This is a genomic window from Sphingobium sp. WR1, assembly GCF_059693745.1.
Map to the genome: position 1 here is coordinate 172,671 of NZ_JCATID010000007.1, position 47,198 is coordinate 219,868.

Genomic DNA, 47,198 nt, shown 5'->3' on the forward strand with positions numbered 1-47,198 from the left:
TGGCGCCGCAACGGCCGATGTCGCCGCGATCGAGACGATCCACGGGGATTTTCGCGATCTCGACGGTTTGAAGGCACGGGCGGAAAAGGTGCGCCGTGACGGTTATCGCGGGATGCTGGCGATCCATCCGGCGCAGGTGGATGTCATCAACGCAGCCTTCTCACCCCAGGAGGAGGATATCGCCGAAGCCCGCGCGATCGTGGATCTGTTTGCGGCCAATCCGGGGATCGGCACAATCGGTTACAAGGGGCGGATGCTCGACCGGCCGCACCTTAGCCGCGCGCAGCAATTGTTGCGGCAGGTCGATCGGTAAGGTCAGCCCAGTTCCTCGGGCCAATAGAGGCGCATCGGATTGGCGATCAGCAGCTTGTGCTGCAATGCTTCGGTCGGTGCGATGCGCGGGATCATGTCGACCAGATGGCCGTCGTCCGGGATATTGTCCTGCATATTGGGGTGCGGCCAGTCGGTGCCCCAGAGGACGCGATCCTGATAATCCGCCACCAGCGGCGCGACCGCATCGGCGAAGGCGTTCCAGGGATCGCCGCCTATCCCGTTTTTTGGCGGATCGAGCCGGTCGGGGCAGGTCGCCTTGAACCAGATGTCGGTGCGGCTGTCCAGAAAGGCGCGAAACGCCTTCATGTCAGCGCCCGCCGGCCCCTGCGTAACGTCGGGGCGGCCCATATGGTCGATGACCAGCGGGACCGGGATGGCGTCCATGAAGGGGCGCAATTCTTCGAGGATGTCCGCTTCGAAATAGATCACCACATGCCAGCCGGTGGGCAGGCGTCTGGCGACTTCGAGGAATTTGTCCTTGGGTGCATCATCGACCAGGCGTTTCAGGAAATTGAAGCGGATGCCCCGGATGCCGCCATCATGCAGGGCGGCAAGGTCGGCTTCGGAAATCGCCGGGTCGACCACCGCGACGCCGCGCGCCTTTCCGTTCGATTTCGCGACGGCGTCCAGCGTGGCGGCATTGTCCGTGCCGTGGCAGCTTGCCTGAACGATGACGTTGCGGTCGAAGCCCAGATGGTCGCGCAGCGCGAACAGCATGTCCGGGCCGGCATCCTGGGGCAGATATTTGGCCTTGGCGGAAAAGGGGAAGTTCGCCATCGGGCCGAAGACGTGGCAATGCGCGTCGATCGCGCCCGCCGGCGGGGTGTAGCATGGCTTGGACGGGTTGCCGTGCCAGCTGACGATGCGATCAGTCATGCGAAAATCTCTCCGTCCATCAATTTGCGCGCGGTGCGCAGCATGGCGGCGCTGGTGACAGCGCCTTTATCGTCCAGTTCCATGACGCAGGTTGTTTCCCCGGTGGGATGCTCGACCGACAGCTTTTGGCGACGGCCTTCGGGGATCGATGCGACCTCCGCGGCGGGCGATCCCTCGATCAGGCAGGCGGTGGCGACGCTCACCGCGCCCAGCACGCCGATCGAGGCATGGGCGCGATGCGGAATGAAGCTGCGCACCGTGACCGCGCCGCCATTGCGGGGCGGGGCGACCAGCATCATCTTGGGCACCGACTTGTCCCTGACGTCGCCGAGATTCATCCGTTCGCCGACGGCGAGGCGGATTGCCTCGATCCGGGTCTTCAGCGCCAGGTCATTGTCCAGCGTATCGCGGTCCTCATAGCCGGTGATGCCGACATCCTGCGCCTTCATGACGACACAAGGCATACCATTGTCGATCAGCGTGACACGCACGCCTTCGACCTCATCGACCGCATTGCCGGTCGGAAGCAGCGCGCCGCAGGAGGAGCCGGCGGTGTCGCGAAATTCCAGCGGGATCGGCGCGGCGCTGCCGGGAACGCCGTCAATCTTCGCCGCGCCGTCATAGCGGACCTTGCCGCCGGGCGTTTCCACCGTGGCGATGGCGATCTGGCCGGTATTTTCCATGAAGATGGCGACGCGAGTTTCGCTGTCCTGCGCGCGCACCAGTCCCCGCTCGATGGCGAAGGGACCGATGCCGGCCAGGATATTGCCGCAATTCTGCGCATCGCTGACTACGCCCACATCGACGAAGACCTGGAGGAAGAGATAGTCGACGTCGACGCCCTCCCGCTCCGATTTCCTCACCACCGCGACCTTGCTGGTCAGCGGGTCGGCGCCGCCCATGCCGTCGATCTGGCGCGGGTCGGGCGAGCCCATGACGCGCAGCAAGAAGGCGTCGCGGGCGGCGGCGTCGGTGGGCAGGTCTTCGGCCAGGAAATAGCCGCCCTTGGACGTGCCGCCACGCATCCACATGACGCGGGCGCTGGTCTGAAGTTCAGACATATTTCAGGCCCATTTCCTCAAGGCGCGGGCGCATATTGTAGATGTCGAGGCCGAGTTCACCGGCCGCGAGGCGGACGCGCTTGGCTTCCTCCGCGGCTTCGCGGGCCTGCGCTTTTTCGAGGACGGCGGCGGCGTCGGCGCGCGGAACGATGCACACGCCGTCATCGTCGGCGATCACCACGTCGCCGGGATTGACCAGCGCATTGGCGCAGATGACGGGTATGTTGACCGATCCGATCGTGTTTTTGACCGTGCCCTGGGCATGAACCGCCTTCGACCAGACGGGGAAGTTCATCTGGGTGAGGTCACGCACGTCGCGCACGCCCGCGTCGATGATAAGGCCACGGCAGCCGCGCGCCTGGGCCGATGTGGCCAGCAGATCGCCGAAATAGCCGTCGGTGCAGGGGCTGGTGGGGGCAAGGAGGAGGACGTCGCCTTCCTTCAACTGTTCGATCGCGACATGCACCATCCAGTTGTCGCCGGGCGCGGCGGAAATGGTGACGGCGCTGCCGGCGATGCGGGCGCCCGGATAGATGGGGCGCATATAGGACGCGAGCAGGCCGGTGCGGCCCTGCGCTTCATGGACGGTGGCGACGCCGCATCTGGCAAGGCCATCGACGACGGAGAGGTCCGCCCTTTCGATATTCTGGACGACGACACCGGACATGGAACTGCTCCTTCTCCCAAGATGGACAGCGACATGGACAGCTTCGCGGCGATGCTCAAATCCGAACTGGCGCAAAGCCATTAAATTTTGATAATCATCTGTCATGCAACCCGACCAGTTCAATATCCGTCACCTTGCCGCCATGGCGGCCGTCGTCGATCATGGCAGCGTCAGCCTGGCGGCCCGCGCGGTCAATCTGACCCAGCCCGCAGTGACGCAGGGCATCGCCAAGCTGGAGGCGCAGCTGGGCCTGCAACTGTTCGAGCGGCAGCCGGGTGGCATGGCGATGCTGGAGGCCGCGCGGCGGCTGAAACCCCGGATTGACGTGGCGTTGCGCCTGATCGGCAGCAACCGGGTCACGGCGGCGCAGGTGCGGGCGTTCGTCGCGCTGGCGCGGGCGGGCAGCTATGCCGGGGCGGCGGCGGCCACGGGGGTCGCCGAGCCGTCCCTGCATCGCGCGGTCGGCGACCTGGGGCTGGCGGTGGGCAGCCGGCTGGTCGATCGGCGCGGGCGGGGGGTGACGCTGACCAAGGCCGGTCTGGCGCTGGCCCGGCGATTGCGCCTGGCGCTGGCGGAGTTGCGGCAGGGGTTGGAGGATCTGGCGGAGCTGAAGGGCGAGGAGGGCGGCCGGATATTGGTGGGCGCCATGCCGCTGTCGCGGGCGCGCCTGCTGCCCGACGCCATCGTCCGCTTTCGGACGGATTTCCCGCATGTCGACATCAGCGTCCATGAAGGCTCCCATGCCGAACTGGTCGGGCCGCTGCGCGATGGCGAGATCGACATGATGATCGGGGCGCTGCGCGATCCGGCGCTGGCGCTTGACCTGAGCCAGCGCGCCCTGTTCGAGGATCGGCCGACCATATTGGCGCGGCGCGGTCATCCGCTGGAGGGCGGCTGGGATGCCGATGCGCTGCGCCGTTTCCCCTGGATATTGCCGCCCGAAGGGACGCCGCTCCGGCAATTATGGCGGGCGATGTTCGCGGAACTGGGCGGCGATCTGCCCGCCGTGCCGATCGAATGCGGGTCGGTGATGACGATCCGGCAATTGCTGGTCGGGGGCGATTATCTGACCCTGCTGTCCTGCGACCAGTTGGCGCTGGAACTGGAGGTGGGGTTGCTGGCGGATATCGGTCCGGCGCCGGGCGCGATCAGCCGGACCATCGGCCTCACGACCCGCGCCGACTGGCGACCGACCCGGCTCCAGCAGCAGTTCATGATGGCCGTGGAAATCTCCGTCGAAGAGATGACTTCGTAAATTCTTATGGAGCCATGGCGGATTCGATTGGTCGCATCCGGCGCGATGCGGCATCCCTTGGCGCCATGGAGCAGGAAGTTGGTCTGATCGGGTTCGGCGAAGCGGGGTCCACTTTTGCCCGTGCGGGGGACTGGGCCGCGGCCGCCCATGTGTTCGACATCAAGACGGATGATGCGGCGGCGCGCGACGCGATGCTGGCGGCCTATGCCGATGCGGGTGTCCTGCCGGCGCGCTGTCTGGCGGATGCGCTGGACGGTGTGCCGCTGATCCTGTCGCTGGTGACGGCGGACCAGGCGCTGGCCGTGGCGGAAGCGGCGGCGGCGCTGATTGCGCCGGGCGCGCTCTATTGCGATCTCAACAGCGTCGCGCCGCAGACCAAGCAGGCGGCGGCGCGGGCGATCGAGGCGGCGGGCGGCGATTATGTCGACGTCGCGGTGATGGCGCCGGTCGATCCGGCGCGCCTCGCCGCGCCATTGCTGCTGAGCGGCGCGCGCGCCGGTGAGACGGAAGGGCGGCTGCGGACGCTGGGTTTCACCAAGACCCGCGTCGTCGGCGCCGACGTCGGACGGGCCTCATCGATCAAGATGATCCGGTCGGTCATGGTCAAGGGGATCGAGGCGCTGACCGCCGAGTGCGTGCTGGCGGCGGACGCGGCGGACGTGCTGGACGAGGTGCTGGCATCGCTAGACGCGAGCGATAAGACCCGGCCCTGGGAGGCGCGGGCGGACTATAATCTCGACCGGATGCTGGTGCATGGGCTCCGCCGCGCCGCCGAGATGGAGGAAGTGGTCAAGACGCTGGATGGCCTGGGCACCGGCGCGGCGATGACGCGCGGCACGGTGGAACGGCAGCGGGCGATCGGCGCGCTGGGCGTGAAGGCGCCGCCCGAAGGGCTGGGCGCGAAGATCGGGCGGATTGAAACAGGCGTGCCGGAATCTGCTGAGGTCGAATTGGAAATATAGCCGTCATTCCCGCGAAGGCGGGAATCCATCTCCTGCCCAAGCGGCAGCCGGAACGTTGGGAGATGGATCCCCGCCTTCGCGGGGATGACGAACATGAATTGGAGTAGCGAGCGGATGAGCCTGATTATCGATTGCCACGGTCACTATACCGTCCTGCCCAAGGGGCATGACGCCTGGCGCGAGGCGCAGAAGGCGGCGTTCAAGGCCGGCACGCCCTGCCCGCCCTATCCCGAGATCAGCGACGCCGAAATCCGCGAAACGATCGAGGCGAACCAGCTTCGTCTGATCAAGGAGCGCGGTGCGGACCTCACCATCTTCTCGCCGCGCGCTTCGGCGATGGCGCCGCATGTCGGCGACGAGGCGGTGGCGAAGGAATGGGCGATCCGCTGCAACGACCTGATCGCGCGCGTCGTCGGCCTGTTCCCCGAAACTTTCGTCGGTGTGTGCATGTTGCCCCAGTCGCCCAAGGCCGACATGCGCAATTCGATCGCGGAGCTGGAGCGGTGCGTCACCGAACTGGGCTTCATCGGCTGCAACCTCAATCCCGATCCGGGCGGTGGCCATTTCACCCATCCGCCGCTGACCGATCGCTACTGGTATCCCTTCTACGAGAAGATGGTCGAGCTGGACGTGCCGGCGATGATCCATGTGTCGGGGAGCTGCAATCCGGCGATGCACGCGACCGGCGGCTATTATATCGCCGCCGACACCATCGCCTTCATGCAGTTGCTGGAAGGCGATCTGTTCAGGGATTTCCCGGCGCTGCGCTTCATCATCCCGCATGGCGGCGGCGCGGTGCCCTATCATTGGGGGCGCTATCGCGGTCTGGCCGACATGCTCAAGAAGCCCGACCTGTCGACGCATCTGATGAACAACATCTTCTTCGACACCTGCGTCTATCACCAGCCTGGTATCGACCTGCTGGCCGACGTGATCGAAAACAAGAATATATTGTTCGGGTCGGAAATGGTCGGCGCGGTGCGCGGCATCGACCCGACCACCGGTTTCTATTTCGACGACACCAAACGTTATGTCGATGCGCTGGAGATCAGCGACGAGGAACGCGCCGCGATCTTCGCGGGCAATGCCCGCCGCGTCTTCCCGCGCCTAGACGTCAAGCTGAAGGAGAGGGGGCTATGATGACCGAAGACCCCAAAGATCAGGATATTCACGAATATCTGGCCGAAATGGAGGATATCCCTGGTACCCGCGTCTTCACCGCCGCGCGGGCGCGTCAGGGCTATCATATCAACCAGTTCGCGATGAGCCTGATGAAGGCGGAAAATCGCGAGCGGTTCAAGGCGGACGAGCGCGCCTATATGGACGAATGGCCGCTGACCGAGGAGCAGAAGCAGGCGCTGCTGGCGCGCGACTATAATCGCTGCCTCGACCTGGGCGGGAATGTCTATTTCCTGTCCAAGCTGTTTTCGACCGACGGGATTCCCTTTGCCGAGGCGGTCAGCACCATGACCGACATGCAATTTCCTGAATATCGGGAAATGATGATGAAGGGCGGCCGTTCGCCCGAAGGCGTGCGGTCGATCAAGGCCAATGAAGCCGCGGCCGCCGCGAAGAAAGAGGATCGCTGAGATGGCGCGTATTACCGCTGGCGTGGCGTCGAGCCATGTGCCGCTGCTGGGCGTGGCGTCCGACTTCGGCAAGGACCGCGACGACTATTTCGGCCCGATCTTCGCCGGTTACGACTGGACCCGCGCCTGGGAGAAGGCCGAGAAGCCAGATGTCGTCATACTGGTCTATAATGACCATGCCTCCGCCTTCGACATGAAGATCATCCCGACCTTCGCGATCGGCTGCGGCGAGCGCTACAAGTCGGCCGACGAGGGCTGGGGCCCGCGCGCGGTGCCGGATGTGGAGGGGCATCCCGACCTTGCCTGGCACATGGCGCAGAGCCTGATCCTGGACGAGTTCGACATGACCATCATCAACGAGATGGACGTCGACCATGGCCTGACGGTGCCGCTCAGCATGATGTTCGGCAAGCCTGACGCCTGGCCATGCAAGGTCGTGCCGCTGGCGGTCAATGTCGTCACCTATCCGCCGCCGTCGGGCAATCGCTGCTGGGCGCTGGGCGAGGCGATCCGCAAGGCGGTCGAGAGCTTCCCCGAAGACCTCAATGTGCAGGTGTGGGGCACCGGCGGCATGAGCCACCAGTTGCAGGGGCCGCGCGCGGGCCTGATCAACAAGGAATGGGACAATATGTTCCTGGACGGGCTGATCGGCGAGAGCGACCATCTGCGCCGCATCCCGCACATCGAATATCTGCGCGAGACGGGCAGCGAGGGCATCGAGATGGTGATGTGGCTGATCATGCGCGGGGCGCTGGGCAGGAAGACCCGCGCGTTGCACCGCCATTATCATGTGCCCTGTTCCAACACCGCGATCGGCCATCTGGTGCTGCGCCCCGACAATGGCGAGGGGCTGGACATGACCGGCAGCGGCGTGACCGTGATCGCGGCGGAATAAACAGACTTAAGCCCCTCCCTTTCTAAAATACGGAGTTTCCCATGCGTATTGCCCTGGCCGGTGCCGGCGCCTTTGGCGAAAAGCATCTCGACGGTCTCAAAAATATCGACGGCGTGACCGTCACCTCGATCATCGGTCGCGAGCTGGACGCGACCAGACAAGTCGCGGAAAAATATGGCATCGGCCATGTAACGACCGACCTGAACGAAACACTGGCGCGCGACGATGTCGACGCGGTGATCCTGTGCACGCCCACCCAGATGCACGCGGCGCAGGCGATCGCCTGCATGGATGCGGGCAAGCATGTCGAGGTGGAGATTCCGCTGGCGGACAGTTGGGCGGATGCGCAGGCGGTGCTGGCCAAGCAGAAGGAAACCGGCCTTACCTGCATGGTCGGCCACACGCGCCGCTTCAATCCGTCGCATCAATATGTCCACAACCGCATCGAGGCGGGCGAATTCAACGTCCAGCAGATGGACGTGCAGACCTATTTCTTCCGCCGCAGGAATATCAATGCGAAGGGCGAGCCGCGGTCCTGGACCGACCATCTGCTCTGGCACCATGCCGCGCACACGGTCGACCAGTTCGCCTATCAGGCCGGCAGGATCGTGTCGGCGCACGCCATGCAGGGGCCGATCCATCCTGACCTGGGTATCGCCATGGACATGTCGATCCAGTTGAAGAGCGAGACGGGCGCGATCTGCACCCTGTCCTTGAGCTTCAACAATGACGGGCCGCTCGGCACCTTCTTCCGCTATATCGGTGACAGCGCCACCTATATCGCGCGCTACGACGATCTGTTCACGGGCAAGGAAGAACCGATCGACGTCAGCCAGGTGGCGGTGTCGATGAACGGCATCGAATTGCAGGACCGCGAGTTCATCAGCGCGATCCGCGAAGGCCGCGATCCCAATTCGAGCGTCGCCAAGGTGTTCGACTGCTATCGCGTGCTGGGCGAGCTGGAAACGCAGCTGGCCTGAGCCTTCGGCCGCCCTTTCCGAATCGCCGGGTGTTCCGCCAGGAGGGGAATATTTCAAACCCCCTCCGGGGTCGCAGGAAAGGGCGTGGCGGGATGACCGTCACGCCCTTTTTGGCCCGTCACGAAGGAAGGTAGACGCCGTGTCGGGCGTGCCGCTTGGCAATGCGCCAAAGCGCAGCTATGCACCCGATGGTCGATGGGATATCCCATCGGCTGTTGATCGCGCCGGTGCCCCGCAAGGGGCTTCAATGGGAATGCGGTGAGAGGGTTTGACCTTCAATTCCGCGGCTGTCCCTGCAACTGTAAGCGGCGAGCGCGATGCACGTGCCCTTTTTGTCGGGGCGGCCACTGGACCGGAAGGTCTGGGAAGGCGTGCATCAAGCCTTGACCCGCGAGCCAGGAGACCTGCCGGCGTCTGGTCGCTCTTGCCTTGGTCCAGGGGATGGTCACGGCACGGTAGTTTTCCGTCTGAGCGACGAAATCGTGCGGCTGGGGCTGCACGGTGCGGGATGCCGGGCGCGGTCGCGCCCGCCCGTCGTCGCGCGCCGGCTGGCGTCCGTGAAGGGCGTCGGCAAGCCCCTGCCCGTCGTCGTTCGGCGCGGGAGAGAATATCATGTCTGATCTGGCCAAGCTGCCGGTCACTATCGTCACCGGCTTTCTGGGTGCGGGCAAGACCACGCTCATCAGCCATCTGATCCGCAGCGCGGGCGGGCGGCGGCTGGCCGTCGTCGTCAACGAATTCGGCACGCTGGGGGTCGATGGCGACATCCTCAAAAGCTGCGCCATCCCCGATTGCCCGGCGGAAAATATCGTCGAGCTGGCCAATGGCTGCATCTGTTGCACCGTGGCCGACGACTTCATTCCCACGGTGGAGGCGCTGCTGGCGCTGGAGCCGCGGCCCGACCATATATTGATCGAGACATCGGGGCTGGCATTGCCCAAGCCGTTGCTGAAGGCGTTCGACTGGCCGGCGATCCGGTCGCGCATCACCGTCGACGGCGTGATCGCGCTCGCCGATGCGGAGGCGGTGGCGGACGGCCGTTTCGCGCCCGATCTGGAGGCGCTGGATGCGCAGCGCCGCGCCGATCCCGGCATCGATCATGAAACACCCCTGTCCGAAGTGTTCGAGGATCAGCTGGCGTGCGCCGACATGGTGCTGCTGACCAAGGCGGATCTGGCCGGGCCGGAAGGCGTGGCCGCCGCGCGCGCCGTGATCGCGGCGGAAACGCCCCGGCCGCTGCCGGTGGTCGAGCTGGTCGACGGGGTGATCGACCCGCGCGTCGTGCTGGGCGTGGGCGCGGCGGCGGAGGATGATCTGGCCGCGCGTCCCTCGCACCATGATGGCGAAGAGGATCATGAGCATGAGGATTTCGACAGCATCGTCGTCACGCTGGGCGCCATTGCCGATCCGGCCGATCTGGCCGCCCGCATCGAGCGGCTGGCGCGCGAGCAGCAGATATTGCGGGTGAAGGGCTATGCCGCCGTCGCGGGCAAGCCGATGCGGCTGCTGGTGCAGGCGGTGGGCGCGCGCGTGCGGCACCAATATGACCGGCCCTGGCGGCCGGGCGAGGCGCGGGCGACGCAACTGGTCGTGATCGCGGAGCATGATCGTATCGACGCCGACGCGATCCGGGCGGTCCTTCAGGGCTGATCCGCCGCCATGCATGTCATCTTCCGCGAAACCCATGGGATCGAGGAAGCGGCTGTCCCGCAGGATCTGGGGCAGGCGCCCGCCGATCTTGTGCTGCTGTCCTTTTCGGACAGCGACCTTGGGGCGTTCGCGGAGGGATGGCGGCGGGACCGGGACGGTTTGCCGACGTTGCGGCTCGCCAATCTGGCGGCGCTGGCGCACCCGCTGTCGGTCGATACCTATATCGATCGGACGCTGTCGGGTGCCAAGGCGATCCTGATCCGGCTGATCGGTGGGGCGTCCTATTGGAGCTACGGCCTGCAACAGGTTGAGGCGCTGGCGCGGACGCGGGGTATCGCGCTGGCGGTGCTGCCGGGGGACGGGCGGCCCGACGCGCGGCTGGATGCGGCGTCGACCGTGCCGGTCGCGACGCTGCGGGCGCTGGCGCGACTTTGCGACGAGGGCGGCGCGGCCGCTTCGCGGGCGGCGCTCGGCCTGCTGGCACGGGAAGCGGGCCTGGTCGACGGACCTGTAACCGCTGCGCCTCCATTGCCCATGGTCGGCGCGTGGGACGGAGAGGTGGTGTGCCCGGCCGCCTTTGCGCTGACGGCAATACGGCCCCGCATCCTGCTCATCTTCTACCGTTCCTATCTGACATCCGCCGACATGCAGCCGTTCGCGGTCTTGCGCGACGCTTTCGCCGCGCGCGGCTTCGATGTGATCGGTTTGTTCGCGCCGTCACTCAAGCCGCATGACATACGCGGCTGGGTTGCGCGCTGGGTGAAGATGCTTGGCCCTGCCGCGATCGTCAACGCCACCGCCTTTTCCGCGCGGAGCGAGGATGGAACGACGCCGCTCGACGGGGCAGGCATGCCGGTGTTCCAACTGGCGCTGGCGACCTCCGGGCGGCAGGGCTGGCAGGAATCGGCGCGCGGCCTGTCACCGGCGGATTTGGCGATGCATGTGGTGCTGCCCGAAGTCGACGGGCGGCTGTTTGCCGGCGTGGTGAGTTTCAAGGAAGCACAGGTTCGCGATACCGCGCTGGAGTTTGCGCGGGGGGCGCACCGGGCCGATCCGGCGCGAGTCGCGGCCATCGTGGCGCGCATAATCGGCTGGGTGCGGCTGGCGGCGACGCCCGCTGATAAGCGGCGGCTGGCGATGATCCTGTCCACCTATCCGGGCAAGACGCACCAGATGGCCCATGCCGTAGGGCTGGATGCGATCGCATCGGCCGAGGCAGTTTTGAGCGACCTTGCCGAGGCTGGCTATGCCATTGATGCGGCGGGCGATCTGGTGGGCGCGCTTCAGGTCGAGCGGCTGTCTTGGCCGCTGGCCGACTATCGCCGGGCGCTGGCGGACTTGCCGGCATCGCTGCGCGACGATCTTCGCGCGGCGTGGGGCGAACCGGAGGAGGATGCGGCCGTGCAGGACGGCGCCTTCGCCTTCGCCTTCGCCGCCGTCCGGCGCGGCGGCGCGTTGGTGGCGCTGCAACCCGAACGGGGGATGCGCATCGACCGGGTCGACAGCTATCATGACCTGACCCATTGCCCGCGCCACGCCTATGTCGCTTTCTACCTCTGGCTGCGGACGCAGGGCGTCGACGCGCTGGTGCATATGGGCGCGCATGGCACGCTGGAATGGCTGCCGGGCAAGGCCGTCGCCCTGTCTGACGCCTGCTGGCCCGAGGCGCTGATCGGGCCGACGCCGGTCGTCTATCCCTTCATCGTCAACGATCCGGGCGAGGCGGCGCAGGCCAAACGCCGGATCGGCGCGGTGACGATCGGCCATGCGCCGCCGCCGCTCGCGCCGTCGCGTGAAGGCGCGGGGCTGGGACGGATCGAGGTGCTGCTCGATGAATTTTCCAATGCCGATGGCCTGGACCCGGCGCGGCGGCTGCGGTTGCAGGCGGATATTCGCGACGAGGCGCGGGCGCTGGGGCTGGAGGCGGACCTTGGTATCGATGCCGCCATGTCTCCCGCTGAGGCGATCGGCCGGGTCGACCGTTTCGTGTGCGACGTCAAGGAAAGCCAATATGGCGACGGCCTCCATGTCTTCGGCCGGGGCGAGCATGGCGCGGCCGAGCGCGTGGGCCTGCTGGCCGCGCTGGGCGGCCGTCGGGTCGCGCCCGGTCCTTCGGGGTCGCCGCATCGGGGCCGGCTCGATGTGCTGCCGACGGGTCGCAACCTGTTCATGGTTGATCCCCGCGCCGTCCCGTCGCGCGCCGCCCATGCCCAGGGCGTGCGGCTGGCGGAGGAACTGATCCGCCGCCATTTGCAGGACCAGGGCGATTATCCCAGGAGGCTGGTGGTCGACCTGTGGGGATCGGCGACGATGCGCACGGCCGGCGAGGACTATGCCATGGCGCTGCACCTGCTGGGCGCGAAACCGGTCTGGGACATGGCGTCCGAGCGGGTGACGGGGGTGGAGATAGTGCCGCTCGCGATGATGGACCGGCCGCGTATCGATGTGACCCTGCGCGTGTCGGGCCTGTTCCGCGACGCCTTCCCCACCCTGCCGCTGCTGTTCGGGCAGGCGGTGCGGGCGCTGGCCGGCAGGGACGAGCCGGTCGAATGGAATCCGTTCGTCGGCGCCGCGCCGGCATCGCGCGTCTATGGGCCGGAGCCGGGACATTATGGCCTGGCCATGGGCGATGCCGCCGACACCTATACCGCCGAAGCCCGACGCGCGGCGGGGGAGGCGTGGCTGGCGGCATCGCGCCACGCGCTCGACAGCGATGTGGCGGACGACGCAGGGCTGCGCGCCCGGGTCGCGGCGGCCGACGCCTTCGTCCATGCGCAGGACCTTCCCGAAACCGATCTGCTGCTCGCGGCCGACTATGCCGCGCACGAAGGAGGCTTCGCCGCCGCGCAGGGCGTGGCGGGGGGCAGGGCCGCGCTCTACCATCTTGACGCGCGCAACCCGCACCAGCCGGTCGCGCGGCCGCTGAGCGAGGAGATCGCCCGCGTTGTAAGGGCGCGGGCGGCCAATTCCGGCTGGGTCGACGGCATGATGCGGCACGGCTTTCGCGGCGGGGCGGAACTGGCCGCGACCCTCGACCATCTGGGCGCCTTCGCGTATCTGGCGGGCAGCGTGCCGGACCATCTGTTCGACCTTTATCATGATGCGACGCTGGGGCGTGCCGAAGTGCGCGACTTCCTTGCGCAGGCCAATCCCGGCGCGCTGGCCGCGATGGAGGCGCGCTTTGCCGCCCTTCATGCCGCCGGCCTGTGGCGCACGCGGCGCAATTCCATCCTCGCCGGCCTGGGGCAGGTGTCATGATCATGGTGAAGGGCTGGTGCCCCGATGCCTGGCATCCGATGACGGCGGGGGATGGACTGCTGGTCCGTGTGCGTCCGCCGCTTGGGCGGATCGAGGGGTCGCAGCTAAGGGGGTTGTGCGAAGCGGCGATGGCCTGTGGCAACGGGCTGATCGATGTCACCAGCCGCGCCAATCTGCAAATCCGCGGCGTGCGCGAGGCGAGCTGGAAACCGCTGGTGGAGCGGCTTGTGACGCTGGATCTCACCGATGCTGATTCGGTTATGGAAGCACGCCGCGCCCTGCTGGTTGCGCCGGACTGGCAGGCGGGCGACGACACTGTGCGCATCGCGGAGGAATGGAGCGGGAGGCTGGGCGAGCTGCCCGCCTTGCCGGCCAAGGTTGGTTTCGTCATCGATGCAGGCGCCCTGCCCGTTTTGACCAAGGAAAGCGGCGATTTCCGCATCGAGCGAGGCGAGCATGGCGGGCTGATTCTCCGCGCGGACGGGTATGCGACGGGCGTGGCGGTGGCGCCAGGGCGTGAAGTGGATGCGCTGGTGGCGCTGGCGCGATGGTTCGTGGCGAGCGGTGGCCGGGAGGCGGGGCGCATGGCGCGGCATGGCGCGCCGCTGCCCGGCTGGGCGCAGGGCGATATTATGCCGACGCGTGCCGCAGCGCCGCTGGAGGTCGGGCCGCACGCGCTGGGATTCCTGTATGGCGCGCCCTTCGGGCAGGTTGATGCGTCGACGCTGGCGCGACTGGCGACCGGCCCGGTGCGCTTGACGCCCTGGCGGCGGTTGATCGCCGAAGGCCATGTCGGCGGCGCGATCGATGGGTTGCTGCACGCGCCTGACGACCCGCTGCTGCGCGTCGATGCCTGCCCCGGCCAGCCCTATTGCCCGCAGGCGACCATTGCGACCCGTGCGCTGGCGCGGCGGATCGCTCCCCATGTTTCGGGGCAAGTGCATGTTTCGGGCTGCGCGAAGGGGTGCGCGCGCGCGACCCCGGCCGACCTGTGCCTGACCGGGCGGGAGGGGCGCTATGACCTGGCCATCAATGCGCGGGCCGGTGCGCCGCCTCTATCCGTGGGGCTGGATGAAGCCGCCATCGTTGATCTTTTGGGAGCCGATTGATGCCGCATGTCTATGAAACCGATGGTGCGGCGATCTATCGTCAATCCTTCGCCATCATCCGCTCCGAGGCAAAGCTCGACCGCTTTTCTCCGGATGAGGAACCGGTCGCCGTGCGCATGATCCATGCCGCCGGCATGGTGGACCTCGCGCCGCATATTCGCTTTTCTCCCGGCTTTGCCGAAACGGCGCGAACGGCGCTGGCCGGTGGCGCACCGATCCTGTGCGACGTGCGGATGGTGTCCGAAGGCGTGACGCGGGCGCGCCTGCCGGCCGAAAATCCGGTGATCTGCACGCTGGGCGAGCCATCGGTGGCGGAACTGGCGCAGGCGATGGGCAATACCCGCTCCGCCGCCGCGCTGGAACTGTGGCGGCCATATCTGGCGGGCGCGGTGGTGGCGATCGGCAATGCGCCGACGGCCTTGTTCCATCTGCTCGACATGCTGGCGGACCCGGCATGTCCGCGCCCGGCCGCGATCATCGGCTGTCCGGTCGGCTTCGTGGGCGCGGCGGAATCCAAGGCGGCCCTGTGGCTGGAGCAACCCGTGCCCTGCTGTATCGTGGAGGGACGGCTGGGTGGCAGCGCGATCACCGTGGCGGCGGTCAACGCGCTGGCGAGCCGCGCGGAATGAGCAACATGCCCGGCATCATCCATGGCGTGGGCCTTGGCCCCGGCGCGCAAGACCTGATGAGCGTCCGCGCCGACCGGCTGATCCGCGGCGCGCGCCATGTCGCCTATTTCCGCAAGGCCGGCCGGCCGGGGCAGGCGCGGCGGATCGTCGAGGGGATGTTGCGCGCGGACGCGGTCGAAATCGCGATGGAATATCCGGTGACGACCGAAATCCCGCTGAGCGACCCACGTTATAACGCTTGTCTTTCCGCTTTCTACAGCCATTGCACCGACCGGCTGACGGCCCTGGCGCAGGGCGGGGAGGATGTCGTCGTGCTGTGTGAGGGCGATCCCTTCTTCTACGGCTCCTTCATGCATCTGCACAGCCGTCTGGCGGGTGTCGTGCCGGTGCGGATCGTGCCGGGGATCAGCGGCATGGCGGGCGCCTGGACGGCGAGCGGAACGCCGATCACATGGGGCGACGACGTGCTGACGGTGCTGATGGCGACCTTGCCGGAGGCGGACCTGGCCCGCCGCATAGGCGATACCGACGCGCTGGTGGTGATGAAGATCGGCCGCAACCTGCCCAAGCTGCGCCGGGCGGTGGCGGCGGCCGGGCGCGAGGCCGAGGCCTGGCTGGTCGAACATGCCGCCATGCCCGAACAACGGGTGACGCCGCTGGCGCAAGCGGAGAGCGTCACGCCCTATTTCTCTATCCTGCTGATCCATGGCCGGGGGCGGCGGCCATGAGCGGGTGGATCGCCATTGCCGGTCTGGGGCCGGGGGACGCGGCGCTGGTGACGCCCGAAGTGACGGCGGCGCTGGCGGCGGCGACGGATGTCGTCGGCTATATCCCCTATGTGGCGCGCGTCGCGCCGCGGGAGGGGCTGACCCTGCATCCGTCGGACAACCGGGTGGAGCGTGAACGCGCGGCCCATGCGCTGGAGATGGCGGCTTCGGGCCGCCGCGTGGTCGTGGTGTCGTCGGGCGATCCCGGCGTCTTCGCCATGGCGGCCGCTATGTTCGAGGCGCTGGAGGTCGGGCCGGAGAGTTGGCGCGATCTCGATATCAGGGTGTTGCCCGGCATCACCGCGATGCTGGCGGCCAGCGCACGCGCAGGCGCGCCGCTGGGCCATGATTTCTGTGCGATCAACCTGTCGGACAACCTCAAGCCCTGGGCGCTGGTGGAGAGGCGGTTGCGGCTGGCGGTCGAGGCGGACTTCGCCATCGCCCTCTACAATCCCCGATCGAAAGCGCGGCCGGAGGGGTTCGCGCGCGCCCTCGATCTGCTGCGCGACGCCAGCGGGGACGATCGGCCGGTTCTGTTCGCGCGGGCGGTATCGACGCCGGAGGAGCAGCTTCGCATTGTCCCCCTGTCGCAGGCGACGCCGGACATGGCCGACATGCGTACGGTGGTGATCGTCGGGTCGAGCCTGACGCGGATCATTTCCCGCGCCGTTGCGCCGATCCTCTACACGCCGAGGTCTGCGCCATGATCCAGCCAATGGAGGACATGCTGCGGATCGTGCAGTTCCCGCCGGTCGGGCAAGCGTGGGCGATCGATCATCAGCACCGGCAGACCGAGGTCGCGCGCCGCGATCAGCTTGGCCTGCGCGCCCGCGCCGCCCGCATTCTTGCAGAGGATGAGGTCGATGCCATGGGTCTGGATCAGCCGCGTGTCGCCTTCCACGTCGAAGGGACCGCGATCAATGACCAGATGGTGATGCGGAAGGGTCGGCGGCACGGTCGGCGAATCGACGAACCGCAGGAGATAGAAATGCCGGGGCTGCGCCGCGAAAGCATCGGCGTGCATCCGGCCGAGCGCCAGCATGATGCGGCGGGCGGGACCGTCGAGCGCGGCGATCGCGCCGGCGAGGTCAGGCACATGCGTCCATCTGTCGCCGGTCGTCGCGGTCCAGGCGGGGCGTGTCAGCGCCACATGGGCGATGCCCGCCTCCCGCGCCGCCGCTACCGCATGAGCGCTCATGGTCGCGGCGAAGGGGTGGGTGGCGTCGACCAGATGGGTGATCCCTTCGGCGCGCAGATAGTCCGTCAGTCCTTCCACCCCGCCAAAGCCCCCCACGCGCACCGGCACGGGCTGGGCGCGCGGATGATCCACGCGGCCGGCATAGCTCAGCATCGCCCGCTCTCCCCGGTCGGCGAGCAGGCGCGCAAGAGCACTGGCTTCGGTGGTGCCGCCCAGGATGAGGATGTGGCGCATGGCTGAGAGTCCGGCACAGCCATGGCTGACAATCGTCGGCATCGGCGAGGATGGATGGGACGGGCTGGGTGCGCCGGCCCGTGCGGCGATCGACGCGGCGGGCCTGGTCATGGGACCGGCCCGACATCTTGCGCTGCTGGGCGAGCATAGGGGGCGGACGGTGGAATGGCCAGTCCCCTTCGCCGACGGCATCCCGTTACTGCTGGTGGAGCGCGGGCGGCGCGTGGTGGCGCTGGCGTCGGGCGATCCCTTCTGGTTCGGGGCGGGTGGTGTCATTGCCCAACATCTGGCCCCGACGGAATGGGTGGCGCATCCCGCGCCGCCCACTTTCTCCCTGGCGGCGGCGCGGCTGGGCTGGTCGGTGCAGGATATGGCCTGTGTGGCGCTGCACGCAGCACCCGTCACGCGGCTGCGACCGTATCTGGCGACGGGCCGCCGGATCGTGGCGCTGCTCCGCGACGGCGCGGCGCTGGGCGAGGTGGCGGCCTATCTGACCGAAAACGGCTTCGGCCCTTCGATGCTTCATGTGATGGAGGCGCTGGGAGGGCCGCGCGAACGGGTCCGGTCGGTGCGCGCCGATGCGATGACATTGGACGATGTGGCGCATCCGGTCGCCGTCGGGATCGATTGTGCCGGAGGAGGCAAAGTGCTGCCCTGCGCGTCCGGTCTGGCGGACGACTGGTTCGATCATGACGGACAGATCAGCAAGCGGCCGGTGCGGGCGCTGACCCTGTCGTCGCTGGCGCCCCGACCCGGAGAATTGCTGTGGGATATCGGCGCGGGGTCGGGATCGATCGGGATCGAATGGCTGCTCGCCCATCCCGCCAATCGCGTCGTGGCGCTGGAAGCCGATCCGGTTCGCGCGGCACGGGTGGCGGCCAATGCGGCCGCGCTGGGTGTCGACCGGATCGCGCTGATGATCGGACGCGCGCCGGACCGGCTGCCCGAGGGCGTGCCCGACGCCATTTTCATCGGCGGGGGCCTGTCGGAGGAACTGCTGGAGGCGCTGTGCGCGCGCCTTCCCGCCGGACGGCGGCTGGTCGCCAATGCCGTGACGCTGGAATCGGAAGCCCTGCTCGCGCGCTGGCAGGCGAAGAGAGGCGGCCATTTGCTGCGGATCGACCTGGCCGAGGCAGCGCCGATCGGGTCACGGCGCGGCTGGCGCGCCAGCTATCCGCTGGTCCAGTGGAGCGTGACGCTATGATCGTCGCGGGTTTCGGCTTCCGCGCCGGTGCGGCGGAGGCGTCGCTTCGCGCGGCGCTGGCGGGCGCGCAGCGCGGCTTGCCGCCCGTGACCCTGCTCGCAGCCCCTATGGACAAATTGCCCGCGCTCGCGCCGCTGGCGCGGGATCTCGGCGTCCCGCTGGCCGGCATCACGCCCGATGCGCTTTCCACCGTCGAGACGCCGACCCGATCGACCGCCAGCCTGAACGCGCGCGGCGTGGGCAGCGTGAGCGAGGCGGCGGCGCTGGCGGCGGCCGGACCCGGCGCGTCGCTCATCGCGCGCCGTTTCATCTCTCCCGACCGGATGGCGACCTGCGCCATCGCCAGAGGACCGGACATATGACCATCCATTTCATCGGCGCCGGTCCCGGCGCGCCCGACCTCCTGACCCTGCGCGGCCGCGACCTCATCGCCGGATCCCCCCTGTGCCTTTATGCGGGCTCGCTGGTGCCGCAGGCGCTGCTCGACCATTGCCCGCCGGGGGCGCGGATCGTGAACAGCGCGCCGCTTTCACTCGACGAGATCATCGCCGAAATGGCGGCCGCCCATGCCGCCGGGCAGGATGTGGCGCGGCTGCATTCGGGCGACCTGTCGGTCTGGTCCGCCATGGGCGAGCAGTTGCGGCGGCTGCGCGCGCTGGGCATCCCCTATGACGTGACGCCGGGCGTGCCCGCCTTCGCCGCCGCTGCCGCCGCGCTGGAGGCGGAACTGACCCTGCCCGGCCTTGCCCAGTCGCTGGTGCTGACCCGCACGCCGGGCCGCGCCAGCGCCATGCCGTCGGCCGAAACGCTGGCCGCCTTCGGCGCCACCGGCGCGACGCTGGCGGTGCATCTGTCGATCCATAATCTGGCGCAGGTAGTGGCGGACCTGCTGCCGACCCATGGGCCGGACTGTCCGGTGGCGGTGGTGTGGCGGGCGAGCTGGCCCGACCAGAGGATCGTGCGCGCGACGCTTTCCACCATCGGGCAGGCTGTGGCGGACAGCATGGAACGGACCGCCCTGATCCTGGTCGGACAGGTGCTGGCGGCGGAAGATTTCGGCGAGAGCAGCCTCTATGCCCCGGACTATGACCGGCGGTTCCGGCCGCAATCGGCGGACTCACGTTTTGCGGGAGTGGAGGAATGACGGTTCCCGGCCTGATGATCGCCGCGCCGGCCTCCGGCACGGGCAAGACCACGGTCATGCTGGGGCTGCTGCGCGCGCTCAGCGAGGATGGCCTCACCCTCCAGCCGTTCAAGAGCGGGCCGGACTATATCGATACCGCCTTCCACCGCGCCGCCTGCGGCAGGGCGTCCTTCAACCTCGACAGCTGGGCGATGGCGCCCGGCCTGATCGACGCCATCGCGGGCGAGGCGAGTGGGGCGGATATGGTCATCGCCGAAGGGTCGATGGGCCTGTATGACGGCGTGGCGAGCATCGGTGGGACCGGCCATGGCGCCAGCGCCGACATTGCCCGGCGCATGGGATGGCCGGTGGTGCTGGTCGTCGACGTATCGGGTCAGGCCCAGTCGGCCGCGGCGACGGCATTGGGTTTCGCCCGCTTCGATCCCGGCCTGCCCCTTGCCGGGGTGATCCTGAACCGCGTCGCCAGCCCGCGCCATGAGCGGCTGGTGCGCCGGGGGATGGAGGCGGCCGGCATCTGCGTGCTGGGGGCGCTGCCGCGGCGTGGCGACCTGACCCTGCCGGAGCGGCATCTGGGGCTGGTGCAGGCGGTGGAGCATCCCGATCTGGATCGGGCCATAGCCGACTATGCGGCGTTCCTGCGCGATCATGCCGATCTGGCTGCGATCCGGCAGGCGGTGGCGGGGCAGGGCGGTGGAGTGCCGACCGGCCTGCCACGGCCGCCGGCGCAGCGCATCGCGCTGGCGCGGGACGCGGCCTTTTCCTTCACCTATCCGCATCTGCTGGAAGGCTGGCGCCGCGCCGGGGCGGAGATCCTGCCCTTCTCTCCATTGGCCGACGACGCGCCGGCGGCCGATGCCGATCTGGTCTGGCTGCCGGGCGGCTATCCCGAACTCCATGCCGGGCGGATCGCGGCCGCGTCGCGCTTCCTGGCGGGGCTGCGCCGCCATGCCGAAACGCGGCCGGTGCATGGAGAGTGCGGCGGTTACATGGTGTTGGGCGATGCGCTGATCGATAAGGAGGGGCAGCGGCACGCCATGGCGGGCCTGCTCGGGCTTGTCACCAGCTACGCCCAGCGCCGGATGCATCTGGGTTATCGCCATGCCACGCTGCTGGCGTCCGTCGGCGGCATGGCGGCGGGGACGGTGCTGCGCGGGCATGAGTTCCATTATTCGACTATCCTCGACCAGCCTGATGCGCCGCTGGCGCATGTCACCGATGCCGATGGCGTCGCGGTCGCCGAAACCGGATCGCGGCGCGGATGCGCGACCGGCACCTTCTTCCACATGATCGCGCCCGCATGATCGACCTCACCCTGATCGGCATCGGCACGGGCGATCCGGAGCAACTCACGCTGGCGGCGATCCGGGCGATGAACGCGGCCGACCTGATCCTGCTGCCCCGCAAGGGGGAGGAGAAGACGGACCTGATCGCCGTGCGCCGGGAGATATGCGCGCAGGTCCTGACGGGCGCCACCCGGCTGGTCGAATTCGACCTGCCCGTCCGTCGCCAACAGAGCGATTATCTGGGCGCGGTGCAGGATTGGCACGACGCAATCGCGGCGTGCTGGACGGCGCAGATCGCCGCGCATCTGCCGGAAGGGGGCAAGCTCGCCCTGCTCGTCTGGGGCGATCCGTCGCTCTATGACAGCAGTTTGCGGATCGCCGATCGGCTGCGTGCGCGGGGCTTGGATATGCGCGTGACCGTCGTGCCGGGGATCAGCAGCCTGCACGCGCTGACGGCCGCCCATGCCATCGCGCTGAACGCATTGGCCGCGCCGGTCGTCATCACCACCGGGCGCCAGCTCCGCGACCATGGCTGGCCGGCGCAGGCGGACAGCGTCGCGGTGATGCTGGATGGCGGCTGCGCCTTCGAGGCGCTCGATCCGTCGGGCCTGCGCATCTGGTGGGGCGCCTATCTCGGCATGGCGCAGCAGGTGTTGATCGCGGGAGAATTGGCGGTCGTCGGCCCGCACATCGTCGAGCGGCGCGCGGCGCTGCGGGCGCGGCACGGCTGGATCATGGATGTCTATCTGATGCGGAAGGAAAGAGGATGACGCAGGTCGACGAAGCGCGCCATAGCGAGAAGATGCGCAAGAAGCAGGCGGCGCAGGCCAAAATCATGGCCAACAAGACGCAGGAAAAAGGGCTGCTGATCGTCCATACGGGCAAGGGCAAGGGCAAGACCAGCGCGGCGCTGGGCATGGTCGTGCGCGCCATCGGACATGGCATGAAGGTCGGCGTCGTCCAGTTCGTGAAAGGGGCGATGGCCACCGGCGAGAAGGCGGTGTTCGACGCCTTTCCCGACAATGTCGCATTCAAGCCGATGGGGGAGGGCTTCACCTGGAACACGCAGGACCGCGCGCGCGACGTCGCGGTGGCGCGCGAGGCCTGGGAGGAAGTGAAGCGGATGATCGCCGATCCCGCCTATGACATGGTGCTGGCCGACGAACTCAACATCGTGTTACGCTATGATTATCTGCCGCTGGACGAAGTGCTGGCGGCCGTGACGGAGCGGGATGCGATGAAGCATGTGATCATCACCGGCCGCAATGCGCCGGACAGGTTGGTCGAAGCGGCCGACCTCGTCACCGATATGGTGATGGTCAAGCATCCCTTCCGGTCCGGGGTGAAGGCCCAGAAGGGCATCGAATATTGAGCGGACCGCCGCCCCGGTTCGACGCGGCGTTCGTTGCGCAGCTCGATGCGTTGATGCACTGGCGGCGCGACGTGCGGCATTTTCGGACCGATGCCGTGGCCGAAGACGTGCTGGATGCGCTGTTCGCCAGCATGAGCCTCGCGCCATCGGTCGGCAATGCCCAGCCCTGGCGACTGGTGCGCGTGCGCTCGCCCGCATTGCGGAACGCCATCGCCGATCATGTGGACGGGCAAAGCCATGTCGCGGCGGACCGCTATCATGACGAAGCGCAACGGGCGCATTATCTCTCGCTCAAGCTGCATGGCCTGCGTGAGGCGCCCGAACTGCTTGCGGTCTTCTCGGACGATCACCCGGAAGCGGGCCATGGCCTGGGCATCGCGACCATGCCGGAAATGCTGCGCTATTCGACCGTCATGGCGATCCATACATTATGGCTGGCGGCGCGGGCGCGGGGCATCGGCCTTGGCTGGGTGTCGATCGTCGATCCCGTCACCGTCGCGGCGATGCTCGACGTGCCGGACCAGTGGACGCTGATGGCGTTGCTGTGCATCGGTCATCCGGCCGAACCGTCCGACATGCCCGAACTGGAGCAACGCGGCTGGCAGGCGCGTGAATCCCTGGCCGACAGGCTGTTAGAGCGATAATTTCCCGGCGGCGAACCATCGCCAGGCCTTATAGCAGGATGACTTTTGTTTGAATCGTCATTGCGAGCGCAGCGAAGCAATCCATAGGGGGTGCCATTGGATTGCTTCGCTGCGCTCGCAATGACGAGGTAAGTCGACCTGATGTCATCCGACTCTAAAATGTGATGACTTCACATGGGTCCACACCGTCAAGGAAATGCCATCCCTTCAATATTTGGGCGAAACCTTGAGGACGCCCGCCTTGCGCGGAAATTTCCGATCGGCCCCGACGATATCCCCTTCGCTGCTTTGCTCGGCCGCGAGCAGCGCGCGGATATGGGCGGCGATGCGTTTCCGGTCGGTCTGCGACAAATCCTTGTAGCTGCGGGCGACCGGCGCATAGCCCTCATACCATTGTTCGAAGCCGCCCTTCCACACCGCGTCCATGGTGGCGAGATTCTGTTCGAGATGCCGGTAGAGGACCAGCAGCCGCCGCCATCTATGCTCGTCAAAGTCGAAGTCGCCTTCGGTGAATTTGCGCCCCGCCTGCCACCCCCAATGCATGAGGCTGCGGGATATTTCGGGCGGCATGTCCAGATTGAGGCCGCCTTCCCTGTCGGTCAGGAAGATGCGGGCGATGCGTTCCCGCTGGCCCGTCAGTTCGGACAGGAGTTGATCCTGCCAATCCTTCGCGGAATTGAGGATCTGCCAGGCGAAATCCGGCAGGGTGCGGAGCGGCTTGACCGGCACGCCCATGCCCTGCGCCGTCGTTTCGGGCAGCATTACGCGATGCGCCAGGCTGTTGACGGCGTCCCCTTCGATCATCAGTTCGTCCAGGCTGAAGGCGAAGGTGGGCCGGGTCGGCAGCCAGTTGTCGAAGATATGGATCGGGAAATTGCTGCTGATCCCGCCGTCGGAGAAATGCGCGGTGCGGACGGCGCCCGACGCTTCGCCGCCCAGGCTGCCGATGATCGAGGGAAGTTCGCGATCCTTGATGAGCAGCGGGACGGCGGTGAAGAGCAGCGGGAAGCTGAGGCTCATGCGCACGGCGATGACCACGGGAAGATTCTGCTCGCGCGGGAAGAGCCAGGCTTTGTCATGGCGCTGCCAAGCTTTGGTTCCGCCCCCATAGAGATAGTCCATGACCGCTTTGGGAAACAGCCGGTCCCAATGGTCGGGGAGGAAGGCGGCGGCCATGCCAAGGCGGGGCAGGGTGTGCGGCCGGCGCATGGACAGGTTGGTGGTGACGACCTTGAGGTCGATCGGCGCCGTTCCTGCGGGCGCATCAAGCAGGTCGCCGAAGGTAAGCGGCTTGCCATGCGCGGGATCGCCAAAGGCGATATGCTGGAGCGCGCCATATATCCAGTCGGTCAGCGCCGGACCGTCATGGCCCGGCTGCGTCTTCCCGGTGCAGAAGCCGAAATCCTGGTCGGGAAGATCGCGCCAGGCATCGAGCAACGGGCGTAGCAGGGCGCGGCGTGCCCACAAAAACGCGCCTGCGCCGCCGCCGACCAGAGCGCCGAGCAGGCTCGCCAATATCGTCGCATAAAGCCCCGTGTCGAGCAGCCAGGAGGGTATGCCCAGCAAGGCGGCCGATGCGGCGGCGGGCGCGATGGCGTGGCGCAGGATGCGGCCGACCAGCGGACGCACGCCACCGGCGCGGATCATGGATTTGGCGACGTCGACGGCGGGAAGCAGGGGCGGGCTTGGCTGAAACAGCGACAGCAGCTTGTCGGGCAGTTCGTCGCTATAGCGTTTGAGCAGCAGGAAACTGTCCTTGCGCCCGCTGCGTCGGCCATATTCGGCGGCGGCGGCAAAGGCGGCGGCGATGGCGCCGGCCGACGTCCCGCCCAGCGAACGGAAGCGATATTTGGTGGCGATTTCCAGGATCGCATAAGGATAGACGATCCCCGACGTGATCCCGCCCTTCATCACCATATCGCATTCGGGCGGATCGACGAGGTCGAACTGCGCCGCCGCATAATCGGGAAGAGGGAAACGGGCGGCTGCCTCCGCTGGTCCGGCGCCATCGGTCACAGGCGTTCGTCCATGGGCCAAGCGACGGGCCAGGTTCTGGGCGGCATGACGCATATCCTCATTGTTCGGACATGAGCCTATATCCGATAACTTTCGGGATAAACGAAAGAGCTTTTAATGGAGCAGGCTTTTTATTGTCTTGGTTTTCATGGCATTAATCTCGTGCTTGCAGGCCTTACACGCTGATCCCGTTAAGCGCCTGATGGATGGGATCAATGGCTTCGATCCAGTTCACCGCGATTGTTTCTGCACCGGTTCTGATGCCTTCGACCATCACATTGCTCTGGAGCAGATGCCCAACATCCTTGAGCCTGCCGATATCCCAGAGCGCACCGTCGCGCGCCTGAACATAGAGGCCGACCGCTCCGGCGAGCAGAACCCCTTCGAGACGGAAATATGAACCGATATTCATGTTGCGGGAAGTAGGATCGATCGATGACCGCGCCATGGCAGGTGCAGCATGGCGTGCAAATATTCCGACGGGTCGAGGCGCATAGGGCGTCCACGATCGGGAGGCGAGGGCGACAGGCGTGCGACAGGATCGTTACGCCTTGGCGGACAGGGCGCTCAGTTCCTCCAGATCGAGGTCGCGCTCCAGTTCCTGGAACACATGCTCGTCAATGTCTCCCGCGCGATGGAGGCGCAGTAATTCGGCGCGCCCAGCTGCGATCGCCTCCAGCACGACGTCGAAATGCGCCTGAATGCGGTCGGTGTAGCGATCTTCCCTTCCCGCATAATCGACCGAGATTTCCGCCCGTTTCTGATAGCGGGCGAGCAATTGCGGATGAATCAGTGTGCCGTCCGCATCATAGGCGATGGCTTCGACCCGCTTGATCTGGGCCTGCGCCATGGCGGCTTCCGCCTGGCTCATGGTCATCCGGGGACGTTCATGCTCCGCCTCGCTGAGGCCGAGCCGGCGGATGAGCGGGCCAAGCGTCATGCCCTGGATGAGGACGGTGCCGAGGATGACGCCGAAGGCGGCGACCAGCATGAAATCGCGGCCGGGGAAATCCTCCGGCACGCTGAGCGCGACCGCCAGCGTCACCACGCCGCGCATCCCGGCCCAGCTCAGCACGGTGGAGCGGGCGGCGCCCAACGGCGCGCGATGGGGCAGGCCCATGGCGCGGAGCAGGCGAAGAAGCGCATCCGATCCGAACACCCAGGCGAAGCGCGCGACCGTCAGCGTCGCCAGGATGATGAGGACCGGCACCGCCATCTTGTCCAGCACCACGCCGAACCCGCCGACGCGCTCCACCACGCCGCGCAGCGACGATCCGATCAGCATGAAGACGGTCGCTTCCATCAGGAAGATCATGACCGTCCAGAAAGAGGTGCCGCGCATCCGCACCGAGGCGGAAAAGACGACATGCTGATACCAGCCGCAGATAAGGCCGGCCGCGACGGTCGCGATCACGCCGGACACATGGAATGTCTCGCCCAGCAGATAGGCCGCCCAGGGCACCAGCATGGAGGAGGCGATCATCAGATATTCGTCGCCCAGCCGCCGGACGAGCAGCACCCAGGCCGCGCCGATCGCTCCGCCGACCAGCAGGCCGCCGATCAGCAGGCCCAGAAAGCTGCCAAGCGCATCGACAGCCGAGAATGTGCCGGTCAGCCCGGCGGCGATGGCGAAGCGGAAGAGGACGAGGCCGGCGGCGTCGTTCAGCAGGCTTTCGCCCTCCAGCAGGATCGAAAGTCGGCGGGGCAGCTTCACCCGTTGCAGCACCGCGCGCGCAGACACGGCGTCGGGCGGCGAGACGATGGCGCCCAGAGCGGCGCAGGCCGCCCAGGGGAGGGACGGCATCAGCATGTGGACGGTTACGGCCACGACCAGCGTGGTGAACAGCACGGCCCCCACCGCCAGCGACATGATGCCGAGCAGGTGGCGCTTCAAATGGCCCAGCGCGATGAACCAGGCGCCATCCATCAGCAGCGGCGGCAGGAAGATGACCAGCACCAGTTCGGGATCGAGCGAGATGACCGGCAGCCCCGGCAGGAAAGCGAGCAGCGAGCCGCCCGCCAGCAGCGCGACCGCGGGCGGCAAGCCCAGCCTGTGCGCCGCATAATGAAGCGCGATGATGGCCAGCAGCATCGCCACGAGAAGTTCGAAATATTGCATCGAATGCATGGGCCGCCCCGGATAACGCCTGTGCAACGACCTTTAGCGCCCGGCCCTTTGCTGTCCAGCACCATGAGGTACAGCCTCGACCGGGCATGGGCCGACAGGGCGCGAATGATCCGGGCGGACGGTCGCTAACCCAATCCGAGCAGCTTGACCGCATTATCCTTCATGATGAGCGGCAACACCTCTTCGCGAAAGCCCGCCTCGCGGGCGGCGTCGATCCATTTTTCCGGGCGGATCAGCGGCCAGTCGGAGCCGAACAGCATCTTATGTCTAAGCTGTGTGTTGGCGTACTGGATCACCTGTTTCGGGAAATATCTGGGCGACCAGCCGGACAGGTCCATGAAGACATTGTCCTTGTGCAGCGCCATCGACAGGCTTTCGTCGGTCCATGGCCAGCCAGGATGGGCGAGGATGATCTTCATGTCGGGAAAGTCGACCGCGACATCATCGACCAGGATCGGCTGGCCATATTTCAACCGCACCCCGCCGCCGCCCCGCATCCCCGTGCCCATGCCCGAGTGGCCGGTGTGGAAGATGGCCGGGAGCTTATATTCGGCGATCACTTCATAGATGGGATAGGCGACCCGGTCGGCCGGGTGGCAATCCTGCATGATGCCGTGAAATTTGAAGCCCTTGACCCCATAATTCTTAATGAGATCGCGGGCCTCGCGCGCGCCATATTTGCCCTTGCGCGGATCGATCGAGGCGAAGGGGATGACGATGTCGCTGTCATTGGCGGCCAGTTCCGCCACCTCATAATTGCTGATCCGCTTCGCGCCGATGCCGCTCTCGCAATCCACTGTGAACAGGCAGAAGGCGATATTCTGCTGCCGATAATAAGCGATCGTCTCGGGGATGGTCGGCCGCTTGCGATCCGCCTTGAAATAGGCGGAGGCGGCGTCGAAAAATTTGGCCATCACCGGGTCTTCGGGGTCGTGGCAGGACACCTCGGCATGGACATGGACGTCGATGGCGAGGATTTTGGTGGGATCAACGGGCATTGGCGGCGCTTTCCAATGTCTTGTCCTCATTGGCGCGGTGGATGACATAGGCGCGAATGGTGTCGATCTCCGCGGCTGAGAAGATCGGCGCGAAGCTGACCATGCCATTATCCTTGAGCGCGCCGTCATGCACGATCATCCGCCATGTGGCCTTGTCGTTCAGGGCCGCGCTGCGGCGCAGGTCGGGGACGATGCTGCCGCCGATCGCGGCGTCGCCATGGCAGGTGCTGCAATAGCGGCCGAACCGCGCCCCGCCCGCCGCGATGTCCGCCGCGCTGGCGGTGGAGGGCGGCGGGTCGAGCGGCATTTGCGACAGCGGCGGGGGCGCGGGCAGCGTCGCCTTGCCGTCCAGCTTGAAGACGAGCAGGCGACTGATGTTGCGGCTGGGTCCGCTCTTGTCGGAGAGGATGCCCGGCGCCAGCGCCCAGACGCCGCCCCAGCCGGCCATTACCGCCACATATTGCTGGCCGTCCAGCTCATAGCTGATCGGCGCGGCGACGATCCCGGTCTGCGCCGGGAAGGACCAGAGCTTGCGCCCGTCCTTCGTGGCGTAAGCGTTGAAATCGCCGGTCGCCGTCCCCTGAAACACCAGGTCGCCGCCAGTAGCCAGCAGCCCGCCATTCCACGGCCCCTTGTAGGAGACGCGCCAGCGTTCCTTTTGCGCGACCGGGTCCCAGGCGATGAGCGCGCCGGTGGTCGCCTTCAGCGCCGCGTCGCGGACGCCCAAGTCGGCAGGCATGGCGGCGGCGGCGATATCGACGCCGACATTAAAGCCCAGCCTGTTCGCCTTCCATCCCTTTTCCGGGATATAGGGGAAGGCGGCGAGATTGGCGGGGATGAAGACGGTCCGGCTTTTCGGATCGAAGGCCATGGGGTGCCAGCTATGCGCGCCGGTCGCGCCGGGCGACCCGATGAAGGGCTTGCCGGTCCTGTAGTAGCGCGCCTGCGGATTTTCGATCGGGCGGCCAGTCTTCATGTCGATGCCGCTGGCCCAGTTGACCGGCACGAAATTCTTCGCCGACAGCAGCTTTCCATCGGTGCGGTCGAGCAGGTAGAAGAAGCCGTTCTTGGGCGCCTGCATCAGCACCTTGCGCTTCTGTCCGTTCAATTCGATGTCGGCGAGCATGATATGCTGGGTGGCGGTGAAGTCCCAGCTATCGCCGGGCGTGGTCTGATAATGCCAGGCATATTCGCCGGTCTTCGCATGGACCGCGACGATCGACGAAAGATAGAGATTGTCGCCCTTGCCCTCCGACCGATAGGCCTGGTTCCAGGGCGATCCATTGCCGACGCCGATATAAAGAAGGTCGAGGTCCGGGTCATAGGCCATGGCGTCCCACACCGTACCGCCGCCACCCTGTTTCCACCATTGGCCATACCATGTCGTGGCGGCTTTCTTCAGATAGTCGGGTTCCTTCTCGGTGCCGGGCTGGGCCGGGACGGTGTAGAATTTCCTGCGTTCCTTGCCGGTATCGGCGTCATAGGCGGCGACATAGCCGCGCGCGCCGAATTCCGCGCCGCCATTGCCGATGATGACCAGCCCGTTCACCACACGCGGCGCGCCGGTGATGGTGTAATTTTTCGTCTGGTCGAGGGTGACGACGCTCCAGACCGGCTTGCCGCTCTTGCGGTCGATGGCGATCAGGCGGCCGTCCAACGTGCCGACGAAAATCCTGTCGCCCCACGCCGCCACGCCGCGATTGACCGCGTCGCAGCAGGCCTTGACCAACGTATCGCGCGGCACCTGCGGGTCATAGGACCAGAGCAGCTTGCCGCTGCGCGCATCATAGGCCTTCACCATGCTCCAGGCGGTGGAGACATAGAGAATGCCGTCGATGAAAAGGGGCGTCGCTTCCTGCCCGCGATTGCTGTCCATGTCGGCGGACCAAGCAAGGCCGAGCTTGCCGATCGTGTCCTGATTGATCGCACTGAGCGGGCTGAAGCGCTGCTCGTCATAGGTGCGGCCGGTCGACAGCCATTCGGCCGGATTGGCCGCAATGATCCGGGCGGCATCCACGCCCCCCGTCGCGGAGGATGTGGCGCTCCTGTTCTGGCTTGTGCCCTTGCCACAGGCCGACAGGGCCAGGCTGGTTCCCAACAGCAGCGCAATCGCGACCCGCATTCTCTTCCTCTCCTTATCCGGCGCGGATGTTTTCATCCTTCGCCCTCGCTCAATTCACCATCCGCGCGCCGGTCCACCAGGCGGCGCGCAGGGCTTTCTTGTCCATCTTTCCGGCGGCGGTCCGGGGAATGGCGGGGACGAAGGCGACGCTCTTGGGCGCTTTCACCCCGCCCAGCCGGGCCTTGGCGTGGGAGATGATCTCTGTCTCCCCGATATTGTCGGCGACGACAATGGCGTGGACGGCTTCGCCCCATTTTTCATGCGGAATGCCGATGACCGCGCATTCGCGGACCTGGGACAATTCGGTGACGGCGGCCTCCACCTCGGCGGTGAAGACGTTGAAGCCGCCGGTCACGACCATGTCCTTCTTGCGGTCGACGATATAGACATAGCCGTCCGCGTCGCGCCGGGCGATATCGCCTGTATGGTGCCACCCATGGGTGCGGATTTCGGCGGTCGCTTCGGGCATGTCGAAATATTCGCGCGAGACGAGAACGCCGCGCACGACCAGTTCGCCGGCCTCGCCATCGGGCAGGAGATTGCCGTCCTCGTCCATGATGGCGACCGCGACCGACCGGCTGGGGCGGCCGCAACTGGCCAGCCGCTCGGGCCGGTCGCCGGCCGCCGCAGCCGCGACATCCTCGGGCGAGAGCCAGGTGACGATCATCGGCGATTCCACCTGGCCATAGGCCTGGCAAAGACAGGGGCCGAATATCTCCACCGCCCGGCGGAGCTTCTCCGGGGAAACGGGAGAGCCAACAAGAAGAACTATTTTCAATGAGTTAATGGACGTTTCTACCAGTTCAGGTGAATCCAGAAGGCTGTAGAGCGCGGTCGGCGGCATATAGACATGGGTGACGCGATGGCGTGCGATGCTGTCCAGCACGGCGCCAGCGTCGAAGCCCGGCAGGATGACCTGCGTCGCGCCCAGCGACAGGGTCGCCAGCGCCACCGGGCCAGCCGCATGGGTGATGGGTGCGACCACCAGCGCGACAGGTGCATCGGTCCGGCCATCGACCGCTGCGGCCAGCGTCTCGATCATCGTGCCCCAGCCGAGATTGGTGACGACCACGCCCTTGGACGGGCCGGTGGTGCCGCCGGTGGGGAAGAGGCCGACCACATCGTCGGGCTTGCCGAAGGGATCGGAAAAGTCGGGGAGATTGTCTATTTCGTTGTCGCGAATGAAACGGTCGAGCGAGGGGGCGTCGTCCATGTCCCGGTCGAGGCAGACGAAGCGGGTCAGGCTGGGCACGCGCGCCTTGAGTTGCGCGACATCCTCCGCCTGGCTTGAATGGTAGAAAAGCCAGCCGCAGCGGACATAGTCGAGATAGGCGGCATTGGCGTCGATGGCGTTACGGGTGTTGACCGGCACCCACTGGCCATTGGCGCGCCAGATGGCGAGCAGGGCGACCATCATCGTCGCGCTGTTGGGGCCGTAGAGCGCGATCGGCTGCTGGTCGCGAAACCCGGCCGCGTAGAGTGCAGTGGCGATCCTGATGGTCAGCGCCTTGACCGCCGCGAAGCTCATCGTCTCGCCACTCGCCGCGTCGATCAGGCAGGGACGTTCGGGATCAAGATCATGGCCCCGGTCGAAATAGTCGATCGCGCGCATCGCTTCAGCCCCAGCGGTTGATCTCCGGGCCGGGCGCCCAGATCGCTTCGGGGTTGGGAACGGTGGCAAGGCCGAGCGCCTGCGCCACAGCCGGGCGGGCGCGCAAGCGTGCCTCCCAGGCATCGGCGCGCGACGCGGCGGCGAAAGCCTCGGGCACCAGAGCGCGCATTCCCGCAAGCCAGGCGAAGCTTTCCAGATCGGCGATGGAGAAATCGCCCATCAGCCAGTCGCGGCCATCGGCCAGTTGCGCCTCGATCTTCCCGACCGCCTGGACGATCTTGGTGCGGCTGTCGGTCAGGTGCGCCTCGTCCGCCTTGCCATCGACGGCATCCTGCCAGCGAGCGGCAAGGTCTGCACTGGCGATCCCGGCCGGGACGGTGGGCGGCGGCGCGGCGGCGTTGCCAAGCGCGGCGGCGGCGGGGGCCACGCGCTCGATCACATAGCGGCACCAGGCCATCATCTCCCAGCGGGCATAGGGATCGGCCGGGCGGATCGCCGGACCTGCGCCGACCTCATCGAGATAGCAGGCGAGGAAGACGCTGTCGGTCATGGCGACGTCGCCCACGACCAGCACCGGACCTTCGCCCTCGATCGACTGGTCGACTTCGATGGGGTGGGGCAGGGCGGTCGAATGACGATCGCCCGCGACCAGATCAATCGGTCGGCGGTCCAGATCGACGCCCTTCTCGAACGCGGCGGCGAGGACGGTGAAGCTGGGGCCATTGGGCTGGCCATGATAAAGGATGCCGGTCATGCGGGTTCGCTTTCGAGCAGGGAGATGCGGCGGGCGAGGTCGGTGCGGCCCAGCGCCCAGCAGGCGCGGGTCGCAGGGCGCGCATAGATGGCGCGCAGCCAGCGCATGATATGGGGGGTGAGCGTGTCATTGCAGAGCTGCGGCTGGGACAGCGGCATGGCGTAGGCGAGGTTGAAGCCATTGATGTCGGCCAGGCTGTAACCGTCCGACGCCAGCCATTCCCGCTGCCCCAGCGCCTGCTCCAGATAGGTGATGCCAAGCGCGACGCGGCGCTGCGATTCCGTCATCTCCTCCGCGGAAAAGCTGCCATGGATCGCCTTGCGCCAGGCGGTGCGGCGTTCGGGCATGGGGATGCGGTCGATCGCGGCCTCCAGTTCGGCCGGGTCCTTCTGCCGCACCGAGGGGCCGACGAAGACGCTCCAGCCGATCATCGAGAAGCTGGGGGCGAGCCATTGGTCGAGGAACTTCATCCACCAGCGCGCGCGCCACTGGTCGACCGGATCGGCGGGCATCAGGCGCGGGCCGTCCAACGCCTCGTCCACATATTCCATGATGGCGGTGGATTCGGTCAGCACCCGCTGCCCATGGGCCATCGCCGGAATGGTGCCGAGCGGATTGACCGCCAGATAGTCCGGCCTGTGCTGATCGAAATTCAGCAGGTCCAGATAATGGCTGTCGAACGCCACGCCCTTTTCGAACAGCGCCAGCATCGGCTTGCCCGAATTGGCATTGGGTTCCCAATGATAAAGTGTGACGTCGGTCATGCCGGATGCGTCTCCATCAGCGTTGTTCCCTGGGGGAAGGTCAGAATTTCTTCTTCACCGTCACCGCCCATTCGCGCGGGTTGCCGGGGCGCGCCTTGCGCACGCCCGCGCCCGCGCCGCGCAGGTCGAAGACGGAGAGGAAATAATATTTGTCGAAGAGGTTGGTGACTTCGAACGAAACGTCGAGATCTTCGTCCGCATTGGCCCATGTCAGCCGCGCATTGGCGAGCGTATAGGCGGGGACGAAATTGAGGATGCGTGTGCCGTTGATGACTGCCGAGCCGCCGAATTTCTTGTCCTCATAGGTCACGTCGAAGCGCGGCGTGAGGCTGCCCGCCTTGTCGAGATCGATCTTATACTGCGCGCCGACGCTGAACTTCCAGGGCGGCGATACCGGCGGATCGTCGGCCGACACGCCGCCCGGATTGGTCGGGTAGGCGGCGGCGGGATCGAGGCTGCTCGCCTTATATTTGAAGTCGAGATAGCTGATCGAGGCATCGATCGCGAGGCCGTCGATCGGATAGGCGGACAGTTCCGCCTCGAACCCCTTGACCCGCGCGTCGCCGGCATTGAGGCGGGCGGCGCAGGGCGCGGTCGGGCAGGTCAGCACCGGGATCTGGATATCGGTATAGTCGTTGATGAAGGCGGCGGCGTTCAACCGCACCCGGCGATTGAAAAAGTCGCTCTTGAATCCGATTTCATAGGCGGTCAGCTTTTCCGGGCGAAAGGCGATGACCTGCTGGGTGGTGAAGGGGCGCGGGTTGGAACCGCCGCCCTTGAAGCCGGTGGACACCGATCCATAGACCATCAGGCTGTCGGTCAGGCGATAGTCGGCCGCGATGCGATAGTCCCAGCGCTTGGCGCTATAATGGGCGGTTAGGCCGGACAGGGCGGTGACGATCTCGGCCATGTCGCCATTGCCGTTATAGTCGAGCGTGTCCGCGCCCGAATAGCCGATGCCATAGGCCGCGCCGACCGGATCGAGGAAATGGTTGACCGTCCCGTCATAATTCAGGCGGTAATAGGTCTGGTCCTTGGTCTCGCTGGTGTAGCGCAGGCCGCCGCTCAATGTCAGGCGATCGACCGGCTTCCAGGACAGATGGGCGAACGCTGCCTTGGCTTCGGCCTTGGTCGGGTCGGGCTGGCGGAATTGCAGCGGATAGACCGGGACGTAGCGAATGTCCTGAAGCGAGTCATAGGTCGATTTCTGCTTGAAATAATAGCCGCCCACCGTGGCGTTCAGATTGTCGCCCAGCTCCGCATTCAGCCGGACTTCCTGACTGAAGCTCCAATTTTCCAGATAGTTGCGGCCGAAACCGATATTGGCGGGCGAGATATCGTCGTCGGAATCGAACTGGGTGTTGAAGCTGCGATAGCCGGTGATCGACGTCAGCTTGAAGGCGTCGGTCAGGGCATAGTTGATCTGCCCCGACACGCCCCAGCCCTTGTAGAGGCTGCGGTCGGTGCCCTGGGTCGCGGCGAGCGGCGTGCCTGCCGCGCCATAGGGATCGACCGGGATGGGCGGGGTCCATGTGCCCGCCGGCTGCCCGGTGCCGATATAATTGCAATAACGGCCACAAATGAAGCGATCATCATAGACGATGCCGGGCGCCGGATTGGTGTTAGGCGAATTGACGGGGTTGGTCGCGATCAGCACTTCGCCGGCGATCGTATGTTCGTCGCGGGTATAATCGCCGATCAGCGTGACATCCAGCTTGTCGCTCGGCTCCCAGAAGAGGATGCCGCGGATCGCCTGATAGCCCACGCCGCCAAGCTTGCTGATGGTGCAATCGCCGGCCGGCTGGGTCGAGGGGATGCCGCTGCCCGGATTGGCGCAGCCATAATCGACCCGGTCGACGAAGCCGTCCTGCTGCTTGGCGACGCCGGAGATGCGCACCGCCAGCGTGTCGGTGATGCCGAAATCGGCGGCGGCGCGGATGCCGATGCGGTTGCGGATGCCGTAGTTGACCTCGACAAAACCGCCGCCATCGCCCGAGGGACGCTTGGAATAGAGTTTGATCGCGCCGCCTTCGGCGTTGCGGCCGGCGAGCGTGCCCTGCGGGCCGCGGAGAATTTCGACGCGATCGAGATCGAGCAGTTCGAACACCGCGCCGGTCAACTGCGGATAATAGACATCGTCGATATAGATGCCGACGCCCGGTTCATAGGCCGGGTTGAAGTCGTTCTGGCCGACGCCACGGATCGATGCGGTGATGGAGGGGCCGAAGGAGGCGCCCTGGGGCTTCAAGGAAACGTTGGGCGCGGCGTCGGCCATCTGGGCGAGGTTGGTCTGGCTCTTGGCTTCCAGCTCGGCGGCGCCGACGGCGGTGATGGAGATCGGCGTGTCCTGCAACCGCTGGGCACGGAACTGGGCGGTGACGACGATGTCGGCGACGGCGCTGGCCGGCAGCGCGTCCTGTTCGGCCGTTTGCGGCGCGGCGGCAGACGATTGAGCTTGCGCCAAGGCGCTTGCCGGGGTGGTGATCGACAGTATCGAGGCGGACGCCAGCAGGGCGCGCGCCATCACTGCACGAAGATCGTGTTGCATGGGAAATCCCCTCTCCTAGACCGGCTTCAGATCCGCCCTGACCGGGCGTGACCCGCCGTGAATGCCTTCCGCGATATTGTTAGTAAGGCATACAATTTTTATCGATGCAAGAGGCGGAATGCCCTTGCAGTCCCGATAATGGAAATATTTCCTGATATTAGGAGAGGGCAAATAATATCGGTATTTCCATTGGTGGTATTGAAAGTGACAGGATGAAATTGATTGATCGGATCAGACGTAGACGCGGCGCAGCAATTCCACCAGCATCGCGGTTTCGGCTGGGGTGAAGCGATCCTTCAGCCATTTCTCATGCTCGGCGATGCAGCCGCGCGCCTCCGCGAGCGAGGTATGGCCGGTTTCGGTAAGGCTGAGCGTCTGGCGGCGGCGATCCTGCGAAGAGGCGCCACGCCGCACGAAACCGCGGTCCTGCATCCTGTTGACGATCGCCATGACGCTGGCGCGGTCCATCTTTAGACGGCGGCCGATATCGGCCTGGGCGATGCCGGGCTGGTCCTCGATCAGCCAGAGGACGGCCACCTGCTTCTGCGTCAGCCCGAGGTCGCTGAACGTCTCGGTGAAATGCTGATAGACCGCCGCGCTGGCGAGCCGGATGTGAAAGCCGACCAGGCCGTCAATGCCGCTGAGACGAGGATCGGGGAAGATGCCGAGCGGCTCCATATCGTCCATGGTATTCATAGTAACAGTGTGCGGACTAAATAGTCATGCGTCAATCCCGGCGCTTGAAAAAATGTGAGTAACACATACAATATTGTCATCGAGAACAGGAGAGGATGACATCGTGGCGCATTTTCCGGACACGCCCGCCTTCACCGGCTTCAACACACCTTCGCGTATCGAGGCGGACATTGCCGATCTGGACGTGAAGGGGACGGTGCCGCCGGAACTGGACGGCGCTTTCTACCGGGTGCAGCCCGACCCGCAATTTCCGCCGCTGCTGGGCGATGACATCGCCTTCAACGGCGACGGCATGATTTCCATGTTCCGGTTCAAGGACGGCAGGGTCGATCTGCGCCAGCGCTGGGCGAAGACAGACAAGTGGAAGCTGGAGCATGAGGCGGGGCGGGCCTTGTTCGGCGCCTATCGCAATCCACTGACCGATGACGAGTCGGTGAAGGGCAAGATACGCGGCACCGCCAACACCACCGCCTTCATCCATGGCGGGCGGCTCTATGCGCTGAAGGAGGACAGTCCGGCGCTGGTCATGGACCCGGCGACGCTGGAGACGGACGGCTATACGCGGTTCGATGGCAAGATGACGGGCCAGACCTTTACCGCCCATCCCAAGATCGATCCGGCGACCGGCGACATGATCGCCTTCGGCTATGCGGCCAGGGGGGTGCTGACCCGCGACATGACCTATTATGAAGTCGCGCCCGACGGGAGGCTGAAGCGCGAATTGTGGTTCGAACTGCCCTATTACGCCATGATGCACGACTTCGCGATCACGCCCGATTATGCGCTGTTCCATGTCGTGCCGAGCACGTCCAGTTGGGAGCGGCTGGAGCAGGGGCTGCCCCATTTCGGTTTCGATACGACATTGCCCGTCTATCTGGGCGTGCTGCCGCGTCGGGCGGACGCGACGGGGACGGATGTCCGCTGGTTCAAGCGCGACAATTGCTTCGCCAGCCATGTCATGAACGCCTTTCAGGACGGGACGAAAATCCATTTCGACACGCCCGAGGCGAGAAATAATATGTTCCCCTTCTTCCCCGACATTCACGGCGCGTCGTTCAATCCGATGGAAGCGGCGAGTTACCTCACCCGCTGGACGGTCGACATGGCGTCCAATGGCGAGGATTTCGCCAGCGTGCGGCGGCTGACCGACATGATGGGCGAATTTCCCCGGATCGACGACCGCCGGACCGGCCTGCCCTATCGCTATGGCTGGCTGCTGGTGATCGACCCGACCAAGCCGGTCGAACTGAGGGGCGGCAGTCCGGCTGGCATGTTGATGAATACACTGGGCCTGATCGATCACCGGACCGGCGAGGAGCAACGCTGGTGGTGCGGGCCGCTATCGTCGCTTCAGGAACCCTGCTTCATCCCGCGCAGCCCGGACGCGTCCGAGGGCGATGGCTGGATCGTCCAGGTCTGCAACCGGCTGGAGGAGCATCGCAGCGACCTGTTGCTGTTCGACGCGCTGGAAATCGCCAAGGGGCCGATTGCAGAAATTCGCGTGCCCATCCGCCTGCGCTTCGGACTGCATGGCAATTGGGCGACGGCGGCGCAGATCGGGCTTTGCGGCATGGGCGTCTCATGAGGAAATGCCCATGCCGCAATGTTTTGCCTCCGATCAGCTCGGCAACGGCACTGCTTCCGCCGCGCGCGACTTTGCTTCGCTACCATAGCGGGCAAAAAGGGTCGGCAGCACGAAGAGGGTCAGCAGCGTCGCCGAGATCAGGCCGCCGATGACGACGGTGGCCAGGGGCTTCTGCACCTCCGCGCCCGCTCCGGTGCCCAGCGCCATCGGCACGAAGCCCAGGCTCGCCACCAGCGCGGTCATCACCACGGGGCGCAGACGCTGGATCGCCCCCATGTGCGCCGCCGTGGCCCGATCCATCCCTGTGCGCATGAGGTCGTGGATCGAGGATAGCATGACCAGCCCGTTGAGGACCGCGATGCCCGACAGGGCGATGAAGCCGACGGCTGCCGAGATGGAGAAATCCATGCCCCGCAGGAACAGCGCCAACACGCCGCCGACCAGCGCCAGCGGGACGCCGGTGAAGACGATCGCCGCATCCCGGATCGAACCCAGCGCCCCGTAAAGCAGCAGGAGGATGAGGATGAAGCAGGCTGGGATCACCAGTTGCAGTCGCTCCCGCGCGGAGGCGAGATTTTCGAACTGGCCGCCCCATTCGAGATAGCTGCCGGCCGGCAGCCGAACCTGATCGCCGATTCGGGCCTGCGCTTCCTCGACCACGCTTGCTATGTCGCGGCCCCGCACATTGGCCTGGACCACGACCCGGCGCTTGCCATTTTCGCGACTGATCTGGTTGGGTCCATCGACGATCCGAATGTCCGCCACGCTGGCGAGCGGCACGAACCGGCCGCCCGGCACCGGCACCTGAACCTGTTGCAGGGTAGCAAGATCCGCCCGCTGTGCGTCCGTCAGGCGGATCATGACGGGAAAGCGTCGATCGCCTTCGAAGATCATGCCGGATTCCCGGCCGCCCAGCGTAGCGGTGACGATATCCTGAACATCCTGCGCCGTGACGCCCAGGCGCGACATGGCGTCGCGGTTGACACGGATGTCGAGCATGGGCAGGCCGCTCGTCTGTTCGACCTTCACGTCCGCCGCGCCTTGTGTGCGGCGCAGGATGCCTGCAATCTTTTCGGCGGTCGCGTTCATGGCGTTGAAGTCGTCGCCGAATATCTTGACCGCGACATCCCCCCGGACCCCCGCGATCAACTCGTTGAAGCGCATCTGAATGGGCTGGGTGATTTCATAGGCATTGCCGGGGAAGCGGTTCAGATCCTTTTCCAGCCGTTCGATCAGTCCTGCCTTGGTCAGACTGGGATCGGGCCATTCCTCACGCGGCTTGAGGATAACGAACATATCGGTGGCGTTGGGGGGCATGGGGTCTGACGCCAGTTCGGCGGTGCCGGTCTTGGAAAAGATGAACTTCACTTCCGGCTGCCGCGCCATCATCCGCTCGATCGGCACCTGCATCGCCTGGCTCTGCTGGACCGAGGTTGCGGGGATGCGCAGCGCCTGGATCAGCAGGTCGCCCTCGTCGAGCTGCGGCAGGAAAACCTGGCCCAGGGACAGGAAGGCGGCGATGGCGACGGCAAAGCCAGCCACGCCCGCACCGACGGTTAGGGTCGGACGCTGCATCGCTTTTTCCAGGCCCGGCTCATAACGGGCCTTGAGCCAGCGCATGATCCGGCCTTCCTTTTCCTCGATCCGGTTCGAAAGCCAGATGGCGATGGCGGCCGGCACGGCGGTCAGCGAAAGGATGAAGGCGAAGGCCAGCGCGATGATGACGGTGAGCGCCATCGGGACGAAGGTCTTGCCCTCCACGCCGGTCAGGGTCAGCAGCGGGATGTAGACAAGGATGATGATGGCCTGGCCATAGACCGACGGACGGATCATCTCCCGCGCGGCGGCGGCCACGGTTACGAGACGTTCCTCGACCGTCAACAGCCGGCCGCGTTCATGCTGTTCCTCCGCCATGCGCCGCAGGGCGTTTTCGACGATGATCACCGCGCCATCGACGATCAGGCCGAAATCGAGTGCGCCAAGGCTCATGAGGTTGGCTGACACGCCCACCTGCAACATGCCGAAGCTGGTCAGCAGCATGGTGACGGGAATGACCATCGCGGCGATGAGGGCCGCGCGAAAATTGCCCAGCAGGACGAACAGCACGACGACGACGAGCAGGGCGCCTTCGCCCAGATTCTTCGCGACCGTCCTGATGGTGGAATTGACCAGCGCGGTCCGGTCCAGAACCGGCTGGACGATGACGTCGGGCGGCAGGGATGCGTTGATCTCTTCAAGCCGATCGGCGACGGCCGTGGCGACGGTGCGGCTATTCTCGCCGATCCGCATGATCGCGGTGCCGACGACGACCTCCGTGCCATTTTCCGACGCGGAACCCATACGGACCGCCTGGCCGGTGCGGACCGTGGCGACCTGCGCCAGGGTGATCGGCACGCCGTCGCGGGTGGCCACGACGATGCGGGACAGCTCGCTCGCGTTGCGCACCAGCGCGTCGGAGCGCACCGCCAGCCCCTCGCCATTGCGATCGACGAAGCCGCCACCGACGCTGCTGTTGTTGCGTTCCAGCGCAACGCCCAGATCGGTGAGCGTAAGACCCATCGCAGCGAGGCGCGGCACGTCGGGGACGACCAGATATTGCTTGGCATAGCCGCCGATCGAGTCGACGCCTGCAAGACCCTTCACATTCTTGAGCAGCGGCGCGACGATCCAGTCCTGCGCGGTGCGCAGATAGGTCGCCTTGTCCGTATCGTTCACCAGCCGCTCGCCTTCGGGCGTGATATAGCTGCCATCGGGCTGCATTCCCGGCTCGCCGGGCAGGTGCCGGTCGTCCTTGCGATGTTCGAGGCGAACGGTCCACATATAGACTTCGCCAAGGCCGGTGGCGATCGGACCCATTTCCGGGGTCACGCCCGCGGGCAGATTTTCCGCCACGCCGTTCAGTCGCTCGCCCACCTGCTGACGGGCGAAATATATGTCGGTCGAGTCTTCGAATACCGCCGTGATCTGGGCGAAGCCGTTGCGGCTGAGCGAGCGGCTATGGTCCAGGCCGGGAATGCCGGCCAGGGCGGTTTCGATCGGGAAGGCGATCTGCTTTTCGACCAGTTCGGGCGACAGGGCAGGGGCGCGCACGTTGATCTGCACCTGATTGTTGGTGATGTCCGGCACCGCGTCGATGGGGAGACGATACAGGGCGGCGGCGCCGATGACGGCGGCCAGGACGGTCAGCAGCAGGACGAACCAGCGCTTGCGAACCGCCCAGTTGACGATGGGGGCGATCATGACCTTAATCCTCGTGCGTCGCTTCGCCCTTGCCGAGTTCGGCCTTGAGCGTGAAGCTGTTGGTGGTTGCGATCTGCTCGCTGCCCTTGAGGCCGGCGGTGATGATGACCGCGCTGCCGCTCCTGTCGCCGAGTGTCACCGGCGTCGCCAGGAAACCTGTCGCCGTCCGCACGAACAGCGTTGGCCTGCCCTCGACGGTCTGGACCGCCGTTGCGGGCACGCGAATGGCGTTGTCGCCGCCGCTGCCCGAAAGCTGCACGGACGCTGTCACCGGTTCGCCCACGCGCCATTGGCCCTCGCGATTGTCGAGGGTGGCGATGACAGGAACGAGGCGGGTCCCGGCGTCGAGCACGGGCGACACGAAGCTGATCCGGGCGTTGGCCTGACGGCCCGGAGCCGTGACGCTCACGCTGTTGCCCGGCTTCACCCGGCCCGCATCGGCAGGCTGGAGATGAAGCGAGAGCGACACCCTGGCGAGATTGGCGATGCGATAGAGTTCGGTGTCGGCTGCAACGGTCTGGCCCAGCACCACGTTGCGCGAAATCACCTGGCCGGCAACCGGCGCAACGATGCCGAGCCGGTTCATACCACCGCCGCCGCCGCCGGCCGCTGCCATCTGGCTCATGGCCTGCCGATAGGCGATCCGGGCTTCCGTGGCGGCGGTGCGGGCGGCGATCAGATCCTGCTCGGGCGACACGCGCTGGGCGAACAGCCGCTGTTCGCGCGCGAGACTGGAGTTGGCAAGCGCAAGACGCGCCTGCGCAGCCTCGACCTCACCCTTGAGCATCGCCGCCTCGCGGCTTTCGATCACGGCCAGCGTCTGGCCGCGGCCGATGGACTGACCCAGATTGCGCGTCAGCGCGACGACACGTCCGCCAATGGCCGACGACACGACCTGGGTGCCCTGCGGATCGCCCTCGACGGTGGCGGGCAGTTCCAGCGTGCCCGATCCGCCGACCGTGGGCCGACCCAGTTGGATCGCGGCCGATGCGATCTGGTCTTCGGTCAGCATGATCCGCCCCTCGTCCGCATGAGCTTCGCCGGCACTGTCTTCATCATGCGCCGGCGTCGCATCATTGGTGGCATCGCCCCCGCAAGCAGCAAGGAGCAAGGCGAGCGTCAGCGGCAACAAGGCCGCGCGGGTGTTTTTCGATGTCATGGATCAATATTCCTCTTGCGGCGCAGGAGCGGTCAGGCGCTCCAACTGCGCCCTTGCATTCTGATAAGCGGCCAGCGCATCGATCGCGGCTATGCGGGTGTCCGCCAATGTCCGTTCGGCGTCGAGCAGGTCCAGTTGCCCGAATTTCCCCTCGCGATAGCCGATGCGCGCGATGCGGGCGGCTTCCTGCGCGGCGGCGAGCGCCGGGCCGCTCGCATTGCGCGCCGTGGTCGCGGCATTATCTGCTTCCGCCTGCGCGTTGCCGATCGCCTGCTCGACGTCGAGCGCGGTCATGCGGCGTTGCGCTTCCGTTCGTGTCCGTTCGGCATCGGCCTGTGCGAGCGCCGCCTTGCCCGAATTGAACAGGGGGATCGGGATAGAAAGGCTGAAGACCGCCGCGCTGTCATTGGTGCTTTCCAGTCGGCGCACCGCCGGGCCGACGGTGATGTCCGGCGCGCGCTGCGACCGGGCGAGCCGGACGCCGGCATCGGCGATCGCCACGTCGGCGCTGGCGGCGGCCAGGGCCAATGTGCCTTCGCCGGTGACGGGCGAGGGGCCGTAAATGGCCGGCGGCAGTCGATCCAGAGCGGCGGCATCCAGCGGACCGATGGCCGGCCGGCCGATCCGCCGTGCAAGATTGGAGCGGGTGGCGTCGGCAAGACGTTGGGCGCGTTGCAGCCCGGCCTCGGCATTGAGGCGCGCGACATCGGCGCGCTGTTCCTCGATCGGCGACGCACGACCGGCCTCAACCCGCACCCTCGCGGCGGAAAGCGCATCCTGGGCGATGCGAAGCTGGTCGCGCGCGGTCGCCAGCCTGCGTTCGGCCGCGATGGCGTCGACATAGAGCTGCGTCACCTGCAACCGGATATCAGCCCGGACGATCGCCGCGGTCAGCAGCGCGCGGCCGGTCTGCGCATCGGCCACTGCGATGCGGGCCGAGCGTTTGCCGCCCATTTCGATCGGGATATTCAGGCCGACGGTCGTTTCCGCCTGGCTGAACCCGCCATAGGGGCCGGACCCGACGATATTTTCGACCTGGGTCTGCAATTGGGGATTGGGGCGCAAGCCTGCGACGGTTCGCGCGGCCTGCGCGGCGACAATACCGGCCTCAGCCGCTTCGACTGCCGGCGCGCTTCCGCCCGCCGCCGCAACGGCCTGATCTAGGGTGAGGAGGGGAGCGGTAGCCTGTTGCGCCGCCGCTGTGTTTTCCTGCGCTTGCGCCACGGTGACGCAAGACGTGGCGGCCAGAAAGGCCGCTAATATTCTGTGCATGGAAAAAATCCTGATTGAAGGGCGTCAGGCCGCACGCGCGCATCGCGCGCTGCGGCTCGCGATGGTCAATCAGGCGATGGGCGGACGCAGATCCGGGCCTGGCGACCAGGGCGCGAGTATTGCGCTGGTCGCAATCAGCTTGGGCTCGGAAGAAAGATCGAACAATGTGGGCGCGCTGATCTTCCCGGGCAACAATGACGCCGCGCCCTGACAGCCGCCATGATGATGGGGAATGGCCTGGTCGCTGTCGCCCTGCGTCTGGTCCCGGTCGCCGTCGCTGTGGACATAGCCCGAACATTCCAGGGCCGGCGCCCCGGAAACCTCATGGGCGTGCACGGCCGCCGTCACGGTCAGCGCCGTCACGATCATGCAGAGGACCATGAAACTCCAGCGGAACATGGTGCCGCCCATAACGGATTTGCGCAGCCCTGTCACCGCGCGATTTCGGATAACGATCCATTGCGTGGGGGCGGGCGGCCGTCATAGTAGCGTAGCCGGAATGCGTTCCATGGTGCGGGGGGGAAGAATCGTGACCGCAAGCAAGAAGATCCAGATCGTTATCGTGGGCGGCGGCGCGGCGGGGCTGGAACTGGTGCGGAAACTGGGCGCGCATTACGGCCGCAAGCGGCACGACATCATCCTGATCGACCGGAACCGCACCCATATCTGGAAGCCACTGCTGCACGAAGTGGCGACGGGCTCGCTCGATGCGAGCATGGATGAGGTCGGCTATCGCAGCCATTGCCACCGCTGGGGCTATCGCTATCTCTACGGCATGTTCGACCGGATCGACCGGGAAGCGCGGCAGGTGCATGTGGCGCCGGTATTTGACGAAAAGGGACGTGAAGTCGTCAGCGCCCATGCGGTGCGCTATGACTATCTGATACTCGCTTATGGATCGGTGACCAATGATTTCGGAACACCGGGCGTTGCCGAAAATTGCCTGTTTCTCGACAGTCAGGGACAGGCGGACAGTTTTCGCGATCAATTGCTGAACCACTGCCTGCGGGTATCGCGCGCGATGGTCGCGAACCCGGATTCGGACGCGCGGGTTCGGATCGCCATTGTCGGCGGCGGGGCGACAGGGGTCGAACTGGCGGCCGAACTCTATAATGCGGCGGATGCGTTGGGCTATTATGGGCTGGAGGTGTTCGATCGCGCGCGGCTCGACGTCACGCTGCTGGAGGCGGGATCGCGCATCCTGCCGGCGCTTCCCGAAAAATTGGCGGGGGCGGCCCATGGCGAACTGGAGGCGCTGGGGGTCAAGGTGCTGACCGGCATGGCGGTCACTCAGGCGACGCCCGAAGGGATGCGGACCGCCGACGGCACCTTCATCCCCGCCGACCTGCAAATCTGGGCGGCAGGTGTCAAGGCGGCGCCGATCGGCGGCGGGCTGGACGGGCTGGCCCTGGCGCGGAGTGGTCAGATCGTCGTCCGGCCGACGCTCCAGAGCGCAACCGATGATCGCATCTTCGCCATCGGCGATTGCGCCCATTGCATATTGCCGGGTCGTGATCGTCCGGTCCCGCCCCGCGCGCAAGCCGCGCACCAGATGGCGTCGACGGCATTCGACAATATCAAGCGGCTGCTGGCGGGACGGCCCCTGGTCGACTTCGTGTATCGCGATCATGGATCGCTCGTGTCGCTCAGCCGATTTTCGACGGTCGGATCGCTGATGGGCAAGCTGGTCGGCGGGCGTATGGCGGTCGAAGGACGGCTGGCCCGCTTCGTCTATCTTTCGCTCTACCGAATGCATCTGCTCGCGGTGCATGGCTGGCTTAGCGGGTTGGTCCTGATTGCGGTCAGCCATATCAACCGTCTCGTCAGGCCACGACTGAAACTTCATTGAGGGCGGCTGCACCGATTACTCTGTCAGGAACAACCGCTGATGAGGGGGCGGGGACGGGCTATCTCGTCCGTATCATCCCATCCCATTTTGGGACGTCCGCCAATTTCTTCAGATAAAAGGAGAATCTTAAACTGCTATATTTTTTAAGGAAAAATTTATGATAATTCTACCGTCATAGAATCACAAAATGGGAATATGATAATTCCCTGTATTTGGTCGCATGATCCGTAATTACCGTCTGCGGGGAGGAAATCGGACATGTTGGACGCACCAGTTCATTTGGCTATTGTTGGCAAAAACGAAATTATTCGGGAGGGATTGAGGAGAATTCTCCTCGATGAGGATTTTCTGATCGACAATGCTGTTTCACGACCGCTCGATCTTGACGACGGGATGGATGGTGACACGGTGATTGTTGTCGACGCGATCGACATCAATGACGGACTTGCGACATGCGAGGAAGTCCGGGCACGATTTCCCAATTCCCGGATCGTCATCATGGCGGATGAATATGGGCTTGAGGATGTCTCGCGCGCCTTCATGACCGGCGCGGTCGATGGCTATATCGCCAAGCAGATATCCTGCCGGCCATTGGCCAGCGCGCTGCGACTGACGGCGTTAGGGGAGAAGGTTCTGCCGTCGCAGATCGCCGAATCGCTTGGGAAATCGCAATTTTCCTCGCTGCCCAACCATTGGAGCAGCGGTGCGATAGGCAATAGCCTTTCGACGCGAGAGGTCGATATCTTGCGCTGCCTCGTCGAAGGAGAGCCGAACAAGGTCATTTCTCGCAGACTCCAGATCGCCGACGCTACGGTGAAGGTGCATATCAAGGCCATTTTGCGGAAACTGCGCGTCAGGAACCGCACACAGGCCGCCATCTGGGCCGTCAATCGCGGCATGGTCAGCGACGCAAACGAAACCGCTTCCTATGCGCCTGCCATCAGCGCTACGCGACCAGTGAATCTGAAACTCGCCATGGCGAACTGAAAAGGACCGGCCATAACATTGTCGGCGAGAGCGATGGATGCCGGCGGTAGCGCCAGAATTTCTGGTGACAGCCGTCCGGCCGTCGCCACATTGATCGACGACTTCATGGCAGACGGTGCACGATCACGATAGCGACGCTGAAAATAAGTTCCGGGCGAGCTGCATCCGATTTAACGGAGCGCGTTTTGGGCCGCCAATTCCGCCGGCGAGGGACGTTGCCGTCAAGGGTCCCGCACATCGATTTGGAATCCGCCGCATGGAAAGAAAAAGATCGATAATAAGGATTATGTTAATAGCGATACCACAACTGTCCATGTAAACTGTGTCCAGTGTGATGGAGAAAGGCTTGCAGTCATGG

The 47,198-nt window shown here is 65.9% G+C and carries 41 protein-coding genes and 1 riboswitch (1 of these 42 only partly in view); of the genes, 23 read left to right on the forward strand and 18 right to left on the reverse strand.

What is annotated here, in order from left to right; all coding sequences use genetic code 11:
- A protein-coding gene (locus tag AC58EF_RS11365) for an HpcH/HpaI aldolase/citrate lyase family protein (protein ID WP_497276314.1) crosses the window boundary here: on the forward strand, nucleotides 1-313 show its 3' end. Its footprint begins 572 nt before the window's first position; 313 of the gene's 885 nt are visible here — the last part of the coding sequence; the start codon falls outside the window, past its left edge; its stop codon occupies nucleotides 311-313.
- A 2-nt stretch (nucleotides 314-315) separates the two neighbouring features.
- Here the strand turns inward: AC58EF_RS11365 and AC58EF_RS11370 are convergent, their stop codons facing one another.
- From AC58EF_RS11370 to ligK, 3 genes are read right to left on the reverse strand one after another with little or no spacing between them, the layout of a single operon-like run.
- A complete protein-coding gene (locus AC58EF_RS11370) occupies nucleotides 316-1,209 on the reverse strand; it encodes an amidohydrolase family protein (RefSeq protein ID WP_497276316.1) in 894 nt (297 codons plus the stop codon).
- Nucleotides 1,206-2,270: a 4-oxalomesaconate tautomerase gene (locus AC58EF_RS11375; RefSeq protein ID WP_497276317.1), complete on the reverse strand. Its 1,065-nt coding sequence runs from the start codon at nucleotides 2,268-2,270 to the stop codon at nucleotides 1,206-1,208. Before AC58EF_RS11375 ends, AC58EF_RS11370 begins: the two co-directional genes overlap by 4 nt.
- Nucleotides 2,263-2,937, reverse strand: coding sequence for a 4-carboxy-4-hydroxy-2-oxoadipate aldolase/oxaloacetate decarboxylase (gene ligK, locus AC58EF_RS11380; RefSeq protein ID WP_497276318.1), 675 nt, complete (start codon nucleotides 2,935-2,937; stop codon nucleotides 2,263-2,265). Before ligK ends, AC58EF_RS11375 begins: the two co-directional genes overlap by 8 nt.
- Before the next feature lie 103 nt (nucleotides 2,938-3,040).
- On the opposite strand from ligK, the gene AC58EF_RS11385 reads away from it, so the two are divergent.
- The 12 genes from AC58EF_RS11385 (at nucleotide 3,041) to cobJ (ending at nucleotide 16,738) form a co-directional block, all read left to right on the forward strand.
- Complete coding sequence (locus tag AC58EF_RS11385) at nucleotides 3,041-4,192, forward strand: LysR family transcriptional regulator (protein WP_497276320.1); 1,152 nt, start codon at nucleotides 3,041-3,043, stop codon at nucleotides 4,190-4,192.
- Nucleotides 4,193-4,257: 65 nt separating this feature from the next.
- Nucleotides 4,258-5,154, forward strand: a complete 897-nt coding sequence (locus tag AC58EF_RS11390; RefSeq protein ID WP_497276384.1) for a DUF1932 domain-containing protein — start codon at nucleotides 4,258-4,260, stop codon at nucleotides 5,152-5,154.
- 114 nt (nucleotides 5,155-5,268) lie between these two features.
- Nucleotides 5,269-6,294 carry an amidohydrolase family protein gene (locus AC58EF_RS11395; protein WP_497276321.1) on the forward strand — a complete coding sequence of 342 codons (1,026 nt, stop codon included), beginning with the start codon at nucleotides 5,269-5,271 and terminating at the stop codon, nucleotides 6,292-6,294.
- A complete protein-coding gene (gene ligA / locus AC58EF_RS11400; RefSeq protein WP_497276323.1) occupies nucleotides 6,291-6,743 on the forward strand; it encodes a protocatechuate 4,5-dioxygenase subunit alpha in 453 nt (150 codons plus the stop codon). The genes AC58EF_RS11395 and ligA overlap by 4 nt, the downstream gene beginning before the upstream one ends.
- A 1-nt stretch (nucleotide 6,744) precedes the next feature.
- A complete protein-coding gene (locus tag AC58EF_RS11405) occupies nucleotides 6,745-7,638 on the forward strand; it encodes a class III extradiol dioxygenase subunit beta (RefSeq protein ID WP_497276325.1) in 894 nt (297 codons plus the stop codon).
- A 41-nt stretch (nucleotides 7,639-7,679) separates the two neighbouring features.
- Complete coding sequence (locus tag AC58EF_RS11410) at nucleotides 7,680-8,618, forward strand: Gfo/Idh/MocA family oxidoreductase (protein ID WP_497276327.1); 939 nt, start codon at nucleotides 7,680-7,682, stop codon at nucleotides 8,616-8,618.
- Between the two features lie 208 nt (nucleotides 8,619-8,826).
- A riboswitch (cobalamin riboswitch) is annotated at nucleotides 8,827-9,044 on the forward strand.
- Nucleotides 9,045-9,230: 186 nt separating this feature from the next.
- On the forward strand, nucleotides 9,231-10,268 hold the full coding sequence (gene cobW, locus AC58EF_RS11415) for a cobalamin biosynthesis protein CobW (RefSeq protein WP_497276328.1): 1,038 nt from the start codon (nucleotides 9,231-9,233) through the stop codon (nucleotides 10,266-10,268).
- Nucleotides 10,269-10,277: 9 nt separating this feature from the next.
- Nucleotides 10,278-13,526 (forward strand): cobaltochelatase subunit CobN, encoded by a 3,249-nt coding sequence (gene cobN / locus AC58EF_RS11420; RefSeq protein WP_497276329.1) that lies wholly within the window; start codon nucleotides 10,278-10,280, stop codon nucleotides 13,524-13,526.
- 2 nt (nucleotides 13,527-13,528) lie between these two features.
- Complete coding sequence (locus tag AC58EF_RS11425; protein WP_497276386.1) at nucleotides 13,529-14,635, forward strand: ferredoxin-like domain-containing protein; 1,107 nt, start codon at nucleotides 13,529-13,531, stop codon at nucleotides 14,633-14,635.
- Complete coding sequence (locus tag AC58EF_RS11430; protein WP_497276330.1) at nucleotides 14,635-15,264, forward strand: precorrin-8X methylmutase; 630 nt, start codon at nucleotides 14,635-14,637, stop codon at nucleotides 15,262-15,264. Before AC58EF_RS11425 ends, AC58EF_RS11430 begins: the two co-directional genes overlap by 1 nt.
- Before the next feature lie 5 nt (nucleotides 15,265-15,269).
- Nucleotides 15,270-15,992, forward strand: a complete 723-nt coding sequence (gene cobI, locus AC58EF_RS11435) for a precorrin-2 C(20)-methyltransferase (RefSeq protein ID WP_497276387.1) — start codon at nucleotides 15,270-15,272, stop codon at nucleotides 15,990-15,992.
- Nucleotides 15,989-16,738 (forward strand): precorrin-3B C(17)-methyltransferase, encoded by a 750-nt coding sequence (cobJ, locus tag AC58EF_RS11440; RefSeq protein WP_497276331.1) that lies wholly within the window; start codon nucleotides 15,989-15,991, stop codon nucleotides 16,736-16,738. Before cobI ends, cobJ begins: the two co-directional genes overlap by 4 nt.
- Here cobJ and AC58EF_RS11445 read toward each other — a convergent pair.
- Complete coding sequence (locus AC58EF_RS11445; RefSeq protein WP_497276332.1) at nucleotides 16,714-17,463, reverse strand: cobalt-precorrin-6A reductase; 750 nt, start codon at nucleotides 17,461-17,463, stop codon at nucleotides 16,714-16,716. The genes cobJ and AC58EF_RS11445 overlap by 25 nt on opposite strands.
- On the opposite strand from AC58EF_RS11445, the gene cbiE reads away from it, so the two are divergent.
- From cbiE to bluB, 7 genes are read left to right on the forward strand one after another with little or no spacing between them, the layout of a single operon-like run.
- Complete coding sequence (cbiE, locus tag AC58EF_RS11450) at nucleotides 17,462-18,667, forward strand: precorrin-6y C5,15-methyltransferase (decarboxylating) subunit CbiE (RefSeq protein ID WP_497276333.1); 1,206 nt, start codon at nucleotides 17,462-17,464, stop codon at nucleotides 18,665-18,667. The genes AC58EF_RS11445 and cbiE overlap by 2 nt on opposite strands.
- Nucleotides 18,664-19,029, forward strand: coding sequence for a cobalamin biosynthesis protein (locus AC58EF_RS11455; protein WP_497276334.1), 366 nt, complete (start codon nucleotides 18,664-18,666; stop codon nucleotides 19,027-19,029). Before cbiE ends, AC58EF_RS11455 begins: the two co-directional genes overlap by 4 nt.
- Nucleotides 19,026-19,811 (forward strand): precorrin-4 C(11)-methyltransferase, encoded by a 786-nt coding sequence (cobM, locus tag AC58EF_RS11460; protein ID WP_497276335.1) that lies wholly within the window; start codon nucleotides 19,026-19,028, stop codon nucleotides 19,809-19,811. The genes AC58EF_RS11455 and cobM overlap by 4 nt, the downstream gene beginning before the upstream one ends.
- Nucleotides 19,808-21,112, forward strand: a complete 1,305-nt coding sequence (locus AC58EF_RS11465) for a cobyrinic acid a,c-diamide synthase CobB (protein ID WP_497276336.1) — start codon at nucleotides 19,808-19,810, stop codon at nucleotides 21,110-21,112. Before cobM ends, AC58EF_RS11465 begins: the two co-directional genes overlap by 4 nt.
- Nucleotides 21,109-21,864 (forward strand): precorrin-6A synthase (deacetylating), encoded by a 756-nt coding sequence (gene cobF / locus AC58EF_RS11470; RefSeq protein WP_497276337.1) that lies wholly within the window; start codon nucleotides 21,109-21,111, stop codon nucleotides 21,862-21,864. The genes AC58EF_RS11465 and cobF overlap by 4 nt, the downstream gene beginning before the upstream one ends.
- The gene (gene cobO, locus AC58EF_RS11475) at nucleotides 21,861-22,466 is read left to right on the forward strand and encodes a cob(I)yrinic acid a,c-diamide adenosyltransferase (RefSeq protein ID WP_497276338.1); all 606 of its coding nucleotides are present in this window, start codon (nucleotides 21,861-21,863) and stop codon (nucleotides 22,464-22,466) included. Before cobF ends, cobO begins: the two co-directional genes overlap by 4 nt.
- The gene (gene bluB, locus AC58EF_RS11480) at nucleotides 22,463-23,110 is read left to right on the forward strand and encodes a 5,6-dimethylbenzimidazole synthase (protein ID WP_497276340.1); all 648 of its coding nucleotides are present in this window, start codon (nucleotides 22,463-22,465) and stop codon (nucleotides 23,108-23,110) included. The genes cobO and bluB overlap by 4 nt, the downstream gene beginning before the upstream one ends.
- A gap of 207 nt (nucleotides 23,111-23,317) precedes the next feature.
- Here bluB and AC58EF_RS11485 read toward each other — a convergent pair whose 3' ends face one another.
- The 10 genes from AC58EF_RS11485 to AC58EF_RS11530 form a co-directional block, all read right to left on the reverse strand.
- Nucleotides 23,318-25,180, reverse strand: coding sequence for a patatin-like phospholipase family protein (locus AC58EF_RS11485; protein ID WP_497276341.1), 1,863 nt, complete (start codon nucleotides 25,178-25,180; stop codon nucleotides 23,318-23,320).
- Between the two features lie 121 nt (nucleotides 25,181-25,301).
- Entirely contained in the window at nucleotides 25,302-25,574 is a 273-nt protein-coding gene (locus AC58EF_RS11490) for a DUF5818 domain-containing protein (RefSeq protein ID WP_497276342.1), read from the reverse strand.
- A gap of 96 nt (nucleotides 25,575-25,670) precedes the next feature.
- A complete protein-coding gene (locus AC58EF_RS11495; protein WP_497276343.1) occupies nucleotides 25,671-27,254 on the reverse strand; it encodes a Na+/H+ antiporter in 1,584 nt (527 codons plus the stop codon).
- A gap of 125 nt (nucleotides 27,255-27,379) precedes the next feature.
- Entirely contained in the window at nucleotides 27,380-28,252 is an 873-nt protein-coding gene (locus AC58EF_RS11500; RefSeq protein ID WP_497276345.1) for an amidohydrolase family protein, read from the reverse strand.
- Nucleotides 28,242-30,374, reverse strand: coding sequence for a PQQ-dependent dehydrogenase, methanol/ethanol family (locus AC58EF_RS11505; protein ID WP_497276347.1), 2,133 nt, complete (start codon nucleotides 30,372-30,374; stop codon nucleotides 28,242-28,244). Before AC58EF_RS11505 ends, AC58EF_RS11500 begins: the two co-directional genes overlap by 11 nt.
- A gap of 49 nt (nucleotides 30,375-30,423) precedes the next feature.
- On the reverse strand, nucleotides 30,424-31,986 hold the full coding sequence (locus tag AC58EF_RS11510) for an AMP-binding protein (RefSeq protein WP_497276348.1): 1,563 nt from the start codon (nucleotides 31,984-31,986) through the stop codon (nucleotides 30,424-30,426).
- A 4-nt stretch (nucleotides 31,987-31,990) separates the two neighbouring features.
- Nucleotides 31,991-32,740, reverse strand: coding sequence for a glutathione S-transferase family protein (locus AC58EF_RS11515; RefSeq protein WP_497276350.1), 750 nt, complete (start codon nucleotides 32,738-32,740; stop codon nucleotides 31,991-31,993).
- Nucleotides 32,737-33,504, reverse strand: a complete 768-nt coding sequence (locus AC58EF_RS11520) for a glutathione S-transferase family protein (protein WP_497276352.1) — start codon at nucleotides 33,502-33,504, stop codon at nucleotides 32,737-32,739. The genes AC58EF_RS11515 and AC58EF_RS11520 overlap by 4 nt, the downstream gene beginning before the upstream one ends.
- Before the next feature lie 40 nt (nucleotides 33,505-33,544).
- On the reverse strand, nucleotides 33,545-36,052 hold the full coding sequence (locus tag AC58EF_RS11525; protein WP_497276354.1) for a TonB-dependent receptor: 2,508 nt from the start codon (nucleotides 36,050-36,052) through the stop codon (nucleotides 33,545-33,547).
- A gap of 231 nt (nucleotides 36,053-36,283) precedes the next feature.
- Nucleotides 36,284-36,748, reverse strand: a complete 465-nt coding sequence (locus tag AC58EF_RS11530; RefSeq protein ID WP_497276356.1) for a Saro_0803 family transcriptional regulator — start codon at nucleotides 36,746-36,748, stop codon at nucleotides 36,284-36,286.
- A gap of 103 nt (nucleotides 36,749-36,851) precedes the next feature.
- On the opposite strand from AC58EF_RS11530, the gene AC58EF_RS11535 reads away from it, so the two are divergent.
- Nucleotides 36,852-38,333 carry a lignostilbene-alpha,beta-dioxygenase gene (locus AC58EF_RS11535; RefSeq protein ID WP_497276358.1) on the forward strand — a complete coding sequence of 494 codons (1,482 nt, stop codon included), beginning with the start codon at nucleotides 36,852-36,854 and terminating at the stop codon, nucleotides 38,331-38,333.
- A gap of 33 nt (nucleotides 38,334-38,366) precedes the next feature.
- Here the strand turns inward: AC58EF_RS11535 and AC58EF_RS11540 are convergent, their stop codons facing one another.
- From AC58EF_RS11540 to AC58EF_RS11555, 4 genes are all read right to left on the reverse strand, one after another.
- Nucleotides 38,367-41,573, reverse strand: coding sequence for an efflux RND transporter permease subunit (locus AC58EF_RS11540; RefSeq protein WP_497276360.1), 3,207 nt, complete (start codon nucleotides 41,571-41,573; stop codon nucleotides 38,367-38,369).
- A 4-nt stretch (nucleotides 41,574-41,577) separates the two neighbouring features.
- Nucleotides 41,578-42,732 carry an efflux RND transporter periplasmic adaptor subunit gene (locus AC58EF_RS11545; protein WP_497276362.1) on the reverse strand — a complete coding sequence of 385 codons (1,155 nt, stop codon included), beginning with the start codon at nucleotides 42,730-42,732 and terminating at the stop codon, nucleotides 41,578-41,580.
- A gap of 3 nt (nucleotides 42,733-42,735) precedes the next feature.
- Complete coding sequence (locus AC58EF_RS11550; RefSeq protein ID WP_497276363.1) at nucleotides 42,736-44,004, reverse strand: TolC family protein; 1,269 nt, start codon at nucleotides 44,002-44,004, stop codon at nucleotides 42,736-42,738.
- A gap of 69 nt (nucleotides 44,005-44,073) precedes the next feature.
- Complete coding sequence (locus AC58EF_RS11555) at nucleotides 44,074-44,439, reverse strand: hypothetical protein (RefSeq protein WP_497276365.1); 366 nt, start codon at nucleotides 44,437-44,439, stop codon at nucleotides 44,074-44,076.
- 73 nt (nucleotides 44,440-44,512) lie between these two features.
- On the opposite strand from AC58EF_RS11555, the gene AC58EF_RS11560 reads away from it, so the two are divergent.
- Both AC58EF_RS11560 and AC58EF_RS11565 read left to right on the forward strand, forming a co-directional pair.
- Nucleotides 44,513-45,853: an NAD(P)/FAD-dependent oxidoreductase gene (locus tag AC58EF_RS11560; protein ID WP_497276367.1), complete on the forward strand. Its 1,341-nt coding sequence runs from the start codon at nucleotides 44,513-44,515 to the stop codon at nucleotides 45,851-45,853.
- Nucleotides 45,854-46,171: 318 nt separating this feature from the next.
- The gene (locus tag AC58EF_RS11565) at nucleotides 46,172-46,840 is read left to right on the forward strand and encodes a LuxR C-terminal-related transcriptional regulator (protein WP_497276369.1); all 669 of its coding nucleotides are present in this window, start codon (nucleotides 46,172-46,174) and stop codon (nucleotides 46,838-46,840) included.
- Nucleotides 46,841-47,198: the final 358 nt, after the last annotated feature.

Bases quoted from the DNA above. Each gene is read 5' to 3' on its own strand.
- AC58EF_RS11370 (WP_497276316.1), bottom strand. From the start codon at position 1,209: ATGACTGATCGCATCGTCAGCTGGCACGGCAACCCGTCCAAGCCATGC.
- AC58EF_RS11375 (WP_497276317.1), bottom strand. From the start codon at position 2,270: ATGTCTGAACTTCAGACCAGCGCCCGCGTCATGTGGATGCGTGGCGGC.
- ligK (WP_497276318.1), bottom strand. From the start codon at position 2,937: ATGTCCGGTGTCGTCGTCCAGAATATCGAAAGGGCGGACCTCTCCGTC.
- AC58EF_RS11385 (WP_497276320.1), top strand. From the start codon at position 3,041: ATGCAACCCGACCAGTTCAATATCCGTCACCTTGCCGCCATGGCGGCC.
- AC58EF_RS11390 (WP_497276384.1), top strand. From the start codon at position 4,258: ATGGAGCAGGAAGTTGGTCTGATCGGGTTCGGCGAAGCGGGGTCCACT.
- AC58EF_RS11395 (WP_497276321.1), top strand. From the start codon at position 5,269: ATGAGCCTGATTATCGATTGCCACGGTCACTATACCGTCCTGCCCAAG.
- ligA (WP_497276323.1), top strand. From the start codon at position 6,291: ATGATGACCGAAGACCCCAAAGATCAGGATATTCACGAATATCTGGCC.
- AC58EF_RS11405 (WP_497276325.1), top strand. From the start codon at position 6,745: ATGGCGCGTATTACCGCTGGCGTGGCGTCGAGCCATGTGCCGCTGCTG.
- AC58EF_RS11410 (WP_497276327.1), top strand. From the start codon at position 7,680: ATGCGTATTGCCCTGGCCGGTGCCGGCGCCTTTGGCGAAAAGCATCTC.
- cobW (WP_497276328.1), top strand. From the start codon at position 9,231: ATGTCTGATCTGGCCAAGCTGCCGGTCACTATCGTCACCGGCTTTCTG.
- cobN (WP_497276329.1), top strand. From the start codon at position 10,278: ATGCATGTCATCTTCCGCGAAACCCATGGGATCGAGGAAGCGGCTGTC.
- AC58EF_RS11425 (WP_497276386.1), top strand. From the start codon at position 13,529: ATGGTGAAGGGCTGGTGCCCCGATGCCTGGCATCCGATGACGGCGGGG.
- AC58EF_RS11430 (WP_497276330.1), top strand. From the start codon at position 14,635: ATGCCGCATGTCTATGAAACCGATGGTGCGGCGATCTATCGTCAATCC.
- cobI (WP_497276387.1), top strand. From the start codon at position 15,270: ATGCCCGGCATCATCCATGGCGTGGGCCTTGGCCCCGGCGCGCAAGAC.
- cobJ (WP_497276331.1), top strand. From the start codon at position 15,989: ATGAGCGGGTGGATCGCCATTGCCGGTCTGGGGCCGGGGGACGCGGCG.
- cbiE (WP_497276333.1), top strand. From the start codon at position 17,462: ATGGCTGAGAGTCCGGCACAGCCATGGCTGACAATCGTCGGCATCGGC.
- AC58EF_RS11445 (WP_497276332.1), bottom strand. From the start codon at position 17,463: ATGCGCCACATCCTCATCCTGGGCGGCACCACCGAAGCCAGTGCTCTT.
- AC58EF_RS11455 (WP_497276334.1), top strand. From the start codon at position 18,664: ATGATCGTCGCGGGTTTCGGCTTCCGCGCCGGTGCGGCGGAGGCGTCG.
- cobM (WP_497276335.1), top strand. From the start codon at position 19,026: ATGACCATCCATTTCATCGGCGCCGGTCCCGGCGCGCCCGACCTCCTG.
- AC58EF_RS11465 (WP_497276336.1), top strand. From the start codon at position 19,808: ATGACGGTTCCCGGCCTGATGATCGCCGCGCCGGCCTCCGGCACGGGC.
- cobF (WP_497276337.1), top strand. From the start codon at position 21,109: ATGATCGACCTCACCCTGATCGGCATCGGCACGGGCGATCCGGAGCAA.
- cobO (WP_497276338.1), top strand. From the start codon at position 21,861: ATGACGCAGGTCGACGAAGCGCGCCATAGCGAGAAGATGCGCAAGAAG.
- AC58EF_RS11485 (WP_497276341.1), bottom strand. From the start codon at position 25,180: ATGCGTCATGCCGCCCAGAACCTGGCCCGTCGCTTGGCCCATGGACGA.
- AC58EF_RS11490 (WP_497276342.1), bottom strand. From the start codon at position 25,574: ATGGCGCGGTCATCGATCGATCCTACTTCCCGCAACATGAATATCGGT.
- AC58EF_RS11495 (WP_497276343.1), bottom strand. From the start codon at position 27,254: ATGCATTCGATGCAATATTTCGAACTTCTCGTGGCGATGCTGCTGGCC.
- AC58EF_RS11500 (WP_497276345.1), bottom strand. From the start codon at position 28,252: ATGCCCGTTGATCCCACCAAAATCCTCGCCATCGACGTCCATGTCCAT.
- AC58EF_RS11505 (WP_497276347.1), bottom strand. From the start codon at position 30,374: ATGCGGGTCGCGATTGCGCTGCTGTTGGGAACCAGCCTGGCCCTGTCG.
- AC58EF_RS11510 (WP_497276348.1), bottom strand. From the start codon at position 31,986: ATGCGCGCGATCGACTATTTCGACCGGGGCCATGATCTTGATCCCGAA.
- AC58EF_RS11515 (WP_497276350.1), bottom strand. From the start codon at position 32,740: ATGACCGGCATCCTTTATCATGGCCAGCCCAATGGCCCCAGCTTCACC.
- AC58EF_RS11520 (WP_497276352.1), bottom strand. From the start codon at position 33,504: ATGACCGACGTCACACTTTATCATTGGGAACCCAATGCCAATTCGGGC.
- AC58EF_RS11525 (WP_497276354.1), bottom strand. From the start codon at position 36,052: ATGCAACACGATCTTCGTGCAGTGATGGCGCGCGCCCTGCTGGCGTCC.
- AC58EF_RS11530 (WP_497276356.1), bottom strand. From the start codon at position 36,748: ATGAATACCATGGACGATATGGAGCCGCTCGGCATCTTCCCCGATCCT.
- AC58EF_RS11540 (WP_497276360.1), bottom strand. From the start codon at position 41,573: ATGATCGCCCCCATCGTCAACTGGGCGGTTCGCAAGCGCTGGTTCGTC.
- AC58EF_RS11545 (WP_497276362.1), bottom strand. From the start codon at position 42,732: ATGACATCGAAAAACACCCGCGCGGCCTTGTTGCCGCTGACGCTCGCC.
- AC58EF_RS11550 (WP_497276363.1), bottom strand. From the start codon at position 44,004: ATGCACAGAATATTAGCGGCCTTTCTGGCCGCCACGTCTTGCGTCACC.
- AC58EF_RS11560 (WP_497276367.1), top strand. From the start codon at position 44,513: ATGGTGCGGGGGGGAAGAATCGTGACCGCAAGCAAGAAGATCCAGATC.